The sequence below is a fragment of the Streptomyces sp. NPDC090106 genome (assembly GCF_044747265.1).
GTDB lineage: Bacteria > Actinomycetota > Actinomycetes > Streptomycetales > Streptomycetaceae > Streptomyces.
The window spans coordinates 168,834-224,607 of record NZ_JBIVDS010000010.1; the positions used below are offsets into that span (position 1 = coordinate 168,834).

53 protein-coding genes and 1 pseudogene (2 of these 54 only partly in view) are annotated in these 55,774 nt (G+C 71.9%); 30 read left to right on the forward strand and 24 right to left on the reverse strand.

Annotated features, from left to right (window positions below; genetic code table 11):
• Positions 1-1,507, forward strand: the 3' portion of a protein-coding gene (locus ACIPSE_RS30460; RefSeq protein ID WP_401668659.1) for a carbohydrate binding domain-containing protein. Its footprint begins 1,475 nt before the window's first position; 1,507 of the gene's 2,982 nt are visible here — the last part of the coding sequence; the start codon falls outside the window, past its left edge; its stop codon occupies positions 1,505-1,507.
• 229 nt (positions 1,508-1,736) lie between these two features.
• On the forward strand, positions 1,737-2,135 hold the full coding sequence (locus ACIPSE_RS30465) for an SseB family protein (RefSeq protein WP_401668662.1): 399 nt from the start codon (positions 1,737-1,739) through the stop codon (positions 2,133-2,135).
• A 271-nt stretch (positions 2,136-2,406) separates the two neighbouring features.
• Here ACIPSE_RS30465 and ACIPSE_RS30470 read toward each other — a convergent pair whose 3' ends face one another.
• The 7 genes from ACIPSE_RS30470 to ACIPSE_RS30500 form a co-directional block, all read right to left on the reverse strand.
• Positions 2,407-3,393: an AraC family transcriptional regulator gene (locus tag ACIPSE_RS30470; protein WP_401668665.1), complete on the reverse strand. Its 987-nt coding sequence runs from the start codon at positions 3,391-3,393 to the stop codon at positions 2,407-2,409.
• Between the two features lie 104 nt (positions 3,394-3,497).
• Positions 3,498-3,887 (reverse strand): MarR family winged helix-turn-helix transcriptional regulator, encoded by a 390-nt coding sequence (locus tag ACIPSE_RS30475; protein ID WP_401668667.1) that lies wholly within the window; start codon positions 3,885-3,887, stop codon positions 3,498-3,500.
• Between the two features lie 59 nt (positions 3,888-3,946).
• A complete protein-coding gene (locus ACIPSE_RS30480) occupies positions 3,947-4,291 on the reverse strand; it encodes a VOC family protein (protein WP_401668670.1) in 345 nt (114 codons plus the stop codon).
• Between the two features lie 636 nt (positions 4,292-4,927).
• A complete protein-coding gene (locus tag ACIPSE_RS30485) occupies positions 4,928-5,959 on the reverse strand; it encodes a LacI family DNA-binding transcriptional regulator (RefSeq protein WP_401668673.1) in 1,032 nt (343 codons plus the stop codon).
• Entirely contained in the window at positions 5,956-6,861 is a 906-nt protein-coding gene (locus ACIPSE_RS30490; RefSeq protein WP_401668675.1) for a carbohydrate ABC transporter permease, read from the reverse strand. Before ACIPSE_RS30490 ends, ACIPSE_RS30485 begins: the two co-directional genes overlap by 4 nt.
• Entirely contained in the window at positions 6,858-7,781 is a 924-nt protein-coding gene (locus ACIPSE_RS30495) for a carbohydrate ABC transporter permease (RefSeq protein ID WP_401668677.1), read from the reverse strand. The genes ACIPSE_RS30490 and ACIPSE_RS30495 overlap by 4 nt, the downstream gene beginning before the upstream one ends.
• Positions 7,778-9,097, reverse strand: a complete 1,320-nt coding sequence (locus ACIPSE_RS30500; protein WP_401668680.1) for an ABC transporter substrate-binding protein — start codon at positions 9,095-9,097, stop codon at positions 7,778-7,780. The genes ACIPSE_RS30495 and ACIPSE_RS30500 overlap by 4 nt, the downstream gene beginning before the upstream one ends.
• 307 nt (positions 9,098-9,404) lie before the next feature.
• Between ACIPSE_RS30500 and ACIPSE_RS30505 the strand changes: the two genes are divergently transcribed.
• From ACIPSE_RS30505 to ACIPSE_RS30575, 15 genes are all read left to right on the forward strand, one after another.
• Entirely contained in the window at positions 9,405-11,426 is a 2,022-nt protein-coding gene (locus ACIPSE_RS30505) for a beta-galactosidase (protein WP_401668683.1), read from the forward strand.
• Between the two features lie 133 nt (positions 11,427-11,559).
• Positions 11,560-13,119, forward strand: coding sequence for a glycosyl hydrolase 53 family protein (locus ACIPSE_RS30510; protein WP_401668686.1), 1,560 nt, complete (start codon positions 11,560-11,562; stop codon positions 13,117-13,119).
• 209 nt (positions 13,120-13,328) lie between these two features.
• Positions 13,329-13,616 (forward strand): ArsR family transcriptional regulator, encoded by a 288-nt coding sequence (locus ACIPSE_RS30515; RefSeq protein WP_401668688.1) that lies wholly within the window; start codon positions 13,329-13,331, stop codon positions 13,614-13,616.
• 43 nt (positions 13,617-13,659) lie between these two features.
• Positions 13,660-14,622 carry an SMP-30/gluconolactonase/LRE family protein gene (locus tag ACIPSE_RS30520; RefSeq protein ID WP_401668691.1) on the forward strand — a complete coding sequence of 321 codons (963 nt, stop codon included), beginning with the start codon at positions 13,660-13,662 and terminating at the stop codon, positions 14,620-14,622.
• 59 nt (positions 14,623-14,681) lie between these two features.
• Complete coding sequence (crcB, locus tag ACIPSE_RS30525; protein ID WP_401668693.1) at positions 14,682-15,137, forward strand: fluoride efflux transporter CrcB; 456 nt, start codon at positions 14,682-14,684, stop codon at positions 15,135-15,137.
• A 64-nt stretch (positions 15,138-15,201) separates the two neighbouring features.
• Positions 15,202-15,606, forward strand: a complete 405-nt coding sequence (locus tag ACIPSE_RS30530) for a DUF190 domain-containing protein (protein WP_401668695.1) — start codon at positions 15,202-15,204, stop codon at positions 15,604-15,606.
• A complete protein-coding gene (crcB, locus tag ACIPSE_RS30535; RefSeq protein WP_401668698.1) occupies positions 15,603-15,956 on the forward strand; it encodes a fluoride efflux transporter CrcB in 354 nt (117 codons plus the stop codon). Before ACIPSE_RS30530 ends, crcB (ACIPSE_RS30535) begins: the two co-directional genes overlap by 4 nt.
• Before the next feature lie 44 nt (positions 15,957-16,000).
• Positions 16,001-16,837 carry an undecaprenyl-diphosphate phosphatase gene (locus tag ACIPSE_RS30540; RefSeq protein WP_401668700.1) on the forward strand — a complete coding sequence of 279 codons (837 nt, stop codon included), beginning with the start codon at positions 16,001-16,003 and terminating at the stop codon, positions 16,835-16,837.
• A gap of 155 nt (positions 16,838-16,992) precedes the next feature.
• On the forward strand, positions 16,993-17,670 hold the full coding sequence (locus tag ACIPSE_RS30545; RefSeq protein WP_401668703.1) for a FadR/GntR family transcriptional regulator: 678 nt from the start codon (positions 16,993-16,995) through the stop codon (positions 17,668-17,670).
• Entirely contained in the window at positions 17,667-19,121 is a 1,455-nt protein-coding gene (locus ACIPSE_RS30550) for an amino acid permease (RefSeq protein ID WP_401668706.1), read from the forward strand. Before ACIPSE_RS30545 ends, ACIPSE_RS30550 begins: the two co-directional genes overlap by 4 nt.
• A gap of 31 nt (positions 19,122-19,152) precedes the next feature.
• Positions 19,153-20,169 (forward strand): asparaginase, encoded by a 1,017-nt coding sequence (locus ACIPSE_RS30555; protein WP_401668708.1) that lies wholly within the window; start codon positions 19,153-19,155, stop codon positions 20,167-20,169.
• Positions 20,170-20,277: 108 nt separating this feature from the next.
• On the forward strand, positions 20,278-21,690 hold the full coding sequence (gene aspA, locus ACIPSE_RS30560; RefSeq protein WP_401668711.1) for an aspartate ammonia-lyase: 1,413 nt from the start codon (positions 20,278-20,280) through the stop codon (positions 21,688-21,690).
• Between the two features lie 49 nt (positions 21,691-21,739).
• On the forward strand, positions 21,740-22,672 hold the full coding sequence (locus tag ACIPSE_RS30565) for a glutaminase (protein ID WP_401668714.1): 933 nt from the start codon (positions 21,740-21,742) through the stop codon (positions 22,670-22,672).
• A 124-nt stretch (positions 22,673-22,796) separates the two neighbouring features.
• A complete protein-coding gene (gene mptB / locus ACIPSE_RS30570; RefSeq protein ID WP_401668717.1) occupies positions 22,797-24,191 on the forward strand; it encodes a polyprenol phosphomannose-dependent alpha 1,6 mannosyltransferase MptB in 1,395 nt (464 codons plus the stop codon).
• Positions 24,188-25,561 carry a glycosyltransferase 87 family protein gene (locus ACIPSE_RS30575; RefSeq protein ID WP_401668719.1) on the forward strand — a complete coding sequence of 458 codons (1,374 nt, stop codon included), beginning with the start codon at positions 24,188-24,190 and terminating at the stop codon, positions 25,559-25,561. The genes mptB and ACIPSE_RS30575 overlap by 4 nt, the downstream gene beginning before the upstream one ends.
• A 59-nt stretch (positions 25,562-25,620) precedes the next feature.
• Here the strand turns inward: ACIPSE_RS30575 and ACIPSE_RS30580 are convergent.
• The 3 genes and pseudogenes from ACIPSE_RS30580 to ACIPSE_RS30590 all read right to left on the reverse strand — a co-directional run.
• Positions 25,621-26,457, reverse strand: a pseudogene (locus tag ACIPSE_RS30580) (D-alanyl-D-alanine carboxypeptidase family protein); the annotation flags it as partial.
• Between the two features lie 193 nt (positions 26,458-26,650).
• Positions 26,651-27,799, reverse strand: a complete 1,149-nt coding sequence (rho, locus tag ACIPSE_RS30585; RefSeq protein WP_401668721.1) for a transcription termination factor Rho — start codon at positions 27,797-27,799, stop codon at positions 26,651-26,653.
• A 240-nt stretch (positions 27,800-28,039) separates the two neighbouring features.
• Positions 28,040-28,867, reverse strand: coding sequence for a class I SAM-dependent methyltransferase (locus ACIPSE_RS30590; protein ID WP_401668724.1), 828 nt, complete (start codon positions 28,865-28,867; stop codon positions 28,040-28,042).
• A 146-nt stretch (positions 28,868-29,013) separates the two neighbouring features.
• Between ACIPSE_RS30590 and ACIPSE_RS30595 the strand changes: the two genes are divergently transcribed.
• The 3 genes from ACIPSE_RS30595 to ACIPSE_RS30605 are packed head-to-tail and all read left to right on the forward strand — an operon-like array spanning position 29,014 to position 31,725.
• Complete coding sequence (locus ACIPSE_RS30595; RefSeq protein WP_401668726.1) at positions 29,014-29,784, forward strand: SDR family NAD(P)-dependent oxidoreductase; 771 nt, start codon at positions 29,014-29,016, stop codon at positions 29,782-29,784.
• Positions 29,785-29,791: 7 nt separating this feature from the next.
• Positions 29,792-30,208, forward strand: a complete 417-nt coding sequence (locus ACIPSE_RS30600; protein ID WP_401668728.1) for a VOC family protein — start codon at positions 29,792-29,794, stop codon at positions 30,206-30,208.
• The gene (locus ACIPSE_RS30605; protein ID WP_401668731.1) at positions 30,205-31,725 is read left to right on the forward strand and encodes an MFS transporter; all 1,521 of its coding nucleotides are present in this window, start codon (positions 30,205-30,207) and stop codon (positions 31,723-31,725) included. Before ACIPSE_RS30600 ends, ACIPSE_RS30605 begins: the two co-directional genes overlap by 4 nt.
• 562 nt (positions 31,726-32,287) lie before the next feature.
• Here ACIPSE_RS30605 and ACIPSE_RS30610 read toward each other — a convergent pair.
• The 8 genes from ACIPSE_RS30610 to ACIPSE_RS30645 all read right to left on the reverse strand — a co-directional run bounded on the left by ACIPSE_RS30610 (position 32,288) and on the right by ACIPSE_RS30645 (position 40,023).
• Positions 32,288-33,058 carry an SDR family NAD(P)-dependent oxidoreductase gene (locus tag ACIPSE_RS30610; protein ID WP_401668734.1) on the reverse strand — a complete coding sequence of 257 codons (771 nt, stop codon included), beginning with the start codon at positions 33,056-33,058 and terminating at the stop codon, positions 32,288-32,290.
• A 74-nt stretch (positions 33,059-33,132) separates the two neighbouring features.
• Positions 33,133-34,128, reverse strand: coding sequence for a LysR family transcriptional regulator (locus ACIPSE_RS30615; RefSeq protein ID WP_401668736.1), 996 nt, complete (start codon positions 34,126-34,128; stop codon positions 33,133-33,135).
• Positions 34,129-34,272: 144 nt separating this feature from the next.
• A complete protein-coding gene (locus ACIPSE_RS30620) occupies positions 34,273-35,223 on the reverse strand; it encodes a fumarylacetoacetate hydrolase family protein (protein WP_401668738.1) in 951 nt (316 codons plus the stop codon).
• 3 nt (positions 35,224-35,226) lie between these two features.
• The gene (locus ACIPSE_RS30625) at positions 35,227-36,591 is read right to left on the reverse strand and encodes an FAD-binding oxidoreductase (protein WP_401668740.1); all 1,365 of its coding nucleotides are present in this window, start codon (positions 36,589-36,591) and stop codon (positions 35,227-35,229) included.
• Between the two features lie 8 nt (positions 36,592-36,599).
• Complete coding sequence (locus ACIPSE_RS30630) at positions 36,600-37,568, reverse strand: cyclase family protein (RefSeq protein ID WP_401668742.1); 969 nt, start codon at positions 37,566-37,568, stop codon at positions 36,600-36,602.
• A complete protein-coding gene (locus ACIPSE_RS30635) occupies positions 37,565-38,572 on the reverse strand; it encodes an amidohydrolase family protein (RefSeq protein WP_401668744.1) in 1,008 nt (335 codons plus the stop codon). Before ACIPSE_RS30635 ends, ACIPSE_RS30630 begins: the two co-directional genes overlap by 4 nt.
• Complete coding sequence (locus ACIPSE_RS30640; protein WP_401668746.1) at positions 38,569-39,693, reverse strand: FAD-dependent monooxygenase; 1,125 nt, start codon at positions 39,691-39,693, stop codon at positions 38,569-38,571. Before ACIPSE_RS30640 ends, ACIPSE_RS30635 begins: the two co-directional genes overlap by 4 nt.
• A gap of 33 nt (positions 39,694-39,726) precedes the next feature.
• Positions 39,727-40,023 (reverse strand): antibiotic biosynthesis monooxygenase family protein, encoded by a 297-nt coding sequence (locus ACIPSE_RS30645; RefSeq protein ID WP_401668749.1) that lies wholly within the window; start codon positions 40,021-40,023, stop codon positions 39,727-39,729.
• A 254-nt stretch (positions 40,024-40,277) separates the two neighbouring features.
• Between ACIPSE_RS30645 and ACIPSE_RS30650 the strand changes: the two genes are divergently transcribed.
• From ACIPSE_RS30650 to ACIPSE_RS30670, 5 genes are all read left to right on the forward strand, one after another.
• Positions 40,278-41,240, forward strand: coding sequence for a fumarylacetoacetate hydrolase family protein (locus tag ACIPSE_RS30650; RefSeq protein WP_401668751.1), 963 nt, complete (start codon positions 40,278-40,280; stop codon positions 41,238-41,240).
• Positions 41,237-42,172, forward strand: a complete 936-nt coding sequence (locus ACIPSE_RS30655; protein ID WP_401668754.1) for a VOC family protein — start codon at positions 41,237-41,239, stop codon at positions 42,170-42,172. The genes ACIPSE_RS30650 and ACIPSE_RS30655 overlap by 4 nt, the downstream gene beginning before the upstream one ends.
• A gap of 58 nt (positions 42,173-42,230) precedes the next feature.
• Positions 42,231-43,532, forward strand: a complete 1,302-nt coding sequence (gene hisD, locus ACIPSE_RS30660; protein ID WP_401668757.1) for a histidinol dehydrogenase — start codon at positions 42,231-42,233, stop codon at positions 43,530-43,532.
• Complete coding sequence (locus ACIPSE_RS30665) at positions 43,529-44,290, forward strand: SDR family NAD(P)-dependent oxidoreductase (RefSeq protein ID WP_401668759.1); 762 nt, start codon at positions 43,529-43,531, stop codon at positions 44,288-44,290. The genes hisD and ACIPSE_RS30665 overlap by 4 nt, the downstream gene beginning before the upstream one ends.
• A gap of 295 nt (positions 44,291-44,585) precedes the next feature.
• Positions 44,586-46,490: a hypothetical protein gene (locus ACIPSE_RS30670; RefSeq protein ID WP_401668762.1), complete on the forward strand. Its 1,905-nt coding sequence runs from the start codon at positions 44,586-44,588 to the stop codon at positions 46,488-46,490.
• Here the strand turns inward: ACIPSE_RS30670 and ACIPSE_RS30675 are convergent.
• Positions 46,471-46,869 (reverse strand): nuclear transport factor 2 family protein, encoded by a 399-nt coding sequence (locus tag ACIPSE_RS30675; protein ID WP_401668764.1) that lies wholly within the window; start codon positions 46,867-46,869, stop codon positions 46,471-46,473. The two genes, ACIPSE_RS30670 and ACIPSE_RS30675, sit on opposite strands and share 20 nt — an antisense overlap.
• Before the next feature lie 132 nt (positions 46,870-47,001).
• Between ACIPSE_RS30675 and ACIPSE_RS30680 the strand changes: the two genes are divergently transcribed.
• The 3 genes from ACIPSE_RS30680 to ACIPSE_RS30690 all read left to right on the forward strand — a co-directional run bounded on the left by ACIPSE_RS30680 (position 47,002) and on the right by ACIPSE_RS30690 (position 49,873).
• Positions 47,002-47,742 (forward strand): class I SAM-dependent methyltransferase, encoded by a 741-nt coding sequence (locus ACIPSE_RS30680; protein ID WP_401668766.1) that lies wholly within the window; start codon positions 47,002-47,004, stop codon positions 47,740-47,742.
• Between the two features lie 302 nt (positions 47,743-48,044).
• Complete coding sequence (locus ACIPSE_RS30685) at positions 48,045-48,938, forward strand: MEDS domain-containing protein (protein WP_401668768.1); 894 nt, start codon at positions 48,045-48,047, stop codon at positions 48,936-48,938.
• Entirely contained in the window at positions 48,935-49,873 is a 939-nt protein-coding gene (locus ACIPSE_RS30690) for an anti-sigma factor RsbA family regulatory protein (RefSeq protein ID WP_401668771.1), read from the forward strand. The genes ACIPSE_RS30685 and ACIPSE_RS30690 overlap by 4 nt, the downstream gene beginning before the upstream one ends.
• On the opposite strand, the gene ACIPSE_RS30695 is transcribed toward ACIPSE_RS30690, so the two are convergent.
• From ACIPSE_RS30695 to ACIPSE_RS30715, 5 genes are all read right to left on the reverse strand, one after another.
• The gene (locus ACIPSE_RS30695; RefSeq protein ID WP_401668773.1) at positions 49,809-50,579 is read right to left on the reverse strand and encodes a winged helix-turn-helix domain-containing protein; all 771 of its coding nucleotides are present in this window, start codon (positions 50,577-50,579) and stop codon (positions 49,809-49,811) included. The genes ACIPSE_RS30690 and ACIPSE_RS30695 overlap by 65 nt on opposite strands.
• 169 nt (positions 50,580-50,748) lie before the next feature.
• Complete coding sequence (locus ACIPSE_RS30700) at positions 50,749-51,717, reverse strand: acetylxylan esterase (RefSeq protein WP_401668775.1); 969 nt, start codon at positions 51,715-51,717, stop codon at positions 50,749-50,751.
• Between the two features lie 420 nt (positions 51,718-52,137).
• On the reverse strand, positions 52,138-52,725 hold the full coding sequence (locus ACIPSE_RS30705) for a hypothetical protein (protein ID WP_401668778.1): 588 nt from the start codon (positions 52,723-52,725) through the stop codon (positions 52,138-52,140).
• Positions 52,726-52,788: 63 nt separating this feature from the next.
• Positions 52,789-53,574, reverse strand: a complete 786-nt coding sequence (locus tag ACIPSE_RS30710; protein ID WP_401668780.1) for a ferredoxin reductase — start codon at positions 53,572-53,574, stop codon at positions 52,789-52,791.
• Positions 53,567-54,172, reverse strand: coding sequence for a sulfite oxidase-like oxidoreductase (locus ACIPSE_RS30715; RefSeq protein WP_401668783.1), 606 nt, complete (start codon positions 54,170-54,172; stop codon positions 53,567-53,569). Before ACIPSE_RS30715 ends, ACIPSE_RS30710 begins: the two co-directional genes overlap by 8 nt.
• A 182-nt stretch (positions 54,173-54,354) precedes the next feature.
• Between ACIPSE_RS30715 and ACIPSE_RS30720 the strand changes: the two genes are divergently transcribed.
• Both ACIPSE_RS30720 and ACIPSE_RS30725 read left to right on the forward strand, forming a co-directional pair.
• Positions 54,355-55,281, forward strand: coding sequence for an NADP-dependent oxidoreductase (locus tag ACIPSE_RS30720; protein ID WP_401668786.1), 927 nt, complete (start codon positions 54,355-54,357; stop codon positions 55,279-55,281).
• On the forward strand, positions 55,278-55,774 hold the 5' portion of the coding sequence (locus ACIPSE_RS30725; protein ID WP_401668789.1) for a GNAT family N-acetyltransferase. It continues 211 nt past the right edge of the window; the window shows 497 of its 708 coding nt (coding positions 1-497); its start codon is at positions 55,278-55,280; its stop codon lies beyond the right edge, outside the window. Before ACIPSE_RS30720 ends, ACIPSE_RS30725 begins: the two co-directional genes overlap by 4 nt.

The window sequence follows — 55,774 nt, forward strand, 5'->3', positions numbered from 1 at the left end:
CACCGTGTACGGCGTCCGCGACACGCAGTGGAGCTGGTACTACGACGAGAAGAACGAGGGCTTCGAGTACGACGGCCTCACCGTCGAGCCCAAGTCAGGGAAGTCCTACTACAACGGCGACCTGTGGTCGACCGCCGAACCCACCGGCAACACCTGCGTCAACTGGGGCAAGGCCACCGGCGGCAAGAGCGCCGAGGGCTACACCCTCTACAACTGCCAGTGGCCCAGTCCCACTTCGGGGATGTTCCCGAAGGCCTACTACCACCAGTGCTGGATCGGCAACTGGGAGGGCGAGGACTCCCGATCCTGCTGGCTGCACGAGGACCTCGCCGACTTCAACACCGAGTCGACGCCCGTGCAGAACTATCTGATCGGCGCGTACGACAAGTACATCGACATGGGCGTGGACGGCTTCCGCATCGACACCGCCGTGCACATCCCGCGCGTCACCTGGAACCGCCGCTTCCTGCCCGCCATCTACGAACGCGTCACCCAGAAGTTCGGGGCGACCGCGGCCCAGAACTTCTTCGTCTTCGGTGAGGTCGGCGCCTTCGTCAACGACAAGTGGAACCGCGGGTCGGTGAACCACTCCGCGCAGTTCTTCACCTGGAAGGAACGCAAGGAGTACAGCGCCGACGACGAGACGGCGGCCCTGGAGCAGTTCACCTACGAGAACAACCTCGGCACCGGCAACCAGCCGACCTCCACCAACGCCTTCCTCAACGGCAACACCTACCACACCCCGGACCGCAGCCAGTTCTCCGGGATGAACATCATCGACATGCGCATGCACATGAACTTCGGTGACGCGCAGAACGCCTACAGCAACGGCAAGGACTCCGACGACAGCGTCAACGACGCCACCTACAACGTCGTCTACGTCGACAGCCACGACTACGGCCCCAACAAGTCGAGCACCCGCTACAGCGGAGGCACCGACGCCTGGGCCGAGAACATGGCCCTGATGTGGACCTTCCGCGGCATCCCGACCCTGTACTACGGCTCCGAGATCGAGTTCCAGAAGGGCAAGCAGATCGACTGCGGCCCCTCCTGCCCGCTCGCCTCCACCGGCCGCGCCTACTACGGCGACCATCTCGAAGGCACCGTCACCGCCTCCGAGTTCGGCACCGCGGACTCGGCGACCGGCCAGGTCGCCACCACGCTCGCCCAGCCGCTCGTCAAGCACCTCCAGCGGCTGAACCAGATCCGCCGGGCGATCCCCGCGCTCCAGTCGGGCCAGTACTCCACCGACGGCGTCAGCGGCTCGATGGCCTTCAAGCGCCGCTACACCAGCGGCAGCACGGACAGCTTCGCGCTCGTCACCGTCACCGGCGACGCGACGTTCACCGGCATCCCCAACGGCACCTACCGGGACGCCGTCACCGGGGACGTCAGGACCGTCACCGGCGGCACCCTCGCCATCACCGCACCCGGCAAGGGCAACCTGCGGGTGTACGTCCTGAACGGCACCGGAAAGATCGGGAGCGACGGCCCCTACCTGAAGTAGCAGGCGTCGTCCGACGGGTTCGGGAGCGGCGGTCACCGCGACCGCCGCTCCCGAACCCACCTTCACCCATCCCCACATCCCGTGAAGCGCCGATGCCGCCAGGCGTCGATTCCGTGAAGAGCCGGCCCGCGGGGAATGGCACCGTCCGCGTCGGGTACGCGTGCAGGACCGCGCTCCGTGCCGAGCGCTCGAACGACCCGCACGACCCGCAGCCAACAGGGGATTCGTCATGCAGACACCCGCGAACGACAACACCACCACACCGGCCCGGCGGGCGCTGGACGCGCTGGCCGCCAACACCGAGGACACGGTGGCGCTGGACACGCTCGCGCGGAGCGAGGTCCTCGTGCCCGTGCCCGACGACGCCGCTCCCGCGGACGCCCTCGATCCCGCGGCGGTCGCCCTGCCCGTGATCGAGCAGCCGGGCACCGACCCGGTCGTGCCCGTGTTCACCTCCGAGCACGAGCTCGCCGGGCTGCTCCCGTACATCTCCCGCTACCGGCTGGTGCCGCTGGGCGCGCTCGCCGCCGAATGGCCCCACGAGGATCTGGCGCTCACGATAGACGCCGCCTCGGCGCACCCGCTGACCCTGACATCGGAAGGGGTGCGGACCCTGCTGGCCCGGTAGACGGACCCCGCTCACCGGAGGAGCGGGCCCGGCCACCGATCTCACGGAGGGGAGCGGCCGGGCCCCGGGGGAAGTGCGGGTTGCTCCCGCTCCCGCACCTGGTTCACGCCGACGCCCGGGATGGGCGGCGCCGACACCGTTCATTCCGTACGTCAGCGTTCGCCGTGTCCCGACGATAGAACCGTCCGGCCGGGGTGTCGCTCCGCTTCACGCGAGGACTGTCCGCAAAACGCGACGGCCATGACCCCGCGCACGAGCGGAACGCGGCGCTTCAGGCCGCCCGCAGCGTCTGCGACGGCGTTTCCCCGAACCGCGCCCGGTACCGCCGCGCGAACCGGCCCAGATGGGCGAACCCCCACTGGTACGCCACGTCGGACACGGTCGTCGTCCCCGGTGCCGAGGCCCGCAGCTGCACCCGCACCCGGCTCAGCCGCACGTCGTTGACGTACGCCATCGGTGACATGCCGACGTGCTTGCGGAACGCCTCCTGGAGGGTCCGCACGCTGACCTGCGCGATCGACGCGAGACGCGTGGCGTCGTACGGCTCGGCCGGACGCTCCTGCACCACGTCCATGACCCGTTTGACGGCGGCCGGGCGCATCAGCGGGGGCGGCGCGTCCAGCTCCTCGCTCAGCGAGTGGCGCGTGGCCAGCAACAGCCCCTCCAGCAGTGTCTGTTCGAGGCGCTGACGGATCAGCGGGCGGCGCAGCAGACCGTGCGAGACGTCCTGTTCCAGCAGACTCCACCGGGCGAGCCGCGCCCAACTGCGCCCGGTGCCGCGGGTGATGTCGAAGGACGGCTCGAACAGGGGCGGCCGGGGGACCGGCCGGCCGAGGAGGGCCTCCAACTGGCGGTGCAGGGCGTCCTTCTCGATCCGGATCGTGACGGGCTCGCAGTCCGGGGTCCAGGTGTCGATCCGGATGATCCGCTCGGGATCGAAGAACAGGGCACGGGCCGTCGTGGCGAACTCGGGCTCCGCACGGCCCTGCTGGACGCTCGCCAGGCCCGACAGCGGAAACCCCACGTGGTAGTAGCCCGGTTCGCCGAAGCCCATCCGCATGTCCGTGCCGAAGCTCATCGTGCCCAGGGTCAGCGCCCCGAGATCGACCACCGCCATGGCCGTCGCGAAGTCCGCCGCCGCGCCGGTCACTTCGAGGCGCAGGTCGTAGTAGTGGGCCGCGATCGCGGCGCGCGTCTCCTCCAGCGAGCGCGTCAGGTAGACGCTGAACCCGGCGCTCCGGCTCTGCTCCGCTGTCACGTCCCCAGCGATGTCCACCCGTCTACCGCCCGTCCGCCGTACGGTGTTCCGTGTTCAGCATGGCACCGCGTCAGGCCGGGGGTGGCGGGGAGAGCGTCCCTGGTTCAGGCGCCCAGGGTGCGGCTCAGCGCGTCGCGTTGCAGCGGCAGCACCTCGGCGTGCAGCTCGCGGCCCTTCCCGGTGAGCGTCACCCACACCCCGCGCCGGTCCTCCACGCACACGGACCGTTCGACCAGGCCGTCCTTCTCCAGCCGGCCGATGAGCCGGGAGAGCGCGCTCTGGCTGAGGTGGACCCGGCCCACCAGGTTCTGCACCCGGCACACGTCGCCCTCCGCGGGCGCCTCGGTGGCGAGGAGGTCGAGCACCTCGAAGTCGCTCGCGCCCAGGCCGTGCGGGTGCAGCGCGCGGTCGATCTCGCACATCGTGCGGGCGTGGACGGCGAGGATGTCCCGCCACTGTTCCTCCAGCCGGGTGCCGGCCGCGTTCACTGCCATGTGCCCCATATTAATGCGTGTGCATCAATATGGGGCACCGGGGTGGTCGGTGGCTCCCGTCACGCGTCCTGCATGAGCCCCACGTGGTTGCCGTCAGCGTCCTTGACCGACGCGATCTGCCGGCCGCCGCCGACGTCGTGGGCGTCCTCCACCAGCTCCGCCCCCGCCGCGAGCAGCGCGTCGAGCCGCCCCCGGATGTCGGTGACGTGCCAGTAGGGGACCGGACCGGTCATCCCGCGCGCGTGCCCGTTCGGGTCGAGCCCCACGTCCTGGCCCGCGTCCTTGAACCCGACGTAGTACGGCTCGTCCGCGTAGGGCTCCGTCTCCAGCAGGGCGCTGAACACGGCCTTCGCCCGGGCGAGGTCCTTGACGGGGTAGACGACGGTGGTGAGTCCGGCGGTCATGGCGTGCTCCTTCGAGAGCCGAGAGCGACCCGTGGGATCGAGGTGATCCACTGGCTTCGGTGCTTCCACGCTAGGCCGGGAGCCCGGACACCGCTTCTCCGATCCTGACCGGTCCCCGGGTCGGGCAATCGCCGAAAGCCCCGCACGCCAGGAGCCGCTCGCGCGGACGCTCGGGCCGCATGTGCTGCGGTGAGGGGAGGCGGGGCGGCTGCCGAGTCCGGCCCGGGACCCGGCAGCCGCCGATCGGTGCCGCTCGGGTGTTCCTGGTGCGGGATCTCCGGTCCCCCCGCACCGGCCTGCGGCCCCGGGCGACGACGAGCACCCGCTCGTCGGGGTGGACGGGGGTGGACCGGGGTGGACTGCGACGCGGGCGGTCCCGCGACGGGCCGGTTCGGCGACGGCCGTTCGGTGACGGCCCGGTTCGGCGACGGCCGTTCGGTGACGGGCCCGGCCGCGGCAGGGGCCGCCCTGTCCTGCCGTATCGCACCACGTGCACGGCGCGGGCCCGCGGGGTTCCCGGGCCCGGCGGGCGCGTCGTCCCGGTCGGTCAGGGCCGGGGCGCCCTCGGCATCGGCTCCGGCACTCCGCCCTCTGTGCGTGCCGCCGCGCGCGACGGCACGCACCCGCACCCTCGCGTCACGTCGAGTCGCGCTTGACCAGTTCCGTGGGGAGGATCACCGCGGCCGGGTCCTCGCCGCCGATCTGGGCGAGCAGCACGCGGACCATCTCGGCGCTGATGCGGTCGTACGGCTGACGGACGGTGGTGAGCTGGGGGCGGGCGGCGAGGGCCGCCGCCGAGTCGTCGAAACCGCCGACCGCGATGTCCTGCGGCACCCGCCGCCCGGCCTGCTCCAGGGCCGCCAGCACCCCTTGCGCCATCAGGTCGGAGGCCACGAACACGGCGTCCATGTCCGGTGCCCGCGCGAGCAGCCGCTCGGCGCCCGCCTGGCCGCTGGCCCGGCTGTAGTCGCCGGAGACGATCAGCCGTTCGTCGACCTCGACGCCCGCCTCCGCGAGCACCTCCTTGTAGCCCGCGAGGCGGTCGACGCCGCCCGGGGAGTCCAGGGGGCCGGTGACCACACCGATCCGGCGACGCCCCAGCGACAGCAGATGGCGCACCATGTCACGGGCGCCGTCCCGGTCGTCCGCGGCCACGTAACTCACCTTGAAACCGGGCCCCATGGGCTTGCCGCACTGAACGAGGGGCACCCCCGCCTCGTGCAGCTCCTTGGCGACCGGGTCGGCGGAGTGGCTGGAGACCAGCAGCACCCCGTCGACGTGACCGGCGGTGATGTACCGCGTTATGCGCCGCCGCTCGTCGGGCGTGCCCGCCAGCATCAGCAGCAGCGGGATGTCGTGCGCGGCCAGGGCCTGGGTGCAGCCCCGCAGCAGGACGTTGAAGTTGGGGTCCTCGAAGAACCGCTCCTGCGGCTCGGTCAGCAGGAAGCCGACGGAGTCCGAGCGGCCGGTGATCAGTGAACGGGCGTGCCGGTTGACGACGTACCCGGTCTTCTTGATCGCGGCGTTGACGGCTTCCTGGGCGGCCGGGCTGACGTAGTGCCCGCCGTTGAGGACCCGGGAGACCGTGCCGCGTGAGACCCCGGCCTCACGCGCCACGTCGTGGATCGTCGGCGGCCTGCGCCTGCCCCCCGTGTTGCTCATGGTCATGACTTTACGGCCCCGGAGAGCAGATCGAGGCTCCAGAAGCGCTGGATGACCAGGAAGAGCGCGATCAGCGGGAGCACCGCGAGGAAGGCGCCGGTGATCACCAGCGTGTACAGGGCCGGGGTGTTGGCACCCTGTTCGAGGAGCGTGTACAGGCCGAGCGTGATCGGGAACTTCTCGTCGTCGCTGAGCATGATGTAGGGGAGCAGGAAGTTGTTCCAGATCGCCACGAACTGGAACAGGAACACCGTCACCATGCCCGGGATCATCATCGGCAGCGCGACCCGGGTGAAGATGCGCCACTCGCTCGCCCCGTCCATCCGCCCGGCCTCGACGACGTCGGCGGGCACGGCCGCGGCGGCGTAGATCCGGGCGAGGTAGACGCCGTACGGCGAGAGGATCTGCGGCAGCAGCACGGACAGGTACGAGTCCGTGAGGTCGGCCTGGGCCAGCAGCAGGTACTGCGGCACGGCGAGGATGATCGGCGGCATCAGCACCCCGGCGAGCAGGATGTTGAACATCGACTCGCGGCCCCGGAACCGGTAGGTCGCGAGCGCGTAACCGCTGAACGCCGACACGACGGTCGACAGCAGGGCGCCGAACCCGGCGTAGAAGGCGGAGTTGCCCATCCACTGCCAGTAGACGCCGTCGCGGTAGGCGTTGAGGTCCTTGAGGTTGTCGGTGAGGCCCGACCCCGGCAGGAACGTGAACGTGGAGAACAGCTCGTCGCCCGACTTGGTGGACGCGATGACCACCCAGGCGACCGGCAGCAGCGTGTACAGCGCGCCGATCAGCAGGGCGACCGTCGGCACCAGGGCGATCCGGCGGCGCAGCGGCGGCCCCTGGGCGGTGCCGGGCGTCGTCCCGGCGGCCGGCTCGGTCTTGCGTACGGCAAGAGAACTCATCGTGCTGCCTCCTGCTTCTGGCGACGGTTCGCGGCCCGCAGGAACCCGAAGGACAGCAGCAGCGTGGCGAGCGCGATGATCACGGCCTGGGCCGCCGCGGCGTAGATGTCGTTGGTGCCGAACGCGTCCCGGTACACCTTCATGAGCGGACTCCAGGTGGTGGAGACCGAGTTGGTGAGCGGCTTGAGGGTGGTCGGCTCGTTGAACACCTGGAGCGTGGCGATGATCGAGAAGAAGAAGGTCAGCACCAGTGAGGGCGCCACCATCGGGATCTTGATCCGCAGCGCGATCTGGAACGGGGTGGCGCCGTCGAGCTTCGCCGCCTCGTACACCTCGGCCGGGATGGCCTGGAGCGCGGTGTAGATGACGATCATGTTGAAGCCGGTCCCGCCCCACACCGCGATGTTGGACAGGGCCACGTACAGCGGACCGCCGTCCAGCAGGTCGGGCTGCGGCAGGCCCAGCTTCTCCAGCACGTAGTAGAAGGGGCTGACGTCCGGCAGGTACAGGAAGCCCCACAGCATCGCCGCGACGACACCGGGGATGGCGTACGGCAGGAAGATCGCGAGGCGGGTGAAGGGGGCGAGACGGACCTTGTCGGTGTCCAGCATCAGGGCGAACAGCAGGGCGAGGCCCAGCATGACGGGCACGACGATGCAGCCGTACCCGAGGACGCGCAGGGCGCCGTGCAGCAGTTCGCTGTCGTGGAGGGCGCCCGTGTAGTTCGACAGGCCGGCCCAGACCTCCTCGCGGGCCCCCTTGCCCAGGCCGAGCCCGGACACGTGGACCTTGCGGAAGCTGAGCCAGACCGCGTACCCGATGGGCAGCGCGAAGAACAGCAGGAAGAGGGTCGTGGCGGGGATGAGGAAGGCGTACGGGGCCCCCTTGACCCCGTACGGCTTCCGGCGTGCGCTCGTCACTCGGAGACCCCGAAGCCCTGCTTCTTGAGGTCGGCGACGGTGGTGTCCTGCATGGTGTCCAGGGCGGCGGAGAAGTCCGACTTGTTCTTCGCGGCGGCGCCGAACGCGTCGTTGAAGGCCGTGTAGGCGACGTTCACGTTCGGGCCCCAGGCGGACGGCGCGGTGGTCTTCGCGATCTCGGCGGCCTTCGTGTAGAAGTCGGCCTGGTTCGAGAAGTAGTCGGGCGCGGTGGTGAAGGCGCCGGACGTCTGGGCGTTGGAGGCGGCCGGGTAGATGCCGCTCTCCTTGGCCAGCGCCTGGAGGGCGGCGTCGTCCGTGTTCAGCCAGGCGGCGAACTCGGCGGCGGCCTCCTGGTGCTTGGAGTCGGTGGTGACGCCGGTGGAGGAGCCGCCCCAGCTGCCGGTCACGTTCTCGCCGGCGGACCACTGAGGGAGCGGGGCCATGGCCCACTTGCCCTTGGTGTCGGGCGCGGCGGTCGTCAGGGTGCCCGGCGCCCACACGGCGGAGACCCAGGCGATCTGCTTGCCGGTGTTGAGCGCCTTGTTCCAGGCCGGGGTGTACATCGGCTGGTTGTCGATGGCGCCCTCCTTGACGAGGCCGCCCCAGAAGTCGGCGACCTTCTTCGTCGCCGCGTCGTTGATCCCGACCTTCCACTTGTCGCCGGAGGTCGTCCACCACTTGGCGCCGGCCTGCTGGGCCAGGCCCGCGAAGAGACCGGAGTCGTTGGCGGAGAACGTGGTGAGGTCCGTGTCCTTGGACTTCTTCTTCAGCGCGCGGGCCGTCTCGGCGAACTCGTCCCAGGTGGTGGGGACGGTCAGGCCGTACTTCTTGAAGAGGTCCTCCCGGTAGTAGAACATCATCGGGCCGATGTCCTGCGGGACGGCGTAGACGGCGTCCGTGCCGAGCGTGGTCTGCTGCCAGACGCCCTCGGCGAACTTGCCCTTCGCGTCCCCGACGCTGCCGGATATGTCGGCGAGCGCGTCGTTGCTGACCAGGGTCGGCAGCGCCTGGTACTCGGCCTGGACCAGGTCGGGGGCCTTGCCCGCCTTGTGCGCGGTGAGGATCTTGGTGACCAGCGTGTCGCCGGACGCCTGCTTCTTCACCGTGACGGTGATCTGGTCCTTCTTGCCCTGGCCCTTGTTCCAGAGATCGACGACCTTGTCCATGCCGGGCGTCCAGGTCCAGTACGTCAGCGAGACCGGTCCCGATGCGGTCTTCGTGTCGTCGTCGGACGAGCCGCAAGCGGCGAGGGCCGTCGCGCCGAGGGCGACGGCGATGGTGGACGCCACGAGGCGGCGGCGCTTCGTGATGGGCATGGATCTCTCCCCTGTACCAGGGCTCCCGCCTGCTGCGAGAACCCGCACCTTTTTGACCGCGACTCGCCTCCGGGGCGCTTTCGCCGGTGCCGAGGGACCGACCGTGCTCAGCCCTGCGGGCCTCCGCGCGCTCGCTCCCTCGGCACCGGCGCGCCCCTCCGGCGAGGCCGCGTGCTTCTGTGAGCGTTCACAGTAGAGAAACATCCCGGACACTTGTCAATGGTTGTTGCTGTGCGGTTATGTTGGGCTCGCACCGCTGATCGAGTGTGTGCACGTTCCCAAATGATCGATTAAACGGGAGAGATCCATGCCGGAAGCCACCCCCAAGGGCCTCACCAGGCTCGCCTTCGGCGGGGACTACAACCCCGAGCAGTGGCCGGAAAGCGTCTGGCAGGAGGACGTCCGGCTGATGCGCGAGGCCGGTGTCACCATGGTGAGTGTCGGGATCTTCTCCTGGGCCCTCCTGGAGCCCGCCCCCGGCGAGTACGACTTCGGCTGGCTCGACCGCGTCATCGACCTGCTGCACGAGAACGGCATACGCGTCGACCTCGGCACCCCCACGGTCGTCCCGCCGGTCTGGTTCTACCGCGCCCACCCCGAGGCCCTGCCGGTGCGCGAGGACGGCGCCCGCTACGAGTTCGGCTCCCGCGGCGCCATCTGCCACAGCAACGCCGACTACCGCGCCGCCGCCGCGAACATCACCACCCAGCTGGCCAACCGCTACGGCGACCACCCCGCGCTGGCCATGTGGCACGTCCACAACGAGTACGGCGTCCCCGTCTCGGCCTGCTACTGCGACTCCTGCGCCGCCCACTTCCGCCGCTGGCTGGAGAGCTCCTACGGCACGGTCGACGGCGTCAACGCGGCCTGGGGCACGGCCTTCTGGGGCCAGCGCTACGGCTCCTTCGAGGACATCAACCCGCCGCGCCTGTCACCCACGGTCGGCAACCCGGCCCAGGCCCTCGACTACAAGCGCTTCGCCGACGTCACCGTGCGCGAGAACTTCGTCATGGAGCGCGACATCCTGCACCGCCTCGCGCCCGGTGTGCCGGTGACGACCAACTTCATGACGGCCCTGAGCCAGTGCGACTCGATCGACTACTGGGCCTGGGGCCGCGAGGTCGACATCGTCACCAACGACCACTACCTGATCACCGACGGCCGCCGCACCCACGTCAACCTCGCGATGGCCGCCGACCTCACCCGCTCCGTCGCCGACGGCGCCCCCTGGATCCTCCTGGAGCACTCCACCTCGGGCGTCAACTGGCAGCCCCGCAACCCCGCCAAGGCTCCCGGCCAGATGGCCCGCAACTCCCTGTCCCATGTGGCGCGCGGCTCCGAGGGCGCCATGTTCTTCCAGTGGCGCCAGTCCCGGCGCGGCGCCGAGAAGTTCCACTCCTCGATGCTCCCGCACGCCGGCACCGACACCCGAGTGTGGCGCGAGGTCGTCGAACTCGGCGCGTCCCTCGACTCGTTGAACGCGATCCGCGGCACCCGCACCGAGGCCGACGTCGCCGTCCTGTGGGACTGGCACTCCTGGTGGGCGCAGGGCCTGGACTGGCGGCCCAGCGAGGACCACGACGCCCGCGAGCGCGCCGACGCGTTCTACGAAGGGCTCTACGACCGGCACCTCACCGTCGACTTCCGGCACCCCGAAGCCGACTTGTCGGCCTATCCCCTTGTCGTCGTACCGGCGCTGTACCTGATGACGGAGGCCGCCGGGAACAACCTCAAGGAGTACGTGGAGGGCGGCGGCACCCTCGTCGTCTCCTACTTCTCCGGCATCGTCGACGAGCACGACGCCGTGCACGAGGGCGCCTACCCCGGCCCGCTGCGCGACGTACTGGGCCTGACCGTCGAGGAGTTCTCCCCGCTGCTGGCGGACCACTCGGTGCGCCTCACCGGCCCCGACGGCTCCGAACTGAGCGGCGACGTCTGGACCGAGTTCGTCGTCCCGCGCGGCGCCGAGACCGTCTGGACCTACGCCGACGGCCTCACCGCCGGGCACCCCGCCGTCACCCGGCACCGCCTCGGCGAGGGCACCGCCTGGTACGTCTCCACCCGGCTCGGCGCCGAGGGCCTGGACGCCCTGCTCGGCTGGGCCATGGAGGACGCGCAGGTCACCCCGCGCGCCGACCTGCCCCGGGACGTCGAACTCGTGCGCCGCACCGGCGAGTCGGGCAGCTTCCTGTTCGCGATCAACCACACCGGCGCCGACGTCAAGGTGCCGCTGGAGGGCGCCGGCACCGAGCTGCTGACCGGCGAGCGCGCCACGAGCCGCATCGAGGTCCCGGCCGGCACGGTCCGGGTCGTCCGGCTCGACGGCTGACCCCGGGTCCCCGCGGACCCCGACAACTCCCCTTCGCCCGCGCGAGCCGCACAAGCCGCGGGCGGAGGGGCCCTTCGCCGCCCCGGCGCAGGAACACCCCCGACCCATGATGTCGAAGGGACACCGGACGAAGATGTTCCATCCCAGACGCACCCTCAGAGCCCTGCTGCTGCCGCTCGTGGCCGGGCTCGCCCTGACCGCCGTACCGGCGCAGACCGCCCAGGCGGCGAGCACCCTCACCAACGGCGGCTTCGAGACCGACGGAGCGGGCGCCGCCACCCCCTCCGGCTGGTCCGAGTACGGTTCCACCGCCGCCAGTTACGTCGAGTCCGGCGGACACGCCGGCAGCTACCGGCTCACCCACTGGGCCTCCGCCGCCTACACGGTGGAGACCTACCAGTACCTGTCCGGGCTGACCAACGGGACCTACACGCTGACCGCATGGGTCCGCTCCGGCGGCGGCCAGAACTCCGCCTACCTCGCCCTGAAGAACTGCGGCAGCGCCGAACAGCGGACCGACCTGCCGGTCTCCGCCGGCGGCTGGATACGGATCGTCACGTCCATCGCCGTGACGAACAACCAGTGCACGATCAGCGTCAACTCCAACGCCAACGCGGGCAACTGGATCAACGTCGACGACCTGACCTTCACCTCGGGCGGCACGAGCACCGCCATCAAGGGCTCCGACATCTCCTCCCTCGCCAAGAGCGAGGCCCTGGGCGGCGTCTACCGGACCGCTTCGGGCACCACCGGCGACGCGCTCGCGATCCTGAAGTCCGCCGGACAGAACTACGCCCGCGTCAAGGTCTGGGTGAACGCGGCCGACGGCTACAACGGCAAGACGCAGGTCCTGGCGCTCGCCAAGCGCGCGAAGGCGCAGGGCATGAAGCTGCTGGTCGACTTCCACTACTCGGACACCTGGGCCGACCCCGGCGCCCAGACCAAGCCGGCCGCGTGGACGGGGCACTCCTACAGCCAGTTGAAGACCGACGTGTACAACCACACGTACGACGTCCTCAACGCGCTGAAGGCGCAGGGCACCACCGCCGACATGGTCCAGGTCGGCAACGAGATCAACGGCGGCATGCTCTGGTCCGAGGGCTCCACCGACAACTGGTCGCAGCTGGCCGGGCTGCTCAACTCCGGCTACAGCGCGGTCAAGGCGGTCAGTTCCTCCACCCAGGTCGCGCTGCACCTCGCCAAGGGCGGCGATCTGACCGGTACCCGCTGGTGGTTCGACAACGCCGTGTCGGCCGGTGTGACCTTCGACGTCATCGGCCTGTCCTACTACGGCTACTGGCACGGTTCGCTCGCCGACTTCCAGACGACTCTGGACGACGCGGCCTCCCGGTACGCCAGGCCGGTCTTCGTCGCCGAGACGGCCTACCCCTTCCGCCTCGACAGCGACGACTCGTTCGAGAACATCATCGACCTCGACAGCGAACTGGTCTCCGGCTACCCCGCCACCACGGCCGGCCAGACCCGCTGGATGAACGACGTCACCAGCATCGTGGAAGCCGTGCCGGGCGGCCGTGGCCTCGGCGTCTTCTACTGGGAGTCGACCTGGACCGCCGTCACCGGCAACGGCTGGGACCCCGCCGACTCCTCCTCCGGCAACGGCTGGGAGAACCAGGCGCTGTTCGACTACGACAACAAGGCGCAGCCCGCGACGGCCTGGTTCAGCCACCGCTGACCGTCCCGGGAGGGGCCCGGCCCGGCCGCGACGGCCCGGCCGGGCCCCGGCGCGTCGCCTTCCGCGCGCTTTTCCACCAGGGCCGAACGGCCCTGTGTCGCAGGGACGTTCGGTACCGGACAAGGTAGGAGAAGTCCCTACACGGCTCCGTCGTCTGCGGGACAGTGGAAAGGACGTGCCAAGCGGAGTCTGAACCGGAAGGGGGCGCCATGCTGAGGACTCCTGTGAACGAACGGCGACTGGACATCCTGGAATGGCTGAAGGACCCCGTCACCCACTTCCCGGCACCCCGCCACGGCGACCTCGTCGAGGACGGGGTGACCTCCGACGCCGTCGCGGACAAGCTCGGCGTGCGCCGCCGGATCGCCGACACTCACCTCGAACTCCTGGCCCGCGTCGGCCTGTTGCGCACCAAGCGCATCCGGCGCAGGATCTTCTACCGGCGCGACGAGATGCGCATAGCCGAGGTCGCGCGCATGTTCGAGAAGGGCTGGTAGAGCGGACCGGCCGGACGGCCGGCAGGACAGGAGGCGGTCGCCCGTGGAACACGCACAGCAACTGGTCCCGCGCCGATACGTCGCCCTCGGCGGTCAGGGCCCCGAGGACGTCGTCGCCGACAGCCGGGGCCGGGTGCTCACCGGCGTCGCGGACGGCCGCATCCTGCGTCTCGACGGCCTCGCCGACCCCGCCACGACCCGCGTCGAGGTGCTCGCCGAGACCGGCGGCCGGCCGCTCGGGCTCGAACTCCTCGCCGATGACGATCTCTTGGTCTGCGACGCCGAACGCGGGCTCCTCCGCGTGGACCTGGGCGACGGACTGGTCCGTATCCTCGCCGACTCGGTGGCGGGGGAGCGGCTGCGGTTCTGCAGCAACACCGTCGCCCTCGCCGACGGCAGCGTCTGCTTCACCGTCTCCAGCCGCCGCTATCCGCTCGACCAGTGGATCGGTGACATCGTCGAGCACACCGGCACCGGCCGGCTCCTGCGGCTGGCGCCCGGCAGCGAGACGCCCGAAGTCCTCGCGGACGGGCTCCAGTTCGCCAACGGCATCGCCCTGAGCGGTGACGAATCGTTCCTCGTGGTCGCCGAGACCGGCGCCCACCGGCTCACCCGGTACTGGCTCACCGGCCCCCGCGCCGGACACACCGAGCCCTTCGTCGAGAACCTCCCCGGCGCCCCCGACAACATCTGGCGCGCGGGACCCGACGGACCGGTCTGGGTCTCCCTCGCCGGTCCCCGCCTCGCCGCGCTCGACCTGCTGCACCGCGCGGCCCCGGGCGTACGCCGCGCCGCGGGCCGCCTGGCGGTCCGTGCCCCCTACCGCCCCACCGGCACGATCGGTGTCCTCGCCGTCGACGACCACGGCACCGTCGTGCACCACCTCACCCGCCGCCGCTCCGGGTTCCGGATGGTCACCAGCGTCTGCGAGGCGGCCGGTCAGCTCGTCCTCGGGAGTGTGTGGGAACGGGGCGTGGCCCTGTGCGAGCCGCCCGCCGGTAAATGAGCCCGGCGTTACCCTGTTGACCGGCCAGGACCGGGCCGGCCAGGCAGGAGACGCACAGCATGTCAGCCCAGGAGGCCGAGAGCCTCCGCACCGACGCACCCCCGCGCCCCGAGTGGCGCGGGCAGCTCCCCGTCGTGGCCGTGGTCGCCCTGGGCGGGGCGATCGGCGCCACCGCCCGTTACGCGCTCTCCCTGTGGTGGCCGCTCCAGCCGGGCGGCTTCCCCTGGGCGACCTTCTGGACCAACGTCGTCGGCTGCGCGGTCATAGGCGTGTTCATGGTGCTCATCACCGACGTGTGGGTCGCCCACCGCCTCGTCCGCCCCTTCTTCGGCACCGGCGTCCTCGGCGGCTTCACCACCTTCTCCACCTACGCGGTCGACATCCGCAACCTCGTCGACGCCGGCCACCCCGGCACGGGTCTGGCCTACCTCGCCGGGACCCTGTTCGCGGCCCTCACGGCGGTGTGGCTCGCCGCGACCGCCACCCGCCGCGTCCTGAAGCGAATGCAGTCCTGAAGCGAATGCAGTCCTGAACCGGAGGCAGTCATGGAGCGGAGACAGCCATGAAGCGGAGGCAGTCATGACCAGGCTGACCGGCAGCGCCCTGCGCGTGACCGTGTTCGTCGGGGAGAACGACACCTGGCACCGCAAGCCCCTCTACAGCGAGATCGTGCACCGCGCCCACGCCGCCGGACTCGCGGGCGCCAGCGTCTTCCGCGGCGTCGAGGGCTTCGGCGCCTCCTCCCGCATCCACACCTCCCGGCTGTTGTCCCTCAGCGAGGACCTGCCGGTCGCGATCGTCATCGTCGACACCGACGAACGCGTCCGGGCCTTCCTGCCCCAGCTCGACGCACTCGTCACCGAGGGCCTGGTGATCCTCGACGACTGCGAGGTGATCCGGTACGTCGGAAGGGACACCGAACCCGCGGGGGACCCGGGAACAGACGCCGGCAAAACGGACACGGAAGGTAAGAAGCGGTTGTGAACTGGCTACTGGTCGCCGCGGGGGCCGCGGTCGGCGCCCCGCTGCGCTATCTCACCGACCGGGCCGTCCAGTCCCGCCACGACTCGGTCTTCCCCTGGGGGACCTTCGCGGTCAACGTCGGCGGCTGCCTGGTCCTCGGCCTGCTCACCGGAGCCGCGGGACCCGACCTGCGCCTGCTGCTCGGCACGGGCCTGTGCGGGGCGCTGACCACGTACTCGACCTTCTCGTACGAGACGCTGCGGCTGGCCGAGACGGGCGCCGGGCTGTACGCCCTGGCCAACGTCGGGGCGAGTCTCGCGGCGGGTCTCGGGGCCGCTTTCGCCGGCGTGGAGCTTGCACAGGCGGTGTAGAACAGTCCCCGCCGTTGCCCCTCCCGCCGGAAGAACTGGATCCCATGAGCGTCATCAGCGTCGGCCAGGCCGTCATCCTCGGAGCCGTCGAGGGGGTGACCGAGTTCCTGCCCGTCTCCTCCACCGGCCACCTCAAGATCACCGAGGGGCTGATGAACATCCCCGTCGACGACGACGCCGTGGTCGGGTTCTCCGCCGTCATCCAGGTCGGCGCGATCGCCGCCGTGCTCGTCTACTTCTTCAAGGACATCGTGCGGATCGTCTCCGCCTGGCTGCGAGGGCTGCGCGACAAGGAGGAGCGCTACCACCACGACTACAAGTTCGCCTGGTGGGTCGTCTTCGCGACGATCCCGATCGTCGTCGTCGGCCTCGCCGCCAAGCCGCTCATCGAGGGCCCCCTCGCCTCGCTGTGGGTGGTCGCGGGCTCCCTGATCGCGGGCAGCGGCGTGATGTGGGCGGCCGACCAGATGGGCCGCCACAAGCGCGGGGAGGACGACACCTCCTTCAAGGACGCGATGCTCGTCGGCGGCTCCCAGATCCTCGCCCTGCTCTTCCCCGGCTTCTCCCGCTCCGGCGCCACCATGTCCACCGCGCTGATGCTCGACCTCGACCGTGTGGCCGCCACCCGGCTCTCCTTCTTCCTCGGCATCCCCGCGCTGACCGGCGCCGGCATCTACGAGCTCAAGGACGCCCTCGGCACCGGAGCGGGCGCCGCCCCGCTGGTCGTCGGCACCGCCGTCTCCTTCGTGGTGGCCTACGCCTCCATCGCCTGGCTGCTGAAGTTCGTGGCCAAGCACTCCTTCAACGCGTTCGTCGTCTACCGGATCGTCGTCGGCCTGCTGCTCTTCGGGCTGCTGGCGACCGGTGCGCTCAGCGGCTGAACCGCGCGGGGTGCGCGAGGGCACGTGCTCTCCGCACCCCGGGGAACGTCTCCCTCCGCCGGTCTTGACAGGAGACTCGCTCCGCCCGGAGTATCACTCCCGTGAACCTGTCAGACAGCCGGACAGCCGGACAGCCCCCGCGTCGGATCAGTGCCATGGAAGCCGTCCTGGCCCACCTCCGCGACGCCATCGAGCGCGGCGCGTACGCGGTCGGCGACAAGCTCCCCTCCGAGGCCGAGCTGTGCCGCACGCTGGAGATCAGCAGGCCCGTGCTGCGCGAGGCCCTCAGGGCCCTGCAGACCATGGGCCTGACCGTCTCCAAGACCGGCAAGGGCACCTTCGTGGTCGCCAGCACCGTGGAGGACCCGACCTTCGGCGACTACGCGGCCAGCGATCTGCTGGAGGTGCGCCGACACGTCGAGATCCCCGTCGCCGGGTACGCGGCCCTGCGCCGCACCCCGGAGAACCTCGACCACCTGGCCCATCTGCTCGACCGCATGGAGCGGGAGACGGACACCACCGCCTGGGTCGCCATGGACACCCTGTTCCACCTGGCCGTCGCCGAGGCCGCCCAGAACCCGGTCTTCCGCCGGGTCATCGAGGAGATCCGGGACGCGCTGGCCCGCCAGTCGGCCTTCCTCAACGAACTCGGTGGCCGTCGCGAGCAGTCCAACCGCGAGCACCGGGCGATCGTCGAGGCCCTGATCGACGGTTCCGAGATCGACGCGGTGGACGCCATGTCCCACCATCTGGACCGCGTCGAGACCACCCTCACCGACATCGTGCGGTCCCCGCGCACGAGCACCACCACGGAAGGCGGACCTGCGGCGTGAGCGAGCAGACCCTGCACGACGACGTGCAGAAACGTTCCACCCATGTCGACGCCGGAGACGAGGGCTACAGCAAGTCGCTGAAGTCCCGCCACGTCAACATGATCGCCATCGGCGGTGCGATCGGCACCGGACTCTTCCTCGGCGCGGGCGGGCGCCTGGCCGACGCCGGCCCCTCCCTCTTCCTCGCCTACGCCGTCTGCGGTCTCTTCGCGTTCCTCGTCGTGCGCGCCCTCGGCGAACTCGTCCTGCACCGCCCCTCCTCCGGCGCCTTCGTGTCGTACGCACGCGAGTTCCTCGGTGAGAAGGGCGCCTACACCGCGGGCTGGATGTACTTCCTCAACTGGGCCACCACCGGTATCGCCGACATCACCGCGGTCGCCACCTACACCCACTACTGGGGCATGTTCTCCGACATCCCGCAGTGGGTGATCGCCCTGATCGCGCTGGCGGTCGTGCTCACCGTCAACCTCATCTCGGTCAAGATCTTCGGCGAGCTGGAGTTCTGGTTCGCGATCGTCAAGGTCAGCGCGCTGGTGATCTTCATGTGCATCGGCATCTTCCTGCTGGTCACCCAGCACGACGTCGCCGGCACCACCCCAGGGCCGTCCCTGATCACCGACAACGGCGGCATCTTCCCCAGCGGCCTGCTGCCCATGCTGCTGATCATCCAGGGCGTCGTCTTCGCCTACGCCTCCGTCGAACTGGTCGGCGTCGCCGCCGGCGAGACCGAGAACCCCGAGAAGATCATGCCGAAGGCGATCAACTCGATCATGTGGCGGGTCGCCCTGTTCTACGTCGGCTCCGTGCTGCTGCTGTCGATGCTGCTGCCCTGGAACAAGTACACGGCGGGGGAGAGCCCCTTCGTCACCGTCCTGTCCAACATCGGCATCCCCGCCGCGGGCGGCGTGATGAACCTGGTCGTCCTCACCGCGGCCATGTCCTCCCTGAACTCCGGCCTCTACTCCACCGGCCGCATCCTGCGCTCCATGGCCAAGTCCGGCTCCGCCCCGCGGTTCACCGGCGTCATGAGCCGCACCCAGGTCCCCTACGGCGGCATCCTGCTCACCAGCGGCATCTGCGTCCTCGGCGTCGGCCTCAACTTCGTGGTCCCCGCCGACGCCTTCGAGATCGTGCTGAACTTCGCGGCCATCGGTATCCTGGCCACCTGGGGCATGATCATGCTCTGTCACCTCATGTTCTGGCAGAAGACCCAGCGGGGCGAACTGTCCCGCCCCGGCTACCGGCTGCCGGGCTCCCCCTGGACCGAGATCGTGACGCTGGCCTTCCTCGCCTCCGTCCTGGTCCTGATGTACGCCGACGGCGGCGCCGGACGCACCACCGTGCTGTGCCTGCCCCTGATCGTCGGCGCGCTGGTCGCCGGCTGGTACGCCGTCCGCGGCCGTGTCGCCCGTACGGCGGCCCCCACCCCGTCCGCCGAAGCCGACGCGTGACCCGCGCGGCGTCCCCCGAGAAAAGGCCCTGATGCACAGCAGTTCCGTCGCGGACCCACCCCTCGTCCGTGAACCCCTGCACGCTCCCGTCGCCCACCTCATCCGCGGCGGGATCGTCGAGGGCATCCACTACGGCTCGGTCGTCGTCCTCGACGCGGACGGACAGGCCCGCCTCCAGCTCGGCGACATCGAGGCCGCGTTCTACCCGCGCTCCGCCCTCAAGCCCGTCCAGGCCGTCGCCATGGTCCGGGCCGGGCTGCCCCTGGACGGCGAACTGCTCTCGCTCGCCGCCGCCAGCCACTCCGGCGAACAACGCCACCTGGAGGGCGCCCGGCGCATCCTGGACCTCGCGGGCCTCTCCGAGGACGCCCTGCGCAACGTCCCGGACCTCCCGTACGGCCCCGCCGTGCGGGACACCTGGATCCGCGAGGGACGCGGGCCCTCCCGGCTCGCGCAGAACTGCTCCGGCAAGCACGCGGCGATGCTCTACACGTGCGTGCTGAACGACTGGCCGCTGGACGGCTACCTCGACCCCGCGCACCCCCTCCAGCAGGCCGTCGCCGAGATCGTCGAGGACCTCACGGGTCAGCGGATCGCCGCGGTGACCGTCGACGGGTGCGGGGCCCCGCTGTTCTCCGTGTCCCTGCACGGGCTCGCCCGCGCCGGTGCGCGCATCGCCTCCGCGGTGCCGGGCACGCCCGAGGCCCGCGTCGCCGACGCGATGCGCGCGTATCCCGAGATGGCGTCCGGCGCGGGACGCGACACGGCCGCGATGATGCGCGCCGTGCCGGGGCTGCTCGCCAAGGACGGCTTCGAGGGCGTCGAGGTCGCCGCCCTCGCCGACGGCCGGACCGTCGCCGTGAAGATCGCCGACGGGGCGAGCCGGGCCCGGGTGCCCGTCACCGCCGCGGCCCTGGCATGGGCCGGGGTCGATCCGGCGTCGCTCGTGGAGTTCCGGGGCGAGACGCTGCTCGGGGGCGGTGAGCCGGTCGGGTGCGTGCGACCGGTCCGGTCCCTGGAGCCGGTCCCGTTCCCCGCCTGCGCCTGAGGAAACGGCCGCAGTCCGCCGAGGGGACCCGCGGAGCGTCCACGGGTCCCCCTCCCGAGAACCCACCCTCACCCTGCTCGACCTTCTCGAAAGAGGACCCTCACTCCCATGACCGCCGCCGTCACCCGCAGCGAACACGATCTGCTCGGCCACCGGGAGATCCCCGCCGACGCCTACTGGGGTGTGCACACCCTGCGGGCCACCGAGAACTTCCCCATCACCGGGACCCCGATCTCCGCCTACCCGCATCTCATCGACGCCCTCGCGGCCGTCAAGGAGGCCGCCGCCCTCGCCAACGAGGAACTGGGGCTGCTGGAACCCCGCAAGGCCGCCGCGATCGTCGAGGCGTGCCGGGAGATCCGGGACGGGAAGCTGCACGACCAGTTCGTCGTCGACGTGATCCAGGGCGGAGCCGGCACCTCGACCAACATGAACGCCAACGAGGTCGTCGCCAACCGGGCGCTGGAACTGCTGGGGTTCGAGAAGGGGCAGTACCGGCACCTGCACCCCAACGAGGACGTCAACCTGGGCCAGTCCACCAACGACGTCTACCCGACCGCCGTCAAGGTCGCGACGGTCTTCGCGGTGCGTGGACTGCTCAAGTCGATGGCCGTGCTCCAGGACGCGTTCGCCCGCAAGGCGGTCGAGTTCCGTGACGTGCTCAAGATGGGCCGTACACAGTTGCAGGACGCGGTGCCCATGACGCTCGGTCAGGAGTTCTCCGCCTATGCCGTCATGATCGACGAGGACCGCAACCGTCTTGACGAGGCCGTCCAGTTGATCCATGAGATCAACCTGGGCGCCACGGCCATCGGCACCGGACTCAACGCCCCCGCGGGATACGCCGAGTCGGCCCGCCGGCATCTCGCCGCGCTCACCGGACTGCCGCTGGTCACCGCCGCCAACCTCGTCGAGGCGACCCAGGACTGCGGGGCCTTCGTCCAGATGTCCGGCGTGCTCAAGCGGATCGCCGTCAAGCTGAGCAAGAGCTGCAACGACCTGCGCCTGCTGTCGTCCGGTCCGCGCGCGGGGCTCGGGGAGATCAACCTGCCGCCGGTGCAGGCCGGTTCGTCGATCATGCCGGGCAAGGTCAACCCGGTGATCCCCGAGGTCGTCAACCAGGTCGCCTTCGAGGTCATCGGCAACGACGTCGCCATCACCATGGCCGCGGAGGCCGGACAGCTCCAGCTCAACGCCTTCGAACCGATCATCCTGCACTCCCTGTCGGAGAGCATCACCCACCTCTCGGCCGCCTGCCGCACCCTCGCCGAACGCTGCGTCGACGGCATCACCGCCAACACCGAGCGGCTGCGCGCGAGCGTCGAGAACTCCATCGGCCTGGTGACCGCCCTCAACCCGTACATCGGCTACGAGGCCGCCACCGACATCGCCAAGGAGGCCCTCGCGACCGGCCGGGGGGTCGCCGAACTCGTCCTGGAGAAGGGCCTGCTGCCCGCCGAGACCCTCGCCGCCCTGCTGCGCCCCGAGGTCGTCGCGGGCAGCGGACAGGCCCTCGCCTGACCCGGACCGCCGCACGGAGGGCGGGCGACCGGACCGGCCCGGAGGCACAATGGCGATCATGAACTCGTCCATGACCTTCGAGCCGGTCCTGGAGCGCATCGCCGAGGAGATCGAGCGCACCCCAGGGCGCGGCCGTCCCGCCGACTACATCCCGGCGCTCGCCGCCTGCGACCCGCGCCGCTTCGGCATGGCCGTCGCGGAACCCGACGGCACGGTGTACGGCGTGGGGGACTGGCGGCAGCCCTTCTCCACGCAGTCCCTCACCAAGGTCTTCACCCTCGCCCTCGACCTGGCCCGCGAGGGCGACGAACTCTGGGAGCACGTGGGCCGCGAGCCCTCCGGCAACCCCTTCAACTCCCTGGTCCAGCTGGAGTACGAGAACGGCATCCCGCGCAACCCCTTCATCAACGCGGGCGCCCTCGTCGTCACCGACCGCCTCCTGACCCGTACCGGCGACGCGGCCGGGGAACTGCGGGCCTTCCTGCGCGAGGAGAGCGGCAACCCGGACCTCGACTTCGACGAGGACGTCGCCGCCTCCGAGTCGGACCACGGCGACCGCAACGCCGCCCTCGCCCATTTCATGGCGTCCTACGGCAACATCGACAACCCCGTCCCCGCCCTCCTGGACCAGTACTTCCGCCAGTGCTCCCTGCTGGCCTCCTGCGCCGACCTGGCCCTCGCCGCCGGTTTCCTCGCCCGCCACGGCATCCGCGCCGACGGCAGCCGCCTGCTCACCCTCAGCCAGGCCAAGCAGATCAACGCGGTCATGCTCACCTGCGGCACCTACGACGCCGCCGGCGACTTCGCCTACCGGGTCGGACTGCCCGGCAAGAGCGGTGTGGGCGGCGGGATCATCGCCGTGGTCCCGGGCCGGTGCACGCTGTGCGTGTGGAGCCCCGGACTCGACCAGCGGGGCAACTCGGTGGCGGGCGTCGCGGCCCTGGACCGGTTCACGACACTGACGGGCCTGTCCGTGTTCTGAGGCGCGGCCACCGCCGGCTCCCGGACCTCCCCGATCACCGCCCGGTCACACCGCGGCTCACCCCCGGCTCGCCGCCCGTCAATTTCCGGCCACCCGCCCTTGCCACGCTTCCCGAGTGCTGGCCATGGCTTTCCCCGTAGATCTCCGCCGCTGCCAGGTTCTCGGCCTGGCCGGAACCGCCGTGCTCGCGCTGGGCGGTGACACCGCGGGCGCCCTGCCCGTACGGGAGGTGCTGGCGCCCGCCGACGCGGAGGCCGCACTGGGCCTGGTCGGGGTCTACTTCGGTGTCGTCCTGCTGATAGCGGCATGGGTCCTGCTCGGCCGCCTCGTGCGCGGCTCCGACCCGCCCAGCCCGCGCGCGCTGCTGCTCGTCCTCGCGCTCTGGGCGGCCCCGCTGCTGCTCGCGCCGCCCCTGTTCAGCCGGGACGTCTACAGCTACCTCGCCCAGGGCGCCATGGTCGACGCCCACATGGACGTCTACACCTACGGCCCCGCCCACCTCGGCGGACCGCTGGCCGACGAGGTCGCCCCGCTGTGGCGGCACACGGGAGCCCCCTACGGGCCGGTGTTCCTCGGCCTCGCCTCCGGGCTCGCCGGGCTGACCCGCGGCGAACTCCCCGCCGGGCTCTTCGGGATGCGGCTCGTGGCGCTGACCGGGGTCGCCCTGATGGCGGCGGCGCTGCCTCGGCTCGCCCGGCACAGCGGCGCCGACCCGGCCGCCGCGCTCTGGCTCGGCGCCCTCAACCCGCTCGTGCTGCTGCATCTGGTCGCGGGCGCCCACAACGACGCCATCATGCTCGGCCTCCTCGGCACCGGCCTGGTCGCCGCCCTGGGCCGGTGGCCCGTCCTCGGCGCCGTGTTCGTCACGCTCGCGGCCCTGGTCAAGGCACCGGCGGCACTGGGCCTCGCCGCGGTCGTCGTCCTCCAGATCCGCGCCGGACACCGGCCCGCGAAGGCGGTCCTCACCGCCGGCGCCGCCGCGGCGGCCACCACGGTCGCCGCGACCGCCGTCGCCGGGACCGGCTACGGCTGGATAGGAGCCCTCGACACCCCGGTCTCCGCGCAGAACTGGGCGCTCACCAGCCTGCTCGGCCGGGCCACCCGGTCCCTGCTCGAACAGTTCGGCAGCGATCTCGCGCCCTTCGCCGTCCCGGCCTGGCACGTGCTCGGCGCGCTGTTCACCTCGGTCGTCGTGGCGGCCATCTGGTGGCGGCTGCGCCCGCGCCCGGTGTACGCGCTCGGCCTGAGCCTCGCCGCCGTCGCCGCCTTCGGCCCGGCGATCCGCCCCTGGTACGCGCTGTGGGGCCTGTTCCTCATCGCCGCCGCGGCCCCCACCGCCCCGGTACGGCACCGGGTGGCCGCCGTGACCGGCGTCCTCGCGCTCGCCACGCTCCCGAGCGGCGGCCCGGTCGACACGGGGCAGCTCGTCCTCGCCGTCTCCGGCGGCGCCCTGGCCGTCGTCGTCCTGTGGCAGGCCCATCAGACCGCCCGGACCCCGGCCTGGGGGCGTACCGCGTGAACCCGACCCGCACCGACCGCGGCCGGCTCCTGCTGGTCCTCGCGCTCGCCGCCGCCGTCACCGTGTTCACCGCGACGGTGCCGCTGCTGCGCGACTTCTTCGACCTGCGCGTCTACTACGGCACCGTCGACACCTGGCTGCACCACGACGGCCGGATCTACGACTACCGCGTCCCCGGCACGACGTACGGCTTCACCTACCCGCCGTTCGCCGCCCTCGTGATGCTGCCGATGGCGCTGCTCCCGCTGCCGGCCGCGATCGCCGTCTCCCTGCTGCTGAACGTGGCGGCCCTCGCACTGATCGCCCGTGTCCTCGCCGGACGGCCGCTGCGCGACCTCGGCTGGTACGGCTGCGCGCTGGCCGGCTGCGGTCTCGCACTGTTCGAACCGCTGCGGGACACGTTCAGCTTCGGCCAGGTCAACCTGCTGCTGCTCGCGCTGGTCCTCATGGACGCCTGGCTGATCAGGACCGGGCGGGGGCGCCTGGCGGGCTGGGGGATCGGCCTGGCGGCGGCGATCAAGCTGACCCCGGCGCTGTTCATCGCGCTGCTCCTGATCACCGGACGGCGCCGGGCCGCCGCCGTCGCGACGGCCGTGGCCGCCGCCGCGACCGGGCTCGCGGCCTGGGCGGCGCCCGGCGCCTCGCACTTCTACTGGACGCGGGCGATGTGGGACACGACCCGCGTCGGCCGCCTGGACTACGTCTCCAACCAGTCGCTGCAAGGCGTCCTGGCCCGTCTCGGGGTGACGGACCGGATCGCCTGGGCGGTGCTCGTCCTGCTGGTCATGGCCGTCTGGGCGGTACGGGCCCGCAGGGCGGCGGCCCGTGGGAACTGGACGGCCGCGTTCGCGCTGACCGGGCTGACCGCGTGCCTGGTCAGCCCGGTCACCTGGGTGCACCACCTGGTGTGGCTGCTGCCCGCCTTCGCCGTTCTGGTGCGCGCCGGGCACCCGCGCGCGGCGGGCGCCCTGTACGCGACGCTGTGCACCAGCGTGGTGTGGCTGTGGTTCCACGACGCGTCCGGCGTCGACGGATTCCTCGGCGGCAACCTCTACACCTGGATCACGCTCGGCCTGCTGCTGCGGCTGCCGACAGGTCAGCCCCTGCCGCCGCGCCCCCTGTTCCGCAGCACCAGCGCGACCGCGCCGGCGCCCAGCAGGGCGGCACCCGCGATGAGCCCGGCGTCGCCCCAGCCCGCCCCGTCCTCCGGCACGGCCGAGGCCGATTCCGTCTCCGTGCCGGGCCCCGGCAGCGGGCGCACCCGCAGCGCGTCCAGCGACCCCACCGGCTCGACCTTCCCGGTGGCGTCGAAGCCCCAGTCGAGCAGCTCCCGGGCCTCCTCGTACACGGCGAAGCCGCCACCGGCCTGAGGGTTCATCACGGTGACGACGAGGGTGCGGCTCCCGTGCCGGGCCGCCGCCACCAGCGTGTTCCCCGCGTTGCTGGTGTAGCCGTTCTTCACGCCGATCAGCCCGTCGTACCGCTGGACGCCGTCGGCGCCGGTCAGCAGCCGGTTGGTGTTCTGGATGCCGTACGTCCAGCCGCCGCCCCCGGGGAACCGGGCCTCGGCGGTGCCGCAGTAGCGCGCGAAGTCCGGGTTGCGCAGCCCGGCCCGGCCGAAGACGGCGAGGTCGAACGCGGAGGACACCTGGCCCGGCGTGTCGTACCCGTCGGGCGAGCGCACATGGGTGTCCAGGGCGCCGAGCGACCGGGCCTTGGCCTGCATGCGTACGGCGGTGTCGCGCCAGCCGCCGCTGAGCTCGGCCAGGACGTGCACGGCGTCGTTGCCGGAGTTGAGGAACACCCCGCGCCACAGGTCCGAGACCCGGTAGCTCTGCCCCTCGCGGACCCCCACCAGGCTGCTCCCGGGGCCGACGTCCGCCAGCTCCCGGTCGCCGACCCGGTGCCGGACACCGCCGGGCAGCGTGGGCAGGACGGTCAGGGCGAACAGGGTCTTGAGCGTGCTCGCGGGCGGCAGCGGGCGGTGCGCGTCGTGCGCCGCGAGCACCGCCCCGCTGTCCGCGTCGGCCACCACCCACGACAGCGCGGAGACGTCCGGCACCGCCGGCACCCCGCGCTGCGGCCTGACCTGTGTACCGGAGCGGTACAGCAGGCGTGGCGAGGGAGCGGAGGCGTGCGGTCCGCCGGGCACGTCGGGGTCGGAGCCCGTGAGCGCGGCGGCCGGTCCGGGCGCGAACGCGAGCAGCCCCGCCGTGCAGAGCGCACAGGCCGACGCGGTGACCCGGGAAGTTGATCGGATGGTCATACCGCAAACCTAGGAACGGACCCGTCGCTCGGGGCGCTGCCCGGGCCGTACGGGCACCCGGACGGGCGATGCGGCGCGCGGAGGGGCATGCGGCGTACGGAGGGGCATGCGGCGCGTGGAGGGGGATGCGCCGACGCGGAGGCGGCCGGGCGGCGGCGCGGAGGCGGACGAGGGCGGTGGCGCGGACGGTCCGTCAGGCGGCGGGCAGCGTCGGCTGGATGCGGCGGACGAACGCCGCGTTGTCCGGGGTCTCCCGCATCCGGGCCAGGAGGGTCTCCAGGGCGGCGTGGCCGTCGCCGTTCTGCAGGACGCGGCGCAGGCTGCGCGAGGCGGCCAACTCGGCCGGGGGCAGCAGGAGTTCCTCGCGGCGGGTGCCGGACGGGACGAGGGCGACGGCGGGGAAGACGCGGCGGGCCGCGAGTTCGCGGTCGAGGCGGATCTCCATGTTGCCGGTGCTCTTCAGCTCCTCGAAGTAGAAGTCGTCGGCGCGCGAGCCCGTCTCCACCAGGGCCGTGGCCAGGATGGTCAGGGAGCCGCCCTCCTCCGCGAGGCGGGCGGCGCCGAAGAACTTCTTCGGGCCGACCAGGGCGGTCGCGTCGACGCCGCCGCTGAGGGTACGGCCGCTGCCGGTGGCCGCGTTGTTGTGGGCGCGGCACAGCCGGGTGAGCGAGTCGAGCAGGATCACGACGTCCTCACCGGCCTCGACGAGCCGCTTGGCCCGCTCGATCACCAGCTCGGCGAGCGCGATGTGCTGCCTCGGCGTGCGGTCGAACGTCGACGCGTACACCTCGCCGCGCACCGAGCGCCGCATGTCGGTGACCTCCTCGGGGCGTTCGTCGAGCAGTACGACCATCAGCCGGCACTCGGGGTGGTTGCCGGCCACGGCGGCGGCGAGCTGCTGGAGCAGGACCGTCTTGCCGGTCTTGGGCGGGGCCACGATCAGCCCGCGCTGGCCCTTGCCGACCGGGGTGAGCAGATCGGCGACGCGGCCGGTCAGACCGGACGCCGGGTGCTCCAGGCGGATGCGCTCACGCGGGTGGAGCGGGGTCAGGTCGCCGAAGCGACGACGGTGGTGTCCGGGGGCCTTCCCGGGGGCGGCGCCGTTGACCCGGGCGACCTCGGTGAGGGCGCGCTGGGTGCCGCGCACCCCGTCGACGAGGTCGCCCTTGCGCAGGCCGTGACGGCGGATGAGCGCGGGGGAGACCTGGAGGTCGGCGGGCGTGGGCAGCAGGTCGGTGCCGCGCAGATGGCCCTTGCCGTTCGCGTCGATGTCGAGGACGCCGGTGACGGCCCGGACCGGGGGTTCCTGCTGGACTGGGGGGTGTTCGAGAGTGGTGGTCATGAGAGGGGTCCTTTCACGGACGTTCGGCATGGGACATGCGAAGGAAGGGGGTGCCGCGAACGGAACGGAAGGCGGTCAGATCGCCTTCGAGCGGCGGGAAACCACGCGTCGGACCCGCTGGTCACGAGGTGGTGAGAAGAAGCCGGGGCAGATCTGCCGACCGGCGGACTGGGAGTGGTACCGGCACCGGCGCCCACGACAGGGCGTACACAAGTGCTGAGATGACGGTACCACGAGCGTTCAGCGTGTGGCGAGGAGTCCGTACAGGAGCGGGATGCGCGGCTCGGGCAGACGCCACCAGCCGGACTCCGTGCGCTCCATGTGCGGCCAGCGCGGCCAGGGGAGCTCGTCGCTCTCGGTGAGGCGCCGGACGGTCAGTCCTGCCTCCACCAACGCGTTCACCACCTCGCTTATTCCGTGCATCCACTCGTAACTGTCCGTGGCCCCCTCGACGGCGGGCCCGTCCGTGTACGTGTGCGTCGCGTCCCGGCGCACGGCGCCGCTCCCCGCCAGGCAGTCGTGGCGCAGCAGCAGCTCGGGCCCCTCACCCGGACCGGGCTCGGGGCCGAGGGAGTTGAGCAGCGGATGGAACTCGACGACGTACAACCGCCCACCGGGGCGCAGGAGTCGGACGACGACATCCGCCCACCGCCTCAGGTCCGGCAGGTAGCACAGCGCGCCCTTGCCCGTGTAGACGACGTCGAACCGCCGTCCCTCCAGGGCCTCTACCGCGTCGTAGACGTTGGCCCGCACATAGCGGACGTCCTCACCCGCCCGTTCCGCGATCTCCCGGGCCGCCGCCACCGAGGCCGCCGAGAAGTCCAGGCCCGTCGCGCGGGCGCCGCGCTGCGCGAAGGCGAGCGTCTCCGTGCCCAGGTGGCACTGGAGGTGGAGCACGTCACGGCCGGACAGTTCACCGAGGTCGGCCCACTCGAAACCGGCGAACCAGCGCCCCGCGTCGAGGTCCTGGTCGAGCCCGTAGAACCGGCTGGCGAGGTGGACGGGGGTACGGGCGTCCCAGTTGGCCTCGTTGGCCCGCATGAACCGCGCGTGCTCGTCGGTGGTCATGCCGTCATCCTGTCGCATCGGCCCGCATACCAGCCATACGAACGCCCGATGGCGCTTGCGCGGCCGAATTCTTGTTCTCGACAAACCCCCTCCCTACGCTGCCACCACCGCACTTCGGCGGGACGGAACAAGGGGCTTGGACAATCATGGGTCGACTGGCCGGGAAAATCGCCTTCATCAGTGGAACAGGAGCCGGAATCGGCCGGGCCGCGGCTCAGGTATTCGCCGCCGAGGGCGCCCTCGTATTCGGCTGTGACATCGATGAGGACAACGCCGCCGAAACCGTGGAACTGGTCGAGAAGGCCGGGGGAGTCATGCGGTCCCTGGCGCCCGTCGACCTGTCCACCGAGGCGGGCGCCAGGGAATGGATCGACGCCGGGATCGCCGCGTTCGGCGGAATCGACATCCTCTACAACAACGCCTCCGCGCTGCGGAACGGGCCGTTCGAGACCCTGCCCGCCGAGGACTGGTACTTCACCATCAGGAACGAACTCGACATCCCGTACTTCTGCACCCGGGCGGCCTGGCCGCATCTGATCGCCCGCGGCGGCGGCGCCGTCCTGAACGTGGCGTCCGTCGCCGCCGTGCGCGGCGCCCTCTTCATGCCGATGGTGCCGCACGGTGCCGCGAAGGGCGGCGTCCTCGCCATGAGCAAGCACCTGTGCGCGGCCGGCGCCCCCCATCGCATCCGCGTCAACACCATCGCCCCCGGCATGACCCGCACCTCCGCCACCGCCCCCTTCCTCGACGATCCCGACGGGCCGAAGGCGCACCTGGAGGCCCGGATCCCGGTCGGCCGGGTCGGCCTGCCCGAGGACATCGCGCATGCCGCGGCCTTCCTCTGCTCCGACGAGGCGGCCTTCGTGAACGGCGCGAACCTCATGGTCGACGGCGGCGACAGCGCGATGGCGGGCTGAACCCGCCATGGACACCCGATTCGACCACGTGGGCCTCAACGTGCGGGACCTCCCCGCCCAGACCGCCTGGTACACGAGCGTGTTCGGGCTGAGGTCCGTCTTCGAGTTCCACCTCGACGGGCCCGGACTCACCGGCGTCGTCCTCGAACACCCGCACGGCTGGCGCCTCGAACTGCTCGCGCGCGCCGGCTCCGCACCGGGCCCGAGGGCCCCCGACCCGATGACCGCGGTCCTCACCGAGGGCTACGGCCACTTCGCGGTCACCACCCCTGAACTCGACCCCGTCTTCGCCGCCCTCAGGGCGCACGGAGCGGGCGAGGCCGTCGCACCCGGACCGTCCCCCGAGCCCGGTGTGCGCATGGCGTGGGTCATCGACCCAGAGGGCAATCTCATCGAACTCATAGAGCGACGGAGTACGGAATGACGAGCGTGCTGAAAAGACTCGACAGAGGAACACTCATAGCCTGCTGTCTGGCCGTTGCCGCAGCACAGATGTGTATTACCGTGCCCTCACCCATCAACGGCGAAATCCAGGCCGCATTCGGCGCCTCCGGTTCTCAGGTCGCCTGGGTCACGTCCGCGTTCATTCTGCCCACCGCGATTCTCGAACTCAATTTCGGCGTGGTGGGCGACCTCTTCGGCCGAAAGCGCCTTCTGGTGCTCGGCGGATTCATCCTGGCCCTCGGTGAACTCATCAACGCGCTCGCCCAGAACGTCGAGATGCTGTGGATCGGCCAGGCCCTCGCCGGTATCGGCGCCGCCGCGCTCTTCCCCAGCTCGCTCGCCGTCATCGCCGCCGCCACACCGGACGAGAAGGACCGGGCCAAGGCCGTGTCCACCTGGGCGCTGAGCATCTCCCTCGCCTCGGCCGTGGGCCCGCTGTCCTCCGGTGTCCTCGCCACCGTCGCCGACTTCCGCTGGGCGTTCGTGCCCCCGGTCGTCCTCGGTCTCGCCGTCGGCGTCTCCTGCTGGTTCCTGGTCACCGACTCCAAGGCGCCCGAGGGCCGCACCCTCGACTGGCCCGGCCAGATCACCGTCGCCGTCGGCCTCACCGCCCTGCTCTGGGGCATCATCGAGGGCGGCGAGCGCGGCTGGAGCAGCCCGGCGATCGTCGGTTCCCTCGCTCTCGCCGCCATCGCCCTGATCGGCTTCGTCGTCGCCGAGAAGCGCTCCGCCTCCCCGATGTTCAACCTCGACCTGCTGAAGATCCCCTCGTTCGCCGCCGCGGCCGTCGTCGCGCTGGCCGGCATGTTCGGCTTCATCGGCACCGCCTACTGCGTGTCCATCCGGCTCGGCGCGGTCATGCACCTCAGCGCCCTCAAGGCCGGCATGCCCTTCGTGATCCTCCAGCTGATCCCGCTGCTGCTCGCGCCGGTCCTCAGCAAGATGCTCACCCGGGTCGAGCCGCGCTGGCTGCTGGTGGGCGGCCTGCTGCCGATGGCCGCCGGACAGTTCTGGATCGCCGCCCTGCCCATCACCACCACCTCGCTCGCCGCCTTCATCGGCCCGGTGCTGCTCCTCGGCGTCGGCTTCATCTGCGTGGTGTCCTCGCTGACCTCGGCCGCCGTCAACGCCGTACCGATCAACATGACCGGCATGGCCAGCGGCGCGACCAGCCTGGTCCGCGAGTTCGGCCAGGGCCTCGGCCCGGCCGTGATCAGCACGGTCGCGATGAGCATCGCCTCCTCCGCCCTGGTCGGCAAGCTCTCCGGCGCCGACGCGGGCATGGAGGCCGCGGCCGGCCCCCTCGCCGTCGTCAACGCGGGCAGCGACAGCGCCCGGGCCGCCGCCCAGGCCGCCCTCGGCCACGGCATGGCCGTGGGCGTGGTGATCTGCGGCTGCGCCTCCCTGCTCGGCGCGCTGGTCACCCTGGTGCTGGTCCGCAAGAACGCCGCCCGTACGGCGGTCGCGACGGAGGAGGTGGCACCGGCGACCGCCTAGGGCGAGCCCGCGCAGTCCCGCCGTCCGCCCAGGACAGGCGGGACTTCGCGTACCCGGCCCGGGATCGGGCCTGCTCGGCCGACCGCCAGGCCCCGGGCCTGCTCGGCCGACCGCCAAGGTCCGCGCTGCCCTAGGTCAGCACGGACCAGGGCTGTGCCCGCCTGCGCGGCCGACTGTCCGCCTGCCCGGTCGACCTGCCGCCTGCGCCGCTGTGCGTCCGCCCGCGCCAGGGGCTCCGCCCGCTTGCCAGCCCGACTGCCTGTCTGCGTGGCCGACTGTCCGCCTGCGCCGCTGTTCGTCCCTCGCACCAGGGCCTCGCCCGCCTGGGCCGCTGTGGGTCCGGCCGCACCAGGGCTCCGCCCGCTTGCGCGGCTGACAGCCTGCTTGCGCGGTCGACCGTCCGCCAGCCCGACCGTCCGCCAGCCCGACCGACCGCCCGCGCCAGGGCCCCGCTCACCGGCGGCACGACACGACACGCCGCGCCGCCCCGCACAGCGCTCCGGTCCGCTACCGCGAAGGGCTCCCCAGGTCGAGACCGGGGGAGCCCTTCGCGGTGTGTTGCTCAGCGGGCGTCGAGCGCGTTGGTGATGGCCTTCACCCCGCCGTGCGCCGCGTACCCGCCGTCGACGGTGATCTCCGCGCCGTTCACGTACGACGCCTCGTCGGACAGCAGGTACACCACGAGCGGCGCCACCTCCTCGACGGTGCCCGCGCGACCCTGCGGGGTCAGCGAGAGGTGCGCCGCGACGAAGACCGGGTTCGCGGACGCCATCAGCGGCGTCTCGATGTACCCGGGATGGATCACGTTGGTGCGGATGCCACGCGGCGCCAGCTCCAGCGCGGCCACCTTCGACAGGCCCCGCAGCGCCCACTTGCTGGCCGTGTAGGCCACTGCGTGATGCGCGGTGAGCCCCGCGACGGACCCCACGTTCACGATCGAGGAACCGGCCGGCATGAGCGGAGCGAGCGCCTGGATGCCGAGCAGGGCGCCGGTCGTGTTGACCGCGAACGCCGTGTTCCAGTCGGCGAGTTCGACCTCGCCCAGCCGGGCCCTCATGGGGATGCCCGCGTTGTTGACGAGGCCGTGCACGGCCTCCAGCTCCCCGGCGAGCGCCGCCCAGTCGCCCGGCGACGCCACGTCCAGGTGCCGGTAGCGGACGTCCAGGCCGTCGGAACGCAGCGACGAGGCGAGCTTCTCGCCCGCCTCGTCCAGTACGTCCGTCGCGATCACCGTCGCGCCCTCGTGGGCCGCCGCCGTCACCTCCGCGGCTCCCTGGCCCTGCGCGGCTCCGGTGACGACGACGGTACGGCCCTGAAGACGCGTACGGCTCACGGCTCCTCCAACGGTGGGTGCGGGATGTCTCCCCGACCGGGCTCCGGGCCCGTCAGGGGTGTCTCCCGTCCACGCTAGGAAGCGACCGTCAGCTCCGGAAACGCGTGTTCCTCATGGGTGTCATCCGCGACGGCGATCTCCTCGCCGCGCTCCGCCAGGGCCCGCTCCTCGGCCAGCGCCGAGCCCACCTCGCGCACCCTCTCGCGCAGCCACCGGTGGGCCGGGTCCGCGTGCCGGTTGTGGTGCCAGTACATGGCCTCCACCAGCGGCACGTCCGGGAACGGCGCCGGTACGACCGCGCAGCGCGCGAAGGCCGCGTAGCGCCGGGCGAGCCGCTCGGGCACCAGGGCGACCAGATCGGTGCCGCCGACCAGGAACGGCAGCACGTTGAAGCCCGGCGTGCTCACCTGCACCTTGGGCGTGATGCCCAGCGTCTCCAACTGGCGGTCAGCGGGCGTGAGCTGGCCGATGGCGCACGCGGCGTGCGGCATCTCCGCCAGATCGCGCAGCGTGAGGCGCCCGTCCACCAGCCGCGGGTTGTCCGGGTCGACCACGCACACGAACCGGTCGTGCATGACGGTCTCGCTGACCCCCGGCAACTGGTAGCCCAGCGGCACCACCATCAGGTCGTGGCAGCGCAGATGCGTCTCGGTCTCGATCTGCCCCTGCACGATGGGGTGGAAGTCGATCCGCACCCCCGGCGCCTCCTCCGCGATCAGGCGCAGCAGCGGCTCCACGAACACCATCATCACGTAGTCGGACATCACCATCGAGAACCGCTGCCGGCTGCGCGAGGGATCGAAGTGCCGGGTCAGCGAAAGGGCTTCCTCTGCCTTGTGCAGGGAGGCCTGCACGACGGGCAGCAGCCGCTCGGCCAGCGGCGTCAGCTCGTACTCGCGGCCCACCCGCACGAGCAGCTCGTCGTTGAAATGCCGGCGCAGCCGCGCCAGGGATCCGCTCATCGCGGACTGGCTGGTGGACAGCCGCACGCCCGCGTGCGTGACGTTCTTCTCCTCGAGGAGTGCTTCCAGCGCCACCAGAAGATTGAGATCGATCGCTCCGAGTCCCATCGGATGCCCCTTCCGGCCGCGTCATCGAAGCCTGGTTTCGGCGAGCGTAAACAACGCTCTGCCCCCGAGGAAGGCCCCGGGGGCAAAGTCACAGCGGAACGATAAGAACCATGCGGGCCGTCGATATCCGCAGGTCAGAAAGGTTCAGGGGCGAGGGGTCCGGCCCCGCTTGCGGGCCCGCGGCAGATAGGCGTCGGTGCGCCCCGCGATGATCCGGTTACGGAGGGTCCCCAGCCGCTCCACCGTCAGGGTCACCTCGTCGCCCGGGCGCAGGGGCGCCGGGGTCCGCTCGCCCACCCGGCCCCAGAACTCCGCGAGCGCGCCCCACCCGCAGGTGCCCGACCCGAGGATGTCACCGGGCCGCACCCACGCGTCCCGGGCCGCGTAGGCGGCCATCTCCTCGAAGGTCCACGACACGTTGGCGAGGGTGTCCCGGCCGATCAGCTCCCCGTTGAGGGTGACCGTCATCTCCAGGTCCAGGAAGCCGTCCGCGTCCCGCCGGTCCTCCACCTCGTCGGCGGTGACCAGGTACGGGCCCAGGGTGTTGGCGAAGTCCTTGCCTTTGGAGAAGCCGAGCCCGAGGTTCTTCTCCGGCTTCTGGAGGTCACGCGCCGACCAGTCGTTGAAGACGAGATAGCCGACGATGTGGTCCCGCGCCTCCTCCGGGGTGAGATCCCGGCCGGCCCGCCCGATCACCGCGCCGACCTCGCACTCGAAGTCCAGCACCGAGCAGCCCGCCGGGACGGGGACCTCGTCGTGGGCGCCGTACGCGCCGTGCGGGTTGGTGAAGTAGAAGTTCGGCGCCCGGTACCACTCCTCGGGCACGTGCTCCAGCCCGTCCAGCGACTTCGCGACGCCCTCGATGTGCGCCTCGAACCCGACGAAGTCCCGGATCGACGGCGGCTTCAGCGGCGGCAACAGCCGCACCTCGTCGACCGTCAACTCGCTCGCGCGGGAGAGGGCTTCGGCGCCCGCGCTGTGCAGCGCCTCCGTCTGGACCAGCTCCAGCACGCTCACCGGCAGCGGATGGACGACCCCGTCGCGCACCACACCGGCGCCCTCGACGCCCTCGTACTCGTATGTCGCGAAACGCATCGCTCACTGCTCCCAGTGGTTGGTGTTGGTGACGGTGTCCGCGCTGAGATAGCCCGCGAAGACCCCCTTCGGGTCGCGGGCGGCGCGGATCTCCTGGAGCCGGCGCCACTGCCCGTCGCCCATGAACCTCAGCTGGCGGACGGTGAAGTCGGAGTCGCCGAGGTACTGGCCCGCGGTGACCGGCCGCATCGCCGCCATCGCCTCGTCGAGCCAGGCCCGGTACTCCGCGTCCCGCCCGGGTTCGTCGTGGACGACGTAGGTGGCGCTGTAGATCTCCGACTGCAACGAGAAGGCCATGTCGGGCAGTTCGCGCAGCGGGGCCATCGAGAACCAGATGGTGAAGGTCTGCCGGGTGGGGTGCTCGGTGAACGCCTTGCGGATCGCGGGGACGACCTCCTCGGCCGGGCCGGTCAGCCAGGCGTTGTCGACGAGGTAGCGGTGCCCTTCCGGATTGGCGGCGCGCTGGTTGTCCAACTGCGCGGCGAGTGTGGTGTGTTCGGCCTCGACGCGGAACAGGGCCCGGTCCGCGTACGGGTTGGCGTGCAGCGGTGCGAGTGCCTCGGCCGCCTCCTCGGCCGTGTCCGTCATCGACACACCGGTCACCAGCAGCACGGGCCCGTCGAGACCGGGCGGCGTCTGCGTGAGGGCGACGATCTCCACCCGGTCCGACACGGTGTGGTGCATGCCGTGCAGCCAGGTCATCACCTCGTCGAACAGCTCCAGCGGGTACGCGTGCACCGTGTGCCCCAGATGCCTGGGCAGCGGGCGAGTGCGCAGATGGAAGCGGGTGACGACGCCGAAGAAGCCCGGCCCGGCCCCGCGCGCCGCCCAGAAGAGGTCGCTGTGCCGCTCCTCGTCGGCGCGCACCAGCTCGCCCTCGGCGGTGACGACGTCGATCGCGACGATGTTCTCCGCCGCCCAGCCCCAGCCGCGCGCGTTCCAGCCCTGCCCGCCCTGGAGGAGGAAGCCGCCGATGCCGACCGAGGGACAGTGCCCGCCGTTGAAGAAGCGGCCGAACTCGCCGAGATACGGGTTGAGTTCGTCGCCGCCCTTGACGCTGGGCGTGGCCGTCACGAGCTGGGTGCGCGCGTCGTAGGCCATCTCGCGGAAGTTCCCGAGGTCGATCAGCAGCGCGTCGCGGCGCACCGACCAGGCGGCCCAGCTGTGCCCGCCGGAGCGGACGGCGACCTGCCAGCCGCGCTCCAGGGCGAGTCGTACGCCCTCGACGACGTCGTCCTCGGTGCGTGCCTCCAGGACGGCGGCGGGCAGCCGGCCGGTGGGGCGGCGGGCGTTGAAGACCCGGCCCAGGCAGGCCTCCTCGAAGCCCTCGTCGCCGCGCAGGGTCAGGGTCCCGGAGAAACGGTTCATGGCGGCGCTCACTTGACCGCGATCGGGTTGACGGGCGCGCCGACCGCGCCGGTCACCGGCAACGGGGCCGCGACCAGCAGGAACTCATGGACACCGTCGGCCGCGCAGTCCTCGGCCAGTGCCTCCAGGTCCCACATCTCGCCCAGCGGCAGGCCCATGTTGGGAATGGCGATCTGGTGCAGCGGCGACATCGCCGGCTCGGCGAACTCGTAGGGGCGCACCTCCAGTCCCCAGGTGTCGGAGGCGATCGCGGCGACCTCCGTGCGGTGCAGCCAGCCCAGGGTGGTGAAGGACAGCCCGGGCGCGTCCCCTGCGGCGTAGGCCCCCCACTCGCCGAGGCGGCGGACCCGGCCGATCTGGCCGGTGCGGATCAGCACCATGTCACCGCGCCGGACGGTCGAGGTGGCGCCCTGCGCCTCGATCGTGGCGCGCAGATGTTCCTCCAGGATGGCGAAACCGTCGGGGAGTTCACCGTTCTCGTCGCCGACCGCGCGGCCCACGTCGAGGAGCACACCGCGCCCGGTGAAGGCGTCCCGCATGTGCTCGATCCCGGTGACCGAGTCGCCGTCGCCGTTGACGATCGTGCACGGACGGCCGTTCCACGCCTGCTTGTTGTCGTAGATGTGGCCCAGCCCGTCCCACTGCGTCGACGCCTGGAGCGGCATCACGACGTGGTCGTCGGCGCCGCCGAAGCCGTGCGGGAAACCCTGGGTGCCCGCCGCCGCGTCGGAACCGGTGTCCTTCATGTAGTGCACGGGATTGATCCGGCCCCGGAAGCCGCGCTGCGGTCCGTTCTCGTTGAACTCCAGCGACAGGGAGAAGGGACGCCCGCGCCGCACCAGTCCGGCCGCGTGCGCGCGGATCGCGTCGTCGATGAAGTTGAGCGTGCCCAGCACGTCGTCCTCGCCCCAGCGGCCCCAGTTCCGGTACGCCGAACGGGCTTTGGCGAGTTCCTCCTCGATCGGCCCCAGGCTCATCGTGTACGTCCTTTCAGCAGCAGGTCGAGGGCGTTGCCCCCGGCGACGGCGGCACGGTCGGCCGGGTCCAGGCCGGCGGCGTCCAGCCGGGCCACCGGGTCGTCCACGCCCATGTCGAAGGGGTGGTCGGTGCCGAGGACGACCTGGCTCGCGCCGACCTCCTCGACGAGATGGCGCAGCGCGCGCGGGGTGTACACCAGGGCGTCGAACCAGATGCGCCGCAGATACGCGCTCGGCGGCTCGGCGCAGCCGCGCGCGTCGGGACGCACCCGCCACGCGTGGTCGGAGCGCCCGATGTACGTCGGGAGATAGCCGCCGCCGTGCGCGGCGACCAGCTTCAGGCGCGGGAAGCGGTCCAGGACCCCGGTGAAGACGAGTTGCGAGAGCGCGACCGTCGTCTCCACGGGCTGGCCGACCGTGTTGCCGAGGTACCGCGTGGCCAGGCGTTCGCCGAGCGAGCAGCCCCAGGGGTGCACGAAGACGACCGCGCCGAGTTCCTCGGCCTTGCGCCAGACGGTGTCGTGGGCCGGGTCGGCGAGCTCACGCCCGTCGACGGTCGTGGACACGCTCACCCCGTACAGGCCCTGCTCGGTGACCGCCCTGTCCAGCAGGGCGACGGCCAGGTCCGGGTGCTGGAGCGGGACGGTGCCGAGCCCGTACAGGCGCTCGGGCGCCTCGGCGCAGTGCGCGGCGACCGCCGTGTTGGTCGTGCGGGCGAGGTCGAGGGCGAGAGCGGGGTCCGCCCAGTAGTGGTGCATCGGCATCGGGCCGACGACCTGGAGGTCGACGCCCATCGCGTCCAGGTCGGCGAGCCGTACCGACACATCCGTCAACTTCGGCGCGAGGCGCTTCAGTTGGGCTCGGTTCTCGGCGAGCGACTCGGGGGAGTGGGCCCGCTGCTCCGCCGCCAGCTCGGCGGCGAAGCCGGGGGTGCCCGCGACGAGCGCGTCGGCGGCGGGGACCGCGAGATGCCCGTGGAAGTCGACGACGGGGCCGGCGCTCATGCGGCGGCCGTCAGGGAGGCCAGGGTCTCCGACATGATCCGTGCCGGGTCGGCGCCGGGCGTGCCGGGGTGGATCTCCCAGTCGGCGAGCCGGAGCGAGTTCTCCAGCACCATCCGGACCCGGGGGAGCCGCCGCTCCATGAAGTGTGTGAGCGCCTTGTCGAGCGGCTCGTCCCCGGTGACCAGCTCCGCGAGCAGCACCGCGTCCTCCGTGCACATCGCGGCACCCTGGGCGATCAGCGGCGGACAGGCGTGCGCCGCGTCCCCGACGACCATCGTGCGGCCCCGGTGCCACGGTTCGTCGACGAGGACCGCCTCGATCCACCGGTAGTCCACGGCCGTGTCGTCGGGCAGCGCCGCGATCACTTCGCCCCAGGTGCCGCCGTATCCGGCGCCCCGCTCGCGCAGCAGGCCGAGCGAGGCACGCGGGCCGATCAGCGAGGGGTCGAGGTTCTCGTCCAGGAGGTAGGCGTAGCACTGGTCGGCGGAGATGGGGCTGTAGCCGGCCTTGTAGCGGGGGCCGCCGTAGTACACCTCGGCGCAGTCCATCTCGGGCGGCCGGTGTCCCACCACCCGGAAGATCGACATGCCGACGGGCCGGGGTCTCGCCTCGATGCCGATGAGTTCGCGCATCTGCGAGTGGATGCCGTCGGCGCCCACGACCAGGTCGTAGCGGCCGGTCGAGCCGTCGGTGAAGGCGACGTCCACATGGCCGGCGCTCTGGTCCAGCCGGTCGACGCTCAGGCCGAGCCGGACGGTGACGCCGTGGCCGTACACCGCGTCGCACAGCGCGCTCTGGAGGTCGGCGCGGAGCGCGCCCACCGTGGACGGCAGGTCGGGGCCGCCGGTGTGCGGGGTGTCGAGCCGGACGATCAGACCGCCGTCGGCGTGCCGCAGCCGCATGAAGTCGAACGGCACCGCACGCTCCAGCACCCGGTCCAGCACCCCCACCGAGCGCAGCGCCTTGAGCGCGTTGCCCTGGACGGTGATGCCGTGCCCCACCCCGAACCACCGGGGCGAGATCTCGACGAGTTCGACGTCGGCGCCGCGCTGGGCGAGCGCCAGGGACAGCACGCTTCCGGTGATGCCGCCACCGACGACGAGCACCTTGTGTACGGGCATGATCGATCCTTGCGAACGTAGGAGGGGAAGGGGTCAGCGCGGGCTGACGGAGGTGTAGTGCTCGACGGCCGGTGGCCCCGCGAAGAACGGGCCGACCAGGGCCCGCCACCGCTGGAACCGCTCGGACTCCCGGAAGCCCGTCATATGGGCGTCGACCGAGTCCCAGCCGACCAGCAGCAGGAACACCCGCGGCTCCTCCTCGCAGCGCAGCAGCTCGGCCCAGTGGAAGCCGTCGGCCTCGGCGAGCACCTGGCGGGCCTTGGCGAAGACCTCCCGGAACTCCTCCTCCCGGCCTGCCTCTACGGTCAGCCGGGCGTGCTCGACCACCATGTCGATCTCCTTGAGTCGGGGTGCTCCGAGCCTGCTGTCCGGCTCCGCGCAGGGTCAACGGATCGAGGCATCGGCAAGGGGGACGTCATGCATCCCGCAGCGCGATGGAGCCCCAGTTCAGGGCCGAGACGGCCCGGCGATGCCAGCCATCGCGAACGGCCATTTCCGCCCGGCGCCCGGCATCCCTAGCGTCGAAGGCGAGCCGCCCCCGTCCCCACGAGGGCCGGCCCCCGTTTCCTGCGAGGAGAGCGCCCGTGCCCGACCCCCTGCCCACCCATGCCGGACCCTTCGCGCTCGGCACGTTCCGCGCCGCCGGCGGACCGTTCCCCGGCCTGGTCACCGGCGAGCGCGTACGCGACCTCTCGGACCAAGTGGCCTCCACGCGCGCCCTGTTCGAGGACTGGGACGACTGGCTGCCCCGGCTCGCCGCGCTCACCGACACCGACGGCACCTGGCACGACCTCGCCGATCTGGAGGTCCTCGTCCCCCTCGAACCGGGCCAGATCCTCCAGAGCGGCGCCAACTACCGCAAGCACGTGGTCGATCTGGTCGCCAAGGAGAAGGCGAGCGTCCACGGGGCGACACCCGAGGAGGCCCGTGCGGACGCCGAGCGGATGATGGACGCCCGCATCCGCGAGGGGGTGCCGTACCTTTTCCTCGGCTCGCCGCGCGCCCTGTGCGGGGCGTACGACGACATCGTGCTGCCCGAACGGGGTGAACAGCACGACTGGGAGCTCGAACTCGCCCTGGTCATCGGGAAGTCCGGCCGGAACATCCCGGTCGGGGCGGCCATGGAGCACGTCGCCGCCTACACCGTCTCCAACGACCTCACCACCCGCGACCGGCTCTACCGGCCCGACCTGAAGGCCATCGGCACCGACTGGTTCACCGCCAAGAACGCCGACACCTTCCTGCCCACCGGGCCCTTCCTCGTCCCGGCCGCCTTCGCCGGCGACCCGCACGACCTCAGGATCACTCTGCGGCACAACGGGGTCGTCCGGCAGGACGAGTCGACGAAGGACATGATCTTCGACATCCCGATGCTGATCGCCTACGCCTCCACGACCACCACCCTGCGCCCCGGCGACCTCCTCCTCACCGGCTCCCCGGCCGGGAACGGCGCCCACTGGGGTGTGTTCCTCCAGCCCGGTGACGTCGTCGAGGGCGAGATCACCGGCCTCGGCCGCCAGCGCAACACCGTCAGGAGCCACGCATGAGCTTCCAGCCCATCACCCATCTGCGCCATGTCGACCTGGCCGTACCGGACTTCGACACCCAGCGCGCCTTCTACGGCACCACCTGGGGGCTCACCGAGGTCGCCAACGACAGCGGGATCGCGTTCTTCGCCGCCGAGGGCAGCCCCGAGCAGTACGTCGTCCGCATCCGCAAGGACGAGCGGAAGCGGATGGACCTCGTCGCCTTCGGGGCCGTGTCACCGGGCGCCGTCGACGAACTGCACGTACGGCTCGGCCGGGCCGGGGTGCGGCTCATCGGCGAACCGGGGGTGCTGGACACCCCCGGCGGCGGCTACGGCTTCCGCTTCTTCGACCCCGACGGCCGGGTCGTCGAGGTGTCCGCCGACGTCGCCACCCGCGTCCACCGCAAGGTCGAGGAGCGCGAGGCCGTCCCGGTCCGCCTCTCGCACTGCGTGGTCAACTCCCAGGACCCGGAGGGGCTCAGGGACTTCTATATCGAGCACCTCGGCTTCCGGCTCACCGACACCCTGTACTCGCAGCACATGGGCGACCTCATGTACTTCCTGCGGTGCAGCCCCCTGCACCACTCCTTCGCCATCGCCCGCGGCCCTCATGTCTCCCTGCACCACGCCTCGTTCGAGATGCGCGGCGTCGAAGAGTACATGCGCGGCACCGGCCGGGCGCTGCGCGCCGGGACCCGGCTGACCTGGGGGCCGGGACGGCATCTCGCCGGGGACAACACCTTCTCCTACTTCCACGACCCGCACGGCAACACCGTCGAGTACACCACCGAACTCGCGGTCCTCGAAGAGGACGTGTGGCACCCGGGCCGCCATGACGTCGCCGACCCGATCACCCAGGACCAGTGGGGCACCGCCGATCCGATGAGCGAGTCGGTCGCCAAGGAACAGTTCAACGACCCCGACGTGCTGTTCGTCGCGCCGCCCGTCTGAGCGACCGGCGTCGACGCGCCGCCCCTTTGAGCACCCGACACCGAGAAAGGCCGCAGCCGTGGCAGAGATCCTGAAGCACGCCGTACCCAAGGCCGAGGTGACGGCCTCCCTCGACCAGGTGCGCGAGACCGTCGCCGGCGTCATCGCGGACATCCGCGACCGCGGTGACGCGGCCGTGCGCGCGTACTCCGAGAAGTTCGACGCCTGGAGCCCCGACTCCTTCCGGCTGTCCGCCGGGGAGGTCGAGCGGATCGTCGCCTCCGTGCCCGAACAGGTCATCGCCGACATCGAGTTCGTCCAGGACCAGGTCCGTTCCTTCGCCCGCCAGCAGCTCGACTCCCTCGGGGAGTTCGAGGTGGAGACCCTGCCCGGGGTGAGGCTCGGGCAGAAGCACATCCCCGTGCAGGCGGCCGGCGCCTACATCCCCGGCGGGCGCTACCCGCTCACCGCTTCCGCCCACATGACCATCGTCACCGCCAAGGTGGCCGGCGTACCGCGTGTCGTCGCCTGCACCCCGCCGATCCGCGGGGAGATACCGGCCGCGACGGTCGCCGCCATGCACCTGGCCGGCGCCGACGAGATCTGGCTGCTGGGCGGGGTCCAGGCGGTCGCCGCGATGGCCGTCGGCACGGACACCATGCGGCCGGTGAACCTGATCGCCGGACCCGGCAACGCCTATGTGGCCGAGGCCAAGCGGCAGCTCTTCGGCGAGATCGGCATCGACCTGTTCGCCGGACCCACCGAGATCCTCGTCCTGGCCGACGACGACGCCGACCCGTTCGTCTGCGCGGTCGACCTGCTCTCCCAGGCCGAGCACGGCCCCGACTCCCCGGCCGTCCTCATCACCACCTCCCGCGAGGTCGCCGAACGGACCGTCGCCGAGGTCGAGCGCCTCCTGCCCGGCATGCCCACCCGGGACTACGCGGAGCCCGCCTGGCGCGACCACGGCCAGGTGCACGTCGTCGACTCGATCGACGAACTGTACGCACTGGCCGACGACTTCGCCTTCGAGCACGTCGAGGTGCTCACGGCCGAACCGCGCCTCGCCCTGGAGCGGATGACCCAGTACGGCGCCCTGTTCCTCGGCGAGGGCACCTGCGTCTCCTTCGGCGACAAGGTCATCGGCACCAACCACGTCCTGCCGACCCGCGGCGCCGCCCGCTACACCGGCGGCCTGTGGGTGGGGAAGTACCTCAAGACGGTCACCTACCAGGAGGTCACCGGCACCGACTCGCAGGCCCTGCTCGGGCGGCTGTGCGGACGGGCCTCGCGCGTCGAGCTGTTCGAGGGCCATGCGCGCTCCGGTGACGTCCGGGCCGCGAAGGCCGCCGGTGACCCGCTGCCGTGGAACGCCGGGTGAGCCTGCGCGGCCGTACGGCCCTCGTCACGGGCGGAGGAGGGCCGCTGGGGCGGGCGTTCGCGCGCGCCCTCGCGGACTCCGGGGCCCGGGTCGTCCTCGTCGGGCGCAACGAACAGGCCCTGAAGGAGACGGCGGGGCTCGTCGGCGCGGGCGCGCTCACCGCCGTCTGCGATGTCGCCGACCCCGCCTCCGTCACGGCGCTGGCCGCCGAACTCGCCGACGAGGACGTGTCGTTGCTCGTCAACAACGCGGGTGTCGCGGGCCCGGTCAGACCGCTCGTCGACATCGAACCCGACGAGTGGGACGACGTGTTCGCCGCCAATGTGCGCGGCGTGTACCTGATGTGCCGGGCCTTTCTGCCGCCGATGATCGCGGCGGGCCGGGGAGACATCGTCAACGTCGCCTCGGTCAGCGGGAAGCGGCCCCTGCTCCACCGCACCCCGTACACCGCCTCCAAGATGGCCCTGCTCGGCCTGACCCGTACCCTCGCGGGCGAGGTGGGGCCCCAGGGTGTCGCGGTCAACTCCCTCTCCCCGGGCCCCGTCCGGGGTCCGCGCATGGACCGCAACTTCCGCATGACGGCGGAACTCACCGGCTGCACGGTCCAGCAGGCGGAAGCCGACTTCGCCTCCCGGGCCGCGCTCGGCCGGCTCGTCGAGGAACACGAGGTCGCCGCCGCCCTGGTGGCGATGCTGGCCATGCCCGGCCTGTGCGGGGCGGACATCGACCTGTCGGCGGGGATGGTCGCACCGGCGTAGAAGGGCACAGGACGAGGGCCGCGCCCGGACGACGAAGGTCGTGCGGGCGCGGCCCCCGGTATGCCCCCCGGCCCGGCTGTCACCACCCTGTGTGACCGCCATGGAGCGGGCCCCGCGATCCTTGGCATCGGGTTCCGGAATGTCTTCGCACAGCCTCTATTGCGCTCTGTAGCAGGCTGCTTCACTCCCTGAAGCGCACCGCTTGGTGCCCCCGCCCGAGCCGTCGTGACCATTCTTCCGACGGCGGGCCGGTCACGCTGCGCGACGGCGCACTCGAACCCTCGGAAGGCACGCAATGACGCTGATCACCCGACGCTCGGTCCTGATCGCCGGCACGGCCGCGACCGGAGCCGTCCTGCTCCCGACGGCCACCGCCACGGCCGCCACGAAGAAGACGACCGGCAAGAAGATCACGGTCGGCGCCGGAGAGTCGTACGAGCTCGCCGCCACCACCCGGGTGAGCGAACTCGCCCTGGCCGAGGGCGCGACCATCGTCGCCCCCGACGGCCACAGCCTCTCCCTGACGGTCGACGGCGTGGAGACCGGCCAGCTCCTCACCGAGACGGGCGGCACCGCGACCCTGATCCGGCCCGGCACCTACCGCGGTGACGTCGTCCTCACCGTCGCCGAGGCCAACGCGGTGACGTACGAGACGCTCACCTTCCCCTTCCGGCAGGCCGTCTACGTCGACGCGAACGGTGTCGACCGCGACAAGTCCGTGCTGACGGCGGTTCAGGGCGGCAAGCTCACCGACACGCTCGCCAAGGGCGTCTCGGTCACCTCCACCGGCGAGTGCTTCGACGGCGTGTTCGTCCAGGACGGCACCTACACGCTCCGGAACACCACCATGAGGCTGACCGGCAACGGCCGCTGCGACTTCGCCGGTTACGGCGCCGCGGTCGTCGGCGACGGCGCGGCGACCAGGCTCGTCCTGGACGGGGCCCGGATCGACACCAAGGGAGTCGTCCGCACGACCGTCATCGCCAACGACGGCGCCAACGTGATCGTGAAGAACTCCCGGCTGAGCGCCCGCAACGGCGTCCTGCCCGCCGACTACCAGGCCACCGTCGAGACGCCCTACATGCAGTCCGTGCCGTGGATGCTCGGCCTCGACGGCAACGTCCGCGCCACCAACCTCATCGGCGCGGGCACCAAGGCGACGTACATCAACTCCTCGGTCTTCTCCGAGACGTGGGGTGCCCTGTCCGTCGAGGGCGGCAGCGCGCTCAAGCTGACCGTGCTCGGCGGGCACATCGGCAACACCGGCGCCTACGGCTACGGCACCTACGCGATCGGCGACGCGACCGTCCGCGTCCTCGGCGCCCGCTTCGACGTCGGCTCCTACGCGACCATCATCGCGGGCCCGGCGGCCGTCGTGCACTACGGCGACAGCACGCGGGCCGCGGTCGCCGCGCTCGACGAGGAACTGGGACTGGGGCTCACCACCGCCGAGCTGAAGTCGATCCCCGTCACCAACACCGTCGTCAACTCGGGCCACTTCGGCTACATGTTCTTCGGCACCGGCACCCTGACCCTCGACGGCGGAACCGTCGTCAACTCCGACCGGGCCACCTTCCTCAACAAGGGCCAGCAGACCACGATCAGCGTCGACGGCTCGAAGGGCGCCAAGCTCAACCCGCGCGACGGGATCATCCTCCAGATGATCGAACTGGACGACCCCGGACCGGTCATGACGGACGGAAAGATGCTCAACACCGGCGTCTACACCGAGCCCACCACCGACCCGACGAAGGACACCGCCTTCGACGTCACCACCGCCCACACCGCCGACGGCTCCGCCACCTTCAGCTCCATCAAGTTGAAGGGCGACTTCTACAACGGCATGCGCAAGGGCAAGAACATGGTCCTCACCTTCGACGGCTCCACCGTCGAGGGCGTCATCACGGCGTCGCGGACCGCGCACCGCGTGCCGACGATCGACTCCTCCGCCTTCTACGAGCTCGGCATCGTCACCAACACCGCGCAGGCCGCCGTCAACAACGGTGTCGTGGTGAACCTGGCCGGCGGCTCGACCTGGACGGTCACCGGGACGTCGTACATCACCGCCCTCACCCTCGCCGCCGGTGCCGCGGTCAAGGCCCCGCGCGGCAAGACCCTGAAGGTGACCGTGGACGGCACCGCGACGACCCTCGCCGCCGGGAAGAGCTACACCGGGGCGATCACGCTGACCGTCGCCTAGCCTCCTGCTCGATCCGCTCGAACTGGGCGCCCATGGCCTCCGCGAGGGCGTGGGCGCCCGACAGCGGGCGGACCATCACCATGAACTCGTCGATGAGACCGTTCTCGTCGACATGGAGGAAGTCGCAGCCGGTGATCCTCTTGTCGCCCACCCGCGCCTCGAACACCAGGGCGTGGTTCTCGCCGTCCGTGCCCTCGATCTCGCGGACGTACTGGAAGTCCTCGAAGACCCGGGACACGCCGTGCAGGATCGCCGCCGTGATCGCCTTGCCGGGGTACGGCTTGAACACGACCGGGCTGGTGAAGACCACGTCCTCCGCCAGCAGCGCCTCGACGGCCTCGAAGTCCCAGGCCTCGACGGCCTCACGGAAGGCACGCATCCGGATCACCTCTCTCTTCTCTGGATACTCAATTAATTGAGTAGGTGTGGATGAGGGTAGGCGGCCGGAGAGGCGATGTCCACGCGCGCCTGCCGAGGCTTCTGCGGCCGGAGGCTCTTCTAAGCTGACGCGATGTTCAGCCCCGAAGGCCCGAGCCTGCGCGAACTCACCGTCCAGGCACTGTCGTCCGTCGAGCACGGCTACGACCTCCTCGCCCCGAAGTTCGACCACACGCCGTTCCGCACCCCCGACTCGGTGCTGGACGCCGTCGCGCGGGCGCTGGCCCGGATGGGGCCCTTCGACGCCGGTCTCGACCTGTGCTGCGGAACCGGGGCCGGAGCCGACGTCCTCACGCGCGTGTGCCGGTCGAGCGTGACCGGGGTGGACTTCAGCGCCGGGATGCTGGAGGTGGCGCGGGGGCAGGGTGCGGGGGACCGTTCCGCCCGGGTCCGGGTCGACTGGGTGCGCGCGGATGCCCGCGCCCTGCCCTTCGGGCCCGCCTTCGACCTCGTCGTCAGCTTCGGAGCGTTCGGGCACTTCCTGCCGGGGGAGCTGCCGGGGCTGTTCGGCCAGGTCCGGCGGGTGCTGCGGCCCGGCGGGAGGTTCGCCTTCCCGATCGTCGCGCCGCCCCGCCCGGGGACCCTCGCCCACGGGATGCTCCTCGGCTTCGACCTCGCGATGCGGGTGCGGAACGCGGTGTGGCGGCCCCCGTTCGTCATGTACTACCGGGCCTTCCGGCTCGCCGACGTCCGACGGGAACTGGAGCGCGCCGGCTTCGCGGTGGAACTCCTGGCGCTGCCGGAGTTCGGCCACCGCCGGGACGGCAGCCCGAGGGTACGGATGGTGGTGGGGCGGCCGACGGGGGAGCGGTGAGGCGGGGGCCGCTGGGGCGGGGTGCTGCGAGGACCGGCGCGCCCTCTTGGAGGCCGACGCGGGCCTCCGGCACCGAGCCGCCTCCGGGGGCCGCCGCGCCGCTCGTGCCGACGCCTCCTGACGGCACCGCCGCGCCGCCGACGCGGAGGCGCCCCAAAAGGCCACCGCCCCCACCGCCGGGTGCACCGAGGCCGCCGTGGTCGTCCCTCACCGCGCCCCGACGGCAGGTCGCCCCAACTCCTCACAGAAGGCCCGTTCCGGGCGTAGCGTGGACGTGGAGGCCGGTCGAGGGAGGTGCGTGGATGGCGGTGCCGCCCACCCGGACCGCGGTGGGACAGATGCGTCACGGCGACCATCTCCTCCTCGGCTACGAGACCGACGAGGAGCGCGAGACGGTGCTCGCCGCGTTCCTGCTCGACGGCCTCGCCTGCGGCCACCGGGGGCTGTTGCTGCCGCCCGCGGACCTGCCCGCGAAACTCGCCCTCTCCTTCCTCGAGGCGCACGGCTGCGCGGTCGGCGACGAACTCGCGGCCGGACGGCTGCGGGTCGACGGACACCTGTCCTCCCCGCAGGGCCTGCGGGACCTCGACGAGGTGATCCGCCGTGAGGCCCTCCGCGCGGTCGCCGACGGTTACCTCGGCCTGAGAGTGGCGACGGAGATCCTGCGCGCCCAGGCCGGAAAGGGCCTCAGGACCCTGCGCGACAGCGAACTCCTCCTCGATCCCGTCTTCGCCGCCCTGCCCGTCCTCGGCATCTGCCAGTACGACCGCCGCGTCTTCGACGAGTCCGAACTCGACCCCCTCACCGTGCTGCACCACGGCCGGGTCGGCGCGGACGCCGTGTGGCGCGACGACCTGCTGTCCATCACCCGTACCTTCGCACCCCCCGGCCTCGCCCTGGCGGGAGAGGTCGACGACACGAACGTCACCGCCGTGGCCCGCGCCCTGCATGCGGAGCGCGCCCGCCCCCACTCCCGTACGCCCACCGGTCCGCTCACCCGCCTCGATCTGCGGAACCTGAGCTTCATCGACGTCGGGGCGCTGCGCCTGCTGGTGTTCTCGGCGCTCGGCCTGTCCACGGCGGGCGGCACCCTCGTGCTCCACGGCGTCGCACCCCATGTCCGGCGCGTCCTGCGGGTGAACGGCTGGGACCGGGTCCCGGGCCTGCGCCTCGAACCGGACGGGGACGCGTCATGACCCGAGGCGGCTTCGTCCACCAGGCCCTGTGCTACGACTCGGACAGCGCCTTCCTCGCCACCGCGACGGGCTTCGCCCGCGACGGACTCGACGCAGGCGACCGCGTCCTCGCGGCGGTCTCCCGACACAACCTCACCCTGCTCCGCGAGGCGCTCGGCGTCCGCTCCGCCGAGGTCGAGTCCGTCGACGCCCGCGACTGGTACGACTACCCCTCCCGCACCCTGGGCCGCTACCACGCCTACTGCGAACGGCAGGGCCCCGGACGCCGGGTGCGGATCATCGGCGAGCCCGTCTGGGCGGGCCGCAGCGACTTCGAGATACGGGAGTGGGCCCGCTACGAGTCCGTCCTGAACGTCGCCTTCGCCGGCAGCGCCCACTGGATCCTGTGCCCCTACGACACCCGCGTCCTGCCCGCCGACATCGTCCGCACCGCCGCCCGCACCCACCCCGAACACGCCGACGGCACCCTCACCGGCGCCTACACCGACCCCGGAGCCTTCTACGCCGAGTGCGACGCCCGGCGCAGCCGCTCCGCCCTCGCGGGACCCGACGACATCCCCTTCCGGCGCGGCGGCTCGGCCACGGTGCGCAGGGCCGTGTCCGCCTACGCGCGCCGCGCCGGAATGCCCGAGCAGCGGACCCGCGACCTGGTGGCGGCGGTCCACGAGACGGTGGTCAACGTCCTGCGCCACGGCGGCGGTCAGGGGGTCGTACGGCTGCGCGGGGACGCCGAGTACGTGATCTGCGAGGTCCACGACGACGGCGGGCACACCCCGGTGCCCCGACCGGCGTTCCCCGGCCATCTGCCACCGGAGCGCCACGCCCCGGCCGGCCACGGGATGTGGCTGGTACGGCAGTTGGCCGACCTGGTCAGCGAGGACCTGACGCCGTCGGGCTCGGTCGTCCAGCTCTGCTTCCGTCGGCCGGAAGCGTGAACTCGTAGACCAGCGCGTCCTGTTCGGCGTCCAGCAGCAGATCGGTGATCTCCAGCGGCCGGGCGTACTGGTCGTGCACCCGTCGGGTCACCCGCACCGAGTCCGCCAGCGGCACGATGGAGTCACGGTGGTGCAGCGTCAGCCCCGCCTGGCGCATCCAGTCGTAGGCGCGCCGGAGTTGGGCCGAACCCCGGCCGTCCGCGCGGTCGCGGTAGCGGCCCAGCTCCTCGACCTCCGCGAGCGCCACCGCGGAGAACGAGGTCACGGCGGTGCGCAGCCCGCCCGCCGCCTCGTAGCGGTGCACCAGCGTGGGCCGGTGCGGGGCGAGCCCGAGCGCCTCGGCGTGGCCCGGCGGAGGCGTCTCCCAGGCGACCGTGGCCCGGTCGGCCTCGACGCCGGTCCGGGCGCCGACCGGGAAGGCGAGCGCCGAGGGGGTCCGCACGGGCTCACCGGGCAGCGCGGCGTGGGTGCCGCGCCGGTCGGTGGTGACGGCACCGCTGTGCCGCAGCACCTGGAGCGCCTGGCGCACGGTCTCCCGGCTGGCCCCGAAGTGCTCGGCCAGCCGCCGCTCGCCCGGCAGCCGCCGACCGGGCGGGATCGTGCCGTCGCGCAGCTCTTCGAGCAGCGTGGCGGCGATCCTCCAGTAGAGCGGCCGATCGGCGTCGGGCGTGCTGCGGGCAGCGGGGGTGGGGGTGGAGCGGGCCATGCCGCGCCTCCTGGTCGGTGACATCCTGTAGCCGTGCGGGCTCGGTGCGCCACCAGATCTAGCATTGGTCTAAACCACGAGGGAAGACCGGCCCGGGGGAACGGCCGAAACCGCACCGCCCCCGGACGCCCGCCCGCGCCGCCCCCACAGGCCCATCAGGAACCCGCGCTCAGAGCCGCGAGCGCAGCCACCGCAGCTTGGCCGCCTCCTGGTAAGGGCCGCCGCCCTCATGGTCGTTGAAGTCGTAGACCTCGATCGACCGGTCCTCGTGCGGCCAGTTGTTGAAGGCGGCGAAGACGGTGGAAGGCGGGCAGGTGAGGTCCTCCAGCCCGGTGGAGAACAGGGCAGGCGCGCTGCCCCGCGCGGCGAAGTGGACCCCGTCGAAGAAGGAGAGCGTGCGCAGCGCCTCCTCGGTACGACCCCGGTGGGTCCGGAGGAACAGGCCGATCTCCCGGTACGGGTGACGGTCCGTCAGCGTCGCCGCGCGCCGGAAGTCGCACAGGAACGGCACGTCCGGCGCGACCGCGACCAGGTCCGGCACCAGCCCGCCGACCGCGAGGGTGATCCCGCCGCCCTGGCTGATTCCGGTGACCGCGGTGCGCGCGGCGTCGACCAGGGGATGGGAGCGGGCCGCCTCGACGGCCCGGACGGCGTCCGTGAACAGCCGCCGGTAGTAGTAGTTCTCCGGGGAGTCGATCCCGCGGGTCATGTAGCCGGGGTAGGCGGGCCCCGCGCCGACCGGGTCGGCCGTGGCACCCCCGCCGCCGTTGCCGCTGCCCTGACCGCGGCTGTCCATCACGAAGTGCGCGCGCCCCGTGGACGCCCACAGCAGATGCTCGTGCGGCAGCCCGCGGCCGAGGCCGTACCCGACGAACTCCACCACGACCGGCAGCGGTTCGGTGGTGCCGACGGGCAGCGTCAGCCAGCCCTTGACCGGGTGGCCGCCGAACCCGGCGAACGTCACGTCGAACACCTCGACCGTCGCCAGACCCGTGTCGACCGGCTCGAACCGGGCGTCCAGGTCGTACGCGCGGGCCTCCTGGAGCGTCGCGGACCAGAACGCGTCGAACCCCTCGGGCGCGGTCGACGCGCCCCGGTAGCGGCGCAGTTCATCGAGGGGAAGGTCGAACAGGGCCATGCAGGACCGCCTTCGGGGCGAGGAACGGACGGATGCGTGCGAGTGATCACACCGTACGTGGGTGGTCCGATCAATCACCAGACCCCGGTCCGCCCACGCCCCGGGAGCCCGCCGCGTCAGACGCTTTTGGAGGGGCGATCGGCGGTGCCGGACCGCTGGTCAGGGCCCGCCGACCCGGATCGACGGGGGACGGCCGGCCGGTGCTCCGACGGGCGGCCCGTCGAGCCAGGAGGTCGGGTCACCACCCCCTGAGCGACCCCGGCCGCAGTCATGCGGACCTGCGCGCCGCTCGCTCCGGGCCATGCTGCGTCGACGGCTGATGCCGCTCCCGGGCCGGGCGGTGGTGTGGCGAGGAGTGACGTTGCGTCCGCGCCGGGCGGTGGTGCGGTGAGGGTGGGTGCCGTGTCGGCGCCGTCGCGTTCAGGCGGACCTGCGCCGCGTCCACTCCGGTTCGGTGCGGGCCCACTCCTCCTCCCACTCCGCGAGCCGGTGCCGCAGCGACACCTGCCGCACCAGCAGGCGGCCCAGGAGGATCACGCCGACCGTGCCGGCCCCGGCACAGACGCCGATCGTGAGGGTGTGCTGCCACACGGCGACGCCGCTCGGCGGCTCCTGGACGTTGCGGCCCCGGTCGTCGAACCACACCTCGACCATGTCACCGGGGTGCGAGCCGGCGGGGACCCGCGCGTCGGCCGTCCTGCGCGCCTGGCCCGGTTCCGTCCAGGCCACCGTCGTGCGCACGGTGCGCGGACCGTTGCCCTGCACGGTCGGCAGGGTTTCGGGGATCGGGCCGACGACCTCGGCGCGCACACTGTGCCGGTCGGCGCGCTGCGCCGCCGCGGCCCGCTGGGCCTCGGTGTGCGCCCAGCAGGCGGTGAGCGTCCCGACGAGCGGCGCCAGTACGAGCAGCAGCGCCACGACGGCCAGCGCCGTCCACGCCTCGACCACGTCCGACCGGCGGCGCAGCGGATTCTCCCGCCGGCGCCAGCCGCGCACCCGTTGTCGCATGTCGACCTCCTCGCACCCGCGCGAGTGCCCACCGGAGTCCGGGCCATGGGGCCTTCGCCCCGGTCAGCCGAAGCGTTCGATCCTGATCCGATCCACCGGCTGCCCGGCCTCCACGAGCAGCCGCGAGGCGTGCTCGGCGAAGGCGTTGGACCCGCACACATAGGCTTCCCACCCACCAGGGTGCTGCTCCGCCAGGAGCGGCGCCACATGGGCGGCGGTCATCCGTCCCACCGGCACCCCCGACGGGGCGCTGCGCGTGAAGACGGGCGTCGTCTCCGCACCGTACTCGCGGGCGTAGATGAGGTCCTCCGGGCTGCGCGCGGACACCAGCAGCCGCAGCGGCACGGACAGGTTCCGCATCCGGCGGTGGCGCACCATCGACATCAGCGGCACGACCCCGGACCCGGCGCCGATGAGGAGCGCGGGCCGGTCGCCGGGCCAGGCGAAGAACCCGCTCAGCGGTCCCCGCACCTCGACCTGGTCACCGGGCCTGGCCTCGGTGTGGAACCAGCCGGACACCTCGCCGCCCTCGACATGGTCCAGGGTCAGTTCGACGTGTCCCTCGTCCTCGGGCGCGGAGGCGATCGAGTAGTGCCGCTGGGCCGTGTAGCCGTCCCCGGCGGCCAGCCGCAGCATCAGATGCTGGCCGGGCAGATGGCCCGCCCACGCGGGCACGGCGAACCGGAACGTGGCGGCGCCCGGCGTCTCCCGGCGGATCTCGGTGAGCGTGGCCGTCTGCCACACCGCCGCGGCCCGGTTGCTCACGGCGATCCGCCCGGGCACGGCGAACCGCGTGGCCGGGGCGAACCGCGTGGCCCGGTCGAGGCTCTGGGTCGATTGCTCAGTCACCGGAGTACCGCTGCTCCTCCCACGGGTTGCCCCGCGCGTGATAGCCGTTCTGCTCCCAGAACCCCGGCTCGTCGTGGTCCAGGAGCCGGATGCCCGCGATCCACTTGGCGCTCTTCCAGAAGTACAGGTGCGGCACGAGCAGCCGGGCGGGCCCGCCGTGCTCGGCCGCGAGCGGCTTCCCGCCGAACTCCCAGGCGATCCAGGCCCGCCCGCCGGTCAGATCGGCCAGCGGCAGGTTCGTGGTGTACCCGGTGTGCGAGTACGCGACGGCGTGGGTCGCCGAGGCGTGCGGGCGCACCGCGTCGAAGAACGCGTCCAGGGACACCCCGCCGAAGCGCACGCCGAACTTCGACCAGCTCGTCACACAGTGGATGTCGCCCTCGTACGCCGAACCGGGCAGCGTGTGCGCCTCGTCCCAGTCCCAGGTGCGCGGTTCCTCGACCAGCCCGTCCACGCGGAAGGTCCAGTCGGCGGGCGACAGGTCCGGCGTGACCTCGGCGGACAGCACGGGCCAGTCGTCGCCCGCGTCGTACTGCCCCGGCGGCAGACCGGGGTTGTGGACGCGGGGGCGTCCGGTGAAGCCTCGGGTGACGTTCATGCTTCAACCGTACGCTGTCGACGAGGGTGCTCCCGCCCTGGTCAGCGCGGGCCGGAGGCGACGCGGTGCACGTCACGCCCCGATCATTGCGGCCGTATGAACACTCCGCCGACCCGGGAATAGGCGTCGGCCGGCCGGCCTTGCCGCCTGATGCACGGTGCGAGCGAAGGAGTGTGGGAACCATGCCCGAGGCGTACGTCTTCACGCGGTACGGCGGTCCGGAGACCGAGGCACTGGCGGAGCTGGACAAGCCGGTCCCCGGGCCGGGCGAGATCCTGGCCGCGGTACGCGCCGCAGGCGTGAACCCCGTCGACTGGAAGATCCGCAGCGGCTACCGCCGTCCCGGCGACACCGGCGAGCGGGCCTTCCCCGCCGTCCTCGGCAGCGAGGTCGCCGGAGTCGTCGAGGCGGTCGGCGAGGGCGTAGAGGGCTTCGCGGCCGGGGACGAGGTCTTCGGGAACACGGTGGCCGGCGGCTACGCCGAGTACGCCCTGCTGTCCGCCGAGGTCACCGCGCACAAGCCCGCGGAGCTCTCCTTCCGTGACGCCGCGACCCTGCCGGTCGCCGCCGCGACCGCCTACGACGGGGTCGTCCAGCTCGGCCTGCCGTCCGGATCGACGCTCCTGGTCACCGGCGCGGGCGGGGGAGTGGGCGCGGCGGCCCTGCAGATCGCCCGGTCGGCCGGGCTGCGGGTGGTGGGCGTGGCGAGCGCGGCCAAGAAGGACTTCGTCGAGTCCCTCGGCGCGGTCCACGTCCCCTCCGGCCCCGACTGGGCCGACGCCGCGCGGGCCGCCGCGCCGGACGGCGTCGACGGGGTGTACGACCTCGTGGGCGGCGACGTCCTCACCGAGGCCGCCGGGCTGCTCACCGACCGGTCGAAGCTGATCACCGCGGGGGCCCCGGCCGAGGTGGTGGCCGAGCTGGGCGGCGCCCGTGTGGAACGCGCCCGCACCGCGGCCGTCCTGGACGCGGTCGCGCGGCTCGTGCTCGACGGCGGACTCGACCCCCACGTCACCTCCACCTTCCCGCTGGAGCGGGCCGGAGAAGCGCTGCGCACCGTCGAGGAAGGCCACGCCCGCGGCAAGGTTGTCATCGAGGTCGCCCGATGAGCGCCCCGGACGAGCGGGTGCTCGACAACCCGGCCCGCGCGTCCCTCACCGGACCGCACGCCCACTTCGCCGAGCGGCGCGGACGCGTCCTGCGCTACCCCCTGGACGTGTCGCCCTGGCTGGCGCTGCCCGACGACCCCGGCCCCGACGACTGGGCGGACGTGGCGGAACTCGCGGGCCCCGGCGCCGAGGTCCCGCTGGCGGGCTACGCGGGAGAGGTGCCGCAGGGCTGGGAGATCACGTTCAGCATCGAGGGCGTGCAGTTCGTGGACGCCGGTCTGGCCGCCGCGCCGGAACCGGAGGCGCTCCGGCTCGGCCCCGCCGACGTGCCCGAGATGCTCGACCTCGTCGCCCGCACCCAGCCCGGCCCCTTCCTGCCGCGCACCGTCGACATGGGCACCTATCTCGGCATCCGGCGCGAGGGCGCGCTCGTCGCGATGGCGGGGGAGCGGCTGCACCCGCCGGGCTGGACCGAGATCAGCGCCGTCTGCAC

Excerpts from the sequence above, each read along its gene's own strand:
- ACIPSE_RS30465 (WP_401668662.1), top strand. The coding sequence starts at position 1,737 with ATGCAGACACCCGCGAACGACAACACCACCACACCGGCCCGGCGGGCG.
- ACIPSE_RS30475 (WP_401668667.1), bottom strand. The coding sequence starts at position 3,887 with ATGGCAGTGAACGCGGCCGGCACCCGGCTGGAGGAACAGTGGCGGGAC.
- ACIPSE_RS30480 (WP_401668670.1), bottom strand. The coding sequence starts at position 4,291 with ATGACCGCCGGACTCACCACCGTCGTCTACCCCGTCAAGGACCTCGCC.
- ACIPSE_RS30485 (WP_401668673.1), bottom strand. The coding sequence starts at position 5,959 with ATGACCATGAGCAACACGGGGGGCAGGCGCAGGCCGCCGACGATCCAC.
- ACIPSE_RS30490 (WP_401668675.1), bottom strand. The coding sequence starts at position 6,861 with ATGAGTTCTCTTGCCGTACGCAAGACCGAGCCGGCCGCCGGGACGACG.
- ACIPSE_RS30500 (WP_401668680.1), bottom strand. The coding sequence starts at position 9,097 with ATGCCCATCACGAAGCGCCGCCGCCTCGTGGCGTCCACCATCGCCGTC.
- ACIPSE_RS30505 (WP_401668683.1), top strand. The coding sequence starts at position 9,405 with ATGCCGGAAGCCACCCCCAAGGGCCTCACCAGGCTCGCCTTCGGCGGG.
- ACIPSE_RS30510 (WP_401668686.1), top strand. The coding sequence starts at position 11,560 with ATGTTCCATCCCAGACGCACCCTCAGAGCCCTGCTGCTGCCGCTCGTG.
- ACIPSE_RS30515 (WP_401668688.1), top strand. The coding sequence starts at position 13,329 with ATGCTGAGGACTCCTGTGAACGAACGGCGACTGGACATCCTGGAATGG.
- crcB (WP_401668693.1), top strand. The coding sequence starts at position 14,682 with ATGTCAGCCCAGGAGGCCGAGAGCCTCCGCACCGACGCACCCCCGCGC.
- ACIPSE_RS30530 (WP_401668695.1), top strand. The coding sequence starts at position 15,202 with ATGACCAGGCTGACCGGCAGCGCCCTGCGCGTGACCGTGTTCGTCGGG.
- ACIPSE_RS30540 (WP_401668700.1), top strand. The coding sequence starts at position 16,001 with ATGAGCGTCATCAGCGTCGGCCAGGCCGTCATCCTCGGAGCCGTCGAG.
- ACIPSE_RS30545 (WP_401668703.1), top strand. The coding sequence starts at position 16,993 with ATGGAAGCCGTCCTGGCCCACCTCCGCGACGCCATCGAGCGCGGCGCG.
- ACIPSE_RS30555 (WP_401668708.1), top strand. The coding sequence starts at position 19,153 with ATGCACAGCAGTTCCGTCGCGGACCCACCCCTCGTCCGTGAACCCCTG.
- aspA (WP_401668711.1), top strand. The coding sequence starts at position 20,278 with ATGACCGCCGCCGTCACCCGCAGCGAACACGATCTGCTCGGCCACCGG.
- ACIPSE_RS30565 (WP_401668714.1), top strand. The coding sequence starts at position 21,740 with ATGGCGATCATGAACTCGTCCATGACCTTCGAGCCGGTCCTGGAGCGC.
- mptB (WP_401668717.1), top strand. The coding sequence starts at position 22,797 with ATGGCTTTCCCCGTAGATCTCCGCCGCTGCCAGGTTCTCGGCCTGGCC.
- rho (WP_401668721.1), bottom strand. The coding sequence starts at position 27,799 with ATGACCACCACTCTCGAACACCCCCCAGTCCAGCAGGAACCCCCGGTC.
- ACIPSE_RS30590 (WP_401668724.1), bottom strand. The coding sequence starts at position 28,867 with ATGACCACCGACGAGCACGCGCGGTTCATGCGGGCCAACGAGGCCAAC.
- ACIPSE_RS30595 (WP_401668726.1), top strand. The coding sequence starts at position 29,014 with ATGGGTCGACTGGCCGGGAAAATCGCCTTCATCAGTGGAACAGGAGCC.
- ACIPSE_RS30600 (WP_401668728.1), top strand. The coding sequence starts at position 29,792 with ATGGACACCCGATTCGACCACGTGGGCCTCAACGTGCGGGACCTCCCC.
- ACIPSE_RS30605 (WP_401668731.1), top strand. The coding sequence starts at position 30,205 with ATGACGAGCGTGCTGAAAAGACTCGACAGAGGAACACTCATAGCCTGC.
- ACIPSE_RS30615 (WP_401668736.1), bottom strand. The coding sequence starts at position 34,128 with ATGGGACTCGGAGCGATCGATCTCAATCTTCTGGTGGCGCTGGAAGCA.
- ACIPSE_RS30620 (WP_401668738.1), bottom strand. The coding sequence starts at position 35,223 with ATGCGTTTCGCGACATACGAGTACGAGGGCGTCGAGGGCGCCGGTGTG.
- ACIPSE_RS30625 (WP_401668740.1), bottom strand. The coding sequence starts at position 36,591 with ATGAACCGTTTCTCCGGGACCCTGACCCTGCGCGGCGACGAGGGCTTC.
- ACIPSE_RS30630 (WP_401668742.1), bottom strand. The coding sequence starts at position 37,568 with ATGAGCCTGGGGCCGATCGAGGAGGAACTCGCCAAAGCCCGTTCGGCG.
- ACIPSE_RS30635 (WP_401668744.1), bottom strand. The coding sequence starts at position 38,572 with ATGAGCGCCGGCCCCGTCGTCGACTTCCACGGGCATCTCGCGGTCCCC.
- ACIPSE_RS30640 (WP_401668746.1), bottom strand. The coding sequence starts at position 39,693 with ATGCCCGTACACAAGGTGCTCGTCGTCGGTGGCGGCATCACCGGAAGC.
- ACIPSE_RS30645 (WP_401668749.1), bottom strand. The coding sequence starts at position 40,023 with ATGGTGGTCGAGCACGCCCGGCTGACCGTAGAGGCAGGCCGGGAGGAG.
- ACIPSE_RS30655 (WP_401668754.1), top strand. The coding sequence starts at position 41,237 with ATGAGCTTCCAGCCCATCACCCATCTGCGCCATGTCGACCTGGCCGTA.
- ACIPSE_RS30670 (WP_401668762.1), top strand. The coding sequence starts at position 44,586 with ATGACGCTGATCACCCGACGCTCGGTCCTGATCGCCGGCACGGCCGCG.
- ACIPSE_RS30675 (WP_401668764.1), bottom strand. The coding sequence starts at position 46,869 with ATGCGTGCCTTCCGTGAGGCCGTCGAGGCCTGGGACTTCGAGGCCGTC.
- ACIPSE_RS30680 (WP_401668766.1), top strand. The coding sequence starts at position 47,002 with ATGTTCAGCCCCGAAGGCCCGAGCCTGCGCGAACTCACCGTCCAGGCA.
- ACIPSE_RS30685 (WP_401668768.1), top strand. The coding sequence starts at position 48,045 with ATGGCGGTGCCGCCCACCCGGACCGCGGTGGGACAGATGCGTCACGGC.
- ACIPSE_RS30690 (WP_401668771.1), top strand. The coding sequence starts at position 48,935 with ATGACCCGAGGCGGCTTCGTCCACCAGGCCCTGTGCTACGACTCGGAC.
- ACIPSE_RS30695 (WP_401668773.1), bottom strand. The coding sequence starts at position 50,579 with ATGGCCCGCTCCACCCCCACCCCCGCTGCCCGCAGCACGCCCGACGCC.
- ACIPSE_RS30700 (WP_401668775.1), bottom strand. The coding sequence starts at position 51,717 with ATGGCCCTGTTCGACCTTCCCCTCGATGAACTGCGCCGCTACCGGGGC.
- ACIPSE_RS30705 (WP_401668778.1), bottom strand. The coding sequence starts at position 52,725 with ATGCGACAACGGGTGCGCGGCTGGCGCCGGCGGGAGAATCCGCTGCGC.
- ACIPSE_RS30715 (WP_401668783.1), bottom strand. The coding sequence starts at position 54,172 with ATGAACGTCACCCGAGGCTTCACCGGACGCCCCCGCGTCCACAACCCC.
- ACIPSE_RS30720 (WP_401668786.1), top strand. The coding sequence starts at position 54,355 with ATGCCCGAGGCGTACGTCTTCACGCGGTACGGCGGTCCGGAGACCGAG.